The 55,447-nt window shown below is 70.5% G+C and carries 52 protein-coding genes and 2 tRNA genes (1 of these 54 cut by a window edge); 17 read left to right on the forward strand and 37 right to left on the reverse strand.

The genetic code is table 11. The annotated features are described in order from the left end of the window. Positions 1-304 precede the first annotated feature (304 nt). The 8 genes from glf to ACZ6RT_RS33075 form a co-directional block, all read right to left on the reverse strand. Positions 305-1,489 carry a UDP-galactopyranose mutase gene (gene glf / locus ACZ6RT_RS33040; RefSeq protein WP_399197336.1) on the reverse strand — a complete coding sequence of 395 codons (1,185 nt, stop codon included), beginning with the start codon at positions 1,487-1,489 and terminating at the stop codon, positions 305-307. Between the two features lie 23 nt (positions 1,490-1,512). Next, on the reverse strand, positions 1,513-1,818 hold the full coding sequence (locus ACZ6RT_RS33045) for a hypothetical protein (protein WP_399197335.1): 306 nt from the start codon (positions 1,816-1,818) through the stop codon (positions 1,513-1,515). Beyond that, on the reverse strand, positions 1,815-2,978 hold the full coding sequence (locus ACZ6RT_RS33050; RefSeq protein ID WP_470157788.1) for a glycosyltransferase: 1,164 nt from the start codon (positions 2,976-2,978) through the stop codon (positions 1,815-1,817). The genes ACZ6RT_RS33045 and ACZ6RT_RS33050 overlap by 4 nt, the downstream gene beginning before the upstream one ends. Further along, positions 2,978-4,315: a family 1 glycosylhydrolase gene (locus ACZ6RT_RS33055; RefSeq protein WP_470157790.1), complete on the reverse strand. Its 1,338-nt coding sequence runs from the start codon at positions 4,313-4,315 to the stop codon at positions 2,978-2,980. The genes ACZ6RT_RS33050 and ACZ6RT_RS33055 overlap by 1 nt, the downstream gene beginning before the upstream one ends. 422 nt (positions 4,316-4,737) lie before the next feature. Continuing rightward, a complete protein-coding gene (locus tag ACZ6RT_RS33060) occupies positions 4,738-6,054 on the reverse strand; it encodes a hypothetical protein (RefSeq protein WP_399197332.1) in 1,317 nt (438 codons plus the stop codon). A 9-nt stretch (positions 6,055-6,063) separates the two neighbouring features. Beyond that, the gene (locus tag ACZ6RT_RS33065) at positions 6,064-6,423 is read right to left on the reverse strand and encodes a cupredoxin domain-containing protein (RefSeq protein ID WP_470157792.1); all 360 of its coding nucleotides are present in this window, start codon (positions 6,421-6,423) and stop codon (positions 6,064-6,066) included. 220 nt (positions 6,424-6,643) lie between these two features. Next, complete coding sequence (locus tag ACZ6RT_RS33070) at positions 6,644-7,534, reverse strand: copper resistance CopC family protein (RefSeq protein ID WP_470157794.1); 891 nt, start codon at positions 7,532-7,534, stop codon at positions 6,644-6,646. A 213-nt stretch (positions 7,535-7,747) separates the two neighbouring features. Further along, on the reverse strand, positions 7,748-8,203 hold the full coding sequence (locus tag ACZ6RT_RS33075; RefSeq protein ID WP_470157796.1) for an STAS domain-containing protein: 456 nt from the start codon (positions 8,201-8,203) through the stop codon (positions 7,748-7,750). A gap of 501 nt (positions 8,204-8,704) precedes the next feature. Between ACZ6RT_RS33075 and ACZ6RT_RS33080 the strand changes: the two genes are divergently transcribed. Both ACZ6RT_RS33080 and ACZ6RT_RS33085 read left to right on the forward strand, forming a co-directional pair. Continuing rightward, positions 8,705-8,929: a FitA-like ribbon-helix-helix domain-containing protein gene (locus tag ACZ6RT_RS33080; RefSeq protein WP_470157798.1), complete on the forward strand. Its 225-nt coding sequence runs from the start codon at positions 8,705-8,707 to the stop codon at positions 8,927-8,929. Next, entirely contained in the window at positions 8,926-9,339 is a 414-nt protein-coding gene (locus tag ACZ6RT_RS33085) for a type II toxin-antitoxin system VapC family toxin (protein WP_470157800.1), read from the forward strand. Before ACZ6RT_RS33080 ends, ACZ6RT_RS33085 begins: the two co-directional genes overlap by 4 nt. Before the next feature lie 247 nt (positions 9,340-9,586). Here ACZ6RT_RS33085 and pruA read toward each other — a convergent pair whose 3' ends face one another. Together pruA and ACZ6RT_RS33095 are read right to left on the reverse strand one after the other, a co-directional pair. Continuing rightward, on the reverse strand, positions 9,587-11,212 hold the full coding sequence (gene pruA, locus ACZ6RT_RS33090) for an L-glutamate gamma-semialdehyde dehydrogenase (protein WP_399197287.1): 1,626 nt from the start codon (positions 11,210-11,212) through the stop codon (positions 9,587-9,589). Next, positions 11,212-12,138, reverse strand: a complete 927-nt coding sequence (locus ACZ6RT_RS33095) for a proline dehydrogenase family protein (protein WP_344903954.1) — start codon at positions 12,136-12,138, stop codon at positions 11,212-11,214. The genes pruA and ACZ6RT_RS33095 overlap by 1 nt, the downstream gene beginning before the upstream one ends. 76 nt (positions 12,139-12,214) lie before the next feature. On the opposite strand from ACZ6RT_RS33095, the gene ACZ6RT_RS33100 reads away from it, so the two are divergent. Next, a complete protein-coding gene (locus ACZ6RT_RS33100) occupies positions 12,215-13,318 on the forward strand; it encodes a PucR family transcriptional regulator (protein ID WP_399197289.1) in 1,104 nt (367 codons plus the stop codon). Positions 13,319-13,439: 121 nt separating this feature from the next. Here ACZ6RT_RS33100 and ACZ6RT_RS33105 read toward each other — a convergent pair whose 3' ends face one another. The 4 genes from ACZ6RT_RS33105 to ACZ6RT_RS33120 all read right to left on the reverse strand — a co-directional run bounded on the left by ACZ6RT_RS33105 (position 13,440) and on the right by ACZ6RT_RS33120 (position 18,884). Beyond that, positions 13,440-14,243, reverse strand: coding sequence for a glycoside hydrolase family 16 protein (locus tag ACZ6RT_RS33105; RefSeq protein ID WP_399197291.1), 804 nt, complete (start codon positions 14,241-14,243; stop codon positions 13,440-13,442). A 224-nt stretch (positions 14,244-14,467) separates the two neighbouring features. Beyond that, positions 14,468-15,637: a glycosyltransferase gene (locus ACZ6RT_RS33110; RefSeq protein ID WP_399197292.1), complete on the reverse strand. Its 1,170-nt coding sequence runs from the start codon at positions 15,635-15,637 to the stop codon at positions 14,468-14,470. A 139-nt stretch (positions 15,638-15,776) separates the two neighbouring features. Further along, positions 15,777-16,880 carry an anti-sigma factor RsbA family regulatory protein gene (locus tag ACZ6RT_RS33115; RefSeq protein WP_470157804.1) on the reverse strand — a complete coding sequence of 368 codons (1,104 nt, stop codon included), beginning with the start codon at positions 16,878-16,880 and terminating at the stop codon, positions 15,777-15,779. A gap of 141 nt (positions 16,881-17,021) precedes the next feature. Next, on the reverse strand, positions 17,022-18,884 hold the full coding sequence (locus tag ACZ6RT_RS33120) for a SpoIIE family protein phosphatase (protein ID WP_470157806.1): 1,863 nt from the start codon (positions 18,882-18,884) through the stop codon (positions 17,022-17,024). A 125-nt stretch (positions 18,885-19,009) separates the two neighbouring features. Between ACZ6RT_RS33120 and ACZ6RT_RS33125 the strand changes: the two genes are divergently transcribed. After that, positions 19,010-19,786 (forward strand): ANTAR domain-containing response regulator, encoded by a 777-nt coding sequence (locus ACZ6RT_RS33125; protein WP_470157808.1) that lies wholly within the window; start codon positions 19,010-19,012, stop codon positions 19,784-19,786. A gap of 35 nt (positions 19,787-19,821) precedes the next feature. Here the strand turns inward: ACZ6RT_RS33125 and ACZ6RT_RS33130 are convergent, their stop codons facing one another. After that, positions 19,822-20,217: an STAS domain-containing protein gene (locus ACZ6RT_RS33130; protein ID WP_399197296.1), complete on the reverse strand. Its 396-nt coding sequence runs from the start codon at positions 20,215-20,217 to the stop codon at positions 19,822-19,824. A gap of 193 nt (positions 20,218-20,410) precedes the next feature. On the opposite strand from ACZ6RT_RS33130, the gene ACZ6RT_RS33135 reads away from it, so the two are divergent. Further along, complete coding sequence (locus ACZ6RT_RS33135) at positions 20,411-21,187, forward strand: SigB/SigF/SigG family RNA polymerase sigma factor (protein ID WP_344903930.1); 777 nt, start codon at positions 20,411-20,413, stop codon at positions 21,185-21,187. A 74-nt stretch (positions 21,188-21,261) separates the two neighbouring features. Then, positions 21,262-21,762 carry an ATP-binding protein gene (locus tag ACZ6RT_RS33140; protein ID WP_399197297.1) on the forward strand — a complete coding sequence of 167 codons (501 nt, stop codon included), beginning with the start codon at positions 21,262-21,264 and terminating at the stop codon, positions 21,760-21,762. A 654-nt stretch (positions 21,763-22,416) separates the two neighbouring features. Here the strand turns inward: ACZ6RT_RS33140 and ACZ6RT_RS33145 are convergent. The 4 genes from ACZ6RT_RS33145 to ACZ6RT_RS33160 all read right to left on the reverse strand — a co-directional run bounded on the left by ACZ6RT_RS33145 (position 22,417) and on the right by ACZ6RT_RS33160 (position 24,789). After that, positions 22,417-22,611 (reverse strand): hypothetical protein, encoded by a 195-nt coding sequence (locus ACZ6RT_RS33145; RefSeq protein ID WP_344903924.1) that lies wholly within the window; start codon positions 22,609-22,611, stop codon positions 22,417-22,419. 2 nt (positions 22,612-22,613) lie between these two features. Then, on the reverse strand, positions 22,614-23,402 hold the full coding sequence (locus ACZ6RT_RS33150; RefSeq protein WP_470157811.1) for a hypothetical protein: 789 nt from the start codon (positions 23,400-23,402) through the stop codon (positions 22,614-22,616). A gap of 5 nt (positions 23,403-23,407) precedes the next feature. Further along, a complete protein-coding gene (locus tag ACZ6RT_RS33155) occupies positions 23,408-24,040 on the reverse strand; it encodes a hypothetical protein (RefSeq protein WP_399197299.1) in 633 nt (210 codons plus the stop codon). A gap of 302 nt (positions 24,041-24,342) precedes the next feature. Beyond that, positions 24,343-24,789: a hypothetical protein gene (locus ACZ6RT_RS33160; RefSeq protein WP_399197300.1), complete on the reverse strand. Its 447-nt coding sequence runs from the start codon at positions 24,787-24,789 to the stop codon at positions 24,343-24,345. 110 nt (positions 24,790-24,899) lie between these two features. Here ACZ6RT_RS33160 and ACZ6RT_RS33165 point away from each other — a divergent pair. Continuing rightward, a tRNA-Pro gene (locus ACZ6RT_RS33165) sits at positions 24,900-24,976 on the forward strand. Positions 24,977-25,063: 87 nt separating this feature from the next. Here the strand turns inward: ACZ6RT_RS33165 and ACZ6RT_RS33170 are convergent. From ACZ6RT_RS33170 to ACZ6RT_RS33180, 3 genes are read right to left on the reverse strand one after another with little or no spacing between them, the layout of a single operon-like run. Beyond that, entirely contained in the window at positions 25,064-26,206 is a 1,143-nt protein-coding gene (locus ACZ6RT_RS33170; protein WP_470157814.1) for a site-specific integrase, read from the reverse strand. Next, positions 26,203-26,409 (reverse strand): helix-turn-helix domain-containing protein, encoded by a 207-nt coding sequence (locus ACZ6RT_RS33175; protein WP_470157816.1) that lies wholly within the window; start codon positions 26,407-26,409, stop codon positions 26,203-26,205. The genes ACZ6RT_RS33170 and ACZ6RT_RS33175 overlap by 4 nt, the downstream gene beginning before the upstream one ends. Next, positions 26,406-27,902, reverse strand: a complete 1,497-nt coding sequence (locus tag ACZ6RT_RS33180; protein ID WP_470157818.1) for a replication initiator — start codon at positions 27,900-27,902, stop codon at positions 26,406-26,408. Before ACZ6RT_RS33180 ends, ACZ6RT_RS33175 begins: the two co-directional genes overlap by 4 nt. Before the next feature lie 112 nt (positions 27,903-28,014). Between ACZ6RT_RS33180 and ACZ6RT_RS33185 the strand changes: the two genes are divergently transcribed. Further along, positions 28,015-28,887: a GntR family transcriptional regulator gene (locus ACZ6RT_RS33185; RefSeq protein ID WP_470157820.1), complete on the forward strand. Its 873-nt coding sequence runs from the start codon at positions 28,015-28,017 to the stop codon at positions 28,885-28,887. 40 nt (positions 28,888-28,927) lie between these two features. Here ACZ6RT_RS33185 and ACZ6RT_RS33190 read toward each other — a convergent pair whose 3' ends face one another. From ACZ6RT_RS33190 to ACZ6RT_RS33205, 4 genes are all read right to left on the reverse strand, one after another. Continuing rightward, positions 28,928-29,164 carry a hypothetical protein gene (locus ACZ6RT_RS33190; protein ID WP_470157821.1) on the reverse strand — a complete coding sequence of 79 codons (237 nt, stop codon included), beginning with the start codon at positions 29,162-29,164 and terminating at the stop codon, positions 28,928-28,930. Between the two features lie 213 nt (positions 29,165-29,377). After that, entirely contained in the window at positions 29,378-31,147 is a 1,770-nt protein-coding gene (locus tag ACZ6RT_RS33195) for an IS481 family transposase (protein ID WP_470157857.1), read from the reverse strand. A 630-nt stretch (positions 31,148-31,777) separates the two neighbouring features. After that, on the reverse strand, positions 31,778-32,038 hold the full coding sequence (locus ACZ6RT_RS33200) for a hypothetical protein (protein ID WP_470157823.1): 261 nt from the start codon (positions 32,036-32,038) through the stop codon (positions 31,778-31,780). Continuing rightward, positions 32,035-32,412 carry a hypothetical protein gene (locus ACZ6RT_RS33205; RefSeq protein WP_470157825.1) on the reverse strand — a complete coding sequence of 126 codons (378 nt, stop codon included), beginning with the start codon at positions 32,410-32,412 and terminating at the stop codon, positions 32,035-32,037. The genes ACZ6RT_RS33200 and ACZ6RT_RS33205 overlap by 4 nt, the downstream gene beginning before the upstream one ends. A 171-nt stretch (positions 32,413-32,583) precedes the next feature. On the opposite strand from ACZ6RT_RS33205, the gene ACZ6RT_RS33210 reads away from it, so the two are divergent. Further along, a complete protein-coding gene (locus ACZ6RT_RS33210) occupies positions 32,584-33,825 on the forward strand; it encodes a transcriptional regulator (RefSeq protein WP_470157827.1) in 1,242 nt (413 codons plus the stop codon). Here the strand turns inward: ACZ6RT_RS33210 and ACZ6RT_RS33215 are convergent. Then, positions 33,761-34,618, reverse strand: a complete 858-nt coding sequence (locus ACZ6RT_RS33215) for a hypothetical protein (RefSeq protein ID WP_470157829.1) — start codon at positions 34,616-34,618, stop codon at positions 33,761-33,763. The two genes, ACZ6RT_RS33210 and ACZ6RT_RS33215, sit on opposite strands and share 65 nt — an antisense overlap. Positions 34,619-35,557: 939 nt before the next feature. Between ACZ6RT_RS33215 and ACZ6RT_RS33220 the strand changes: the two genes are divergently transcribed. The 3 genes from ACZ6RT_RS33220 to ACZ6RT_RS33230 all read left to right on the forward strand — a co-directional run bounded on the left by ACZ6RT_RS33220 (position 35,558) and on the right by ACZ6RT_RS33230 (position 37,510). Next, positions 35,558-36,319: a hypothetical protein gene (locus tag ACZ6RT_RS33220; RefSeq protein WP_470157831.1), complete on the forward strand. Its 762-nt coding sequence runs from the start codon at positions 35,558-35,560 to the stop codon at positions 36,317-36,319. Between the two features lie 137 nt (positions 36,320-36,456). Beyond that, the gene (locus ACZ6RT_RS33225) at positions 36,457-36,645 is read left to right on the forward strand and encodes a hypothetical protein (RefSeq protein WP_470157833.1); all 189 of its coding nucleotides are present in this window, start codon (positions 36,457-36,459) and stop codon (positions 36,643-36,645) included. Positions 36,646-37,099: 454 nt separating this feature from the next. After that, positions 37,100-37,510 (forward strand): PASTA domain-containing protein, encoded by a 411-nt coding sequence (locus ACZ6RT_RS33230; protein ID WP_399196864.1) that lies wholly within the window; start codon positions 37,100-37,102, stop codon positions 37,508-37,510. A gap of 494 nt (positions 37,511-38,004) precedes the next feature. Here ACZ6RT_RS33230 and ACZ6RT_RS33235 read toward each other — a convergent pair whose 3' ends face one another. The 6 genes from ACZ6RT_RS33235 to ACZ6RT_RS33260 all read right to left on the reverse strand — a co-directional run bounded on the left by ACZ6RT_RS33235 (position 38,005) and on the right by ACZ6RT_RS33260 (position 46,838). Then, positions 38,005-38,595 (reverse strand): DUF3885 domain-containing protein, encoded by a 591-nt coding sequence (locus ACZ6RT_RS33235; protein WP_470157835.1) that lies wholly within the window; start codon positions 38,593-38,595, stop codon positions 38,005-38,007. Positions 38,596-38,918: 323 nt separating this feature from the next. Next, positions 38,919-38,999 (reverse strand) — tRNA-Tyr (locus tag ACZ6RT_RS33240). 497 nt (positions 39,000-39,496) lie between these two features. Further along, complete coding sequence (locus ACZ6RT_RS33245) at positions 39,497-42,658, reverse strand: ATP-binding protein (protein ID WP_470157859.1); 3,162 nt, start codon at positions 42,656-42,658, stop codon at positions 39,497-39,499. 2 nt (positions 42,659-42,660) lie between these two features. Beyond that, positions 42,661-43,302 carry a hypothetical protein gene (locus ACZ6RT_RS33250; protein WP_470157837.1) on the reverse strand — a complete coding sequence of 214 codons (642 nt, stop codon included), beginning with the start codon at positions 43,300-43,302 and terminating at the stop codon, positions 42,661-42,663. Then, on the reverse strand, positions 43,302-44,369 hold the full coding sequence (locus tag ACZ6RT_RS33255; RefSeq protein ID WP_470157839.1) for a DUF559 domain-containing protein: 1,068 nt from the start codon (positions 44,367-44,369) through the stop codon (positions 43,302-43,304). Before ACZ6RT_RS33255 ends, ACZ6RT_RS33250 begins: the two co-directional genes overlap by 1 nt. Positions 44,370-44,726: 357 nt before the next feature. Next, the gene (locus ACZ6RT_RS33260; protein ID WP_470157841.1) at positions 44,727-46,838 is read right to left on the reverse strand and encodes a TerD family protein; all 2,112 of its coding nucleotides are present in this window, start codon (positions 46,836-46,838) and stop codon (positions 44,727-44,729) included. Between the two features lie 380 nt (positions 46,839-47,218). On the opposite strand from ACZ6RT_RS33260, the gene ACZ6RT_RS33265 reads away from it, so the two are divergent. Together ACZ6RT_RS33265 and ACZ6RT_RS33270 are read left to right on the forward strand one after the other, a co-directional pair. Beyond that, a complete protein-coding gene (locus tag ACZ6RT_RS33265; protein ID WP_470157843.1) occupies positions 47,219-48,166 on the forward strand; it encodes a TauD/TfdA dioxygenase family protein in 948 nt (315 codons plus the stop codon). Positions 48,167-48,411: 245 nt separating this feature from the next. Then, on the forward strand, positions 48,412-49,374 hold the full coding sequence (locus ACZ6RT_RS33270) for an NAD(P)H-dependent flavin oxidoreductase (RefSeq protein WP_470157845.1): 963 nt from the start codon (positions 48,412-48,414) through the stop codon (positions 49,372-49,374). Between the two features lie 32 nt (positions 49,375-49,406). Here ACZ6RT_RS33270 and ACZ6RT_RS33275 read toward each other — a convergent pair whose 3' ends face one another. Beyond that, positions 49,407-50,381, reverse strand: coding sequence for a GlxA family transcriptional regulator (locus tag ACZ6RT_RS33275; RefSeq protein WP_399196872.1), 975 nt, complete (start codon positions 50,379-50,381; stop codon positions 49,407-49,409). Between the two features lie 370 nt (positions 50,382-50,751). On the opposite strand from ACZ6RT_RS33275, the gene ACZ6RT_RS33280 reads away from it, so the two are divergent. From ACZ6RT_RS33280 to ACZ6RT_RS33290, 3 genes are read left to right on the forward strand one after another with little or no spacing between them, the layout of a single operon-like run. Then, a complete protein-coding gene (locus ACZ6RT_RS33280; RefSeq protein ID WP_399196873.1) occupies positions 50,752-51,114 on the forward strand; it encodes an ArsR/SmtB family transcription factor in 363 nt (120 codons plus the stop codon). Then, on the forward strand, positions 51,111-51,665 hold the full coding sequence (locus ACZ6RT_RS33285; RefSeq protein WP_399196874.1) for an SRPBCC family protein: 555 nt from the start codon (positions 51,111-51,113) through the stop codon (positions 51,663-51,665). Before ACZ6RT_RS33280 ends, ACZ6RT_RS33285 begins: the two co-directional genes overlap by 4 nt. Before the next feature lie 6 nt (positions 51,666-51,671). Next, complete coding sequence (locus tag ACZ6RT_RS33290; protein WP_399196875.1) at positions 51,672-52,079, forward strand: VOC family protein; 408 nt, start codon at positions 51,672-51,674, stop codon at positions 52,077-52,079. 201 nt (positions 52,080-52,280) lie between these two features. Here ACZ6RT_RS33290 and ACZ6RT_RS33295 read toward each other — a convergent pair whose 3' ends face one another. The 3 genes from ACZ6RT_RS33295 to ACZ6RT_RS33305 all read right to left on the reverse strand — a co-directional run. Continuing rightward, positions 52,281-52,493, reverse strand: coding sequence for a hypothetical protein (locus tag ACZ6RT_RS33295; RefSeq protein ID WP_399196876.1), 213 nt, complete (start codon positions 52,491-52,493; stop codon positions 52,281-52,283). A gap of 421 nt (positions 52,494-52,914) precedes the next feature. Further along, on the reverse strand, positions 52,915-55,071 hold the full coding sequence (locus ACZ6RT_RS33300; protein WP_470157849.1) for an alpha-galactosidase: 2,157 nt from the start codon (positions 55,069-55,071) through the stop codon (positions 52,915-52,917). 113 nt (positions 55,072-55,184) lie between these two features. Continuing rightward, positions 55,185-55,447, reverse strand: partial view of a hypothetical protein gene (locus ACZ6RT_RS33305; protein WP_470157851.1) — the end only. The gene runs 442 nt beyond the window's last position; only the last 263 of its 705 coding nucleotides appear in the window; its start codon lies beyond the right edge, outside the window; the stop codon is at positions 55,185-55,187.

Raw genomic sequence — 55,447 nt, forward strand, 5'->3', positions numbered from 1 at the left:
TGGCGCCCACGTGGTCGGCGGTGGCCGCGATGGAGCGGATCATGTGCTCCATGTCGGCGCCGCTGGCCAGGAAGGAGTCGACGTCGCCGTCGGAGCGAAGGAGCCGAAGAGCCGGGGTTCGACCGGGGCGATCCGGAAGGAGGGGTCCAGGGGGAGGCGGGCGGTGGTGGCCAAGGTGGTAGCTCTTTTTTTGGTTGCTTTGGGCGGTAAAAACATGTTTACAACCTTCTTGTGCCGTTTAAAGATATTTTTGCTGATTCGACTCTCAGGTGTTACCCCGCCCCCGCGTGGCCTGCGGACCCGCTCACGATCCGGCCGGTCGGCCCGCGCCGACGGACCGCCGCCGGTCCAGGCGCGCCTCCAGGTGATTGTCCACCAGGGTCAGCGCCGAGGCGATGGCCATGTGCATGTCCAGGTACTGATAGGTACCGAGCCGTCCCCCGAAGTACACGTCCGGTTCCTGGGCCGCGCGCTTGCGGTAGCGCTCCAGCACGACGCGGTCGTTCGGGGTGTTGATCGGGTAGTAGGGCTCGTCCCGGCGCCCGGCGCACCGCGAGTACTCACGCATGATCACGGTGCGGTCGGAGGGGTAGTCGCGTTCGGGGTGGAAGTGGCGGAACTCGTGGATGCGGGTCCAGGGGACGTCCACGTCCGCGTAATTGATCACCGACGTGCCCTGGAAGTCCCCGACGGGGAGCACCTCCCGCTCGAAGTCCAGGGTGCGCCAGCCCAGCTCGCCCTCGCAGTAGTCGAAGTAGCGGTCGATCGGCCCGGTGTAGACGACGGGCGTACCGGGCGGGAGGGCGGATCGCAGGTCGAAGTAGTCGACGCCCAGGCGCAGGTGGATGCGCGGATGATCGGCCATGCGCTGGAGCCAGGCGGTGTATCCGTCCGTCGGCAGGCCCTCGTGGGTGTCGGTGAAGTAGCGGGTGTCGAAGGTGTAGCGGACGGGCAGGCGCGTGATGATCTCCGGCGCCAGCTGGGTGGGGTCGGTCTGCCACTGTTTCTGTGTGTAACCGCGGATGAACGCCTCGTACAGCGGGCGCCCGATGAGCGAGATCGCCTTCTCCTCCAGATTCGCCGCCTTCCCCCGGTCGACCTCCCCGGCCTGCTCGGCCACGAGCGCGCGAGCCTCGTCGGGGCTCATGTGCCGGTCGAAGTAGGCGCAGATGGTGCTCAGGTTGATCGGCATGGGGAACACCCGGCCGCCGACGACGGTGTGGACCCGGTGCTGGTAGCCGGTGAAGGAGGTGAACCGGTTGGCGTACTCCCACACCCGCTCGTTGGAGGTGTGGAACAGATGGGCGCCGTAGGAGTGCACCTCTATGCCCGTGGCCGGCTCGCGCTCGGAGTAGGCGTTGCCGCCCACGTGCCCGCGCCGCTCCAGCACCAGCACGCGGGCACCGAGCCGGCCGGCGGCCTGTTCGGCGACGGTGAGCCCGAAGAAGCCTGATCCGACCACGACCAGGTCGAAGGAGTCGAGGAACATGAGCGGCCTTCCGTCCGGTGGGATCAGGTACGCAGGGTGTGGGTGGTCGGGCAGGGGGCCGGGACGCCGCAGCTGGCGCACCGCCCGTCCTGGCCCGGGACGTGCAGGAGCAGGACGGCGGAGATCCGGGCGAGCAGCGGCGCGCGCAGGAAGGGGGTCGCCGAGCTGACGGCCGCCTCGGCCAGCAGGGGGACCGCCGATCCGGTGAGTCTCACCGCGCCCAGGGCGGCATCCCGCAGGCCCGCGCTCGCGGCCCCGACGCCCTGCCCGTGGGCTCGCTCGAGGTCGCGGGCGAGACGGCACGGTGACGGCGGCACCCGGGTGCTCACAGGGCGGTTTCCCCGGCGGCCACCGATCGCCGATCGGGATCGAGGTCGTCGATCAGCGCCGCCATGGAGGCGGCGATGACGTCCCACTCCTGACGGCGCCGGATGGGACGCAGATGCCTGTCACGGTCGGCCGCCGAGTGCCGGACGACCTCGCGGCAGGCCCGCGCGAACCCCGCGGCGTTGTCGGCGAAGTGGACGACGTCACCGTAGTCGGCGACGACGTCGGGCACGCGGGTGGAGACCACGGGCAGCCCGGCGACCAGGTACTCCAGGGTCTTGGTGGGACTGATGGAACGGGTGGCCTCGTTCACGGCGAACGGCATGAGCGCCACGTCGAACCCGGCGAGTTCCCCGGGAAGCCTCTCGTACGGCGTCAGTCCCGCGTAGTGCAGATTGCCGGCACGGGGGACGGCGTCCTCGTCGATCTTGGTGATGGGGCCGACCATCCTGATGGTCCAGTCGGACAGTTCCCCGGCGAGGTCGCGGAGCAGTTCCAGGTCCATCCGCTCGTCGATGACCCCGACGTATCCGGCGACCGGGCGGTCGTGCGGCCGCCGCAGGGCGCGGGCGAGGATGAAGTGCGCGCTGTCGACCCCGCTGGGGAAGCAGTGGACGTCATGGGTGCGCCGGTCGGTGACCGAGCGGTGCAGCGAGCGTCCGCCGGTGAAGACGATGTCGGCCGCCCGCAGCGACCGGCTCTGGCGCTCCCGCATCTCGGCCGAGGCGCCGAGGAAGGACGCCAGGTCGTCCATCACGTCGTAGATCAACCGGCCCGGCCGCAGGGACTGGGCCGTGTCGATGGCCATGGGCGTGTACAGCCACACGTCCGGAGCCGCGGGGCGGTCCTCCTCCGCGAACATCTCGGCCAGCAGACGTCCGTAGCCGGCCGAGACGGGCTCGTCGAAGCAGGCGGCCTCCAGGAGGCTTCCGCCGCGCGGGACGTCCATCCACACCCGGATCACGTCGCCGTGCTCCTCCCGCCGCAACCGCGGGAACGACACGTCGGCGTAGGCCGGTTCCTCCACGAACCAGGTCCTGGCGCCGTTGCCCGCCCGCGCGGCCGCGAGCCGGGAGACCAGTTGCTGGGGGCGCTGCCACACCCACACCCAGCGCAGGTGGGAGAACACGACCAGATCGGGGTCCACGGGTATGCCGATCACTACAGGCTCCTTGCGTCGATCGGTACGGTCACCGGCGGGACACGGTCCCGCCGTGGCGGTTCCTGCCACGGCCATCCCGCCATCGCCGGCAGGAATCCGGCCAGTTGCTCCTCGCACGGGGCCTGGAACCGGTAGGCCGGCAGCTCCCGTACCGGGGCCCCCGCCGCGGCCGCCCGCCACGCGCGGGTGAAGACCGACTCCTCGCGGGAGCCGTCGAGCCCGTGGCCGACCACGCCCACCGGGTCGGCCCGCCGGGACGGGAGGGCGAGTAGCGAGTCCCAGTCGCACGAGTCGACCTGCGGGAACCAGCAGTAGCCGTGCAGGGGTACGCCGCGTGACAGTGCCAGCTCGTACTGCTCCAGCGTGTAGCGCAGCCAGGACGCCCGGTCCGGCGGGAACCCCCTGATGTTCGTCTCGGTCAGCATCATGGGCAGCCCGTAGCGGTCGCTGTACTGGCCGATCACCTCGGCCAGTCCCAGGGGATGCGGAGAGGGGACGCGCGCGCCGGTCTCGCCGTAGAACCACTCCGAGTGGCAGTAGTAGTCCAGGCCGAGGACGTCCACCCGGACGGCGGGCAGATCGAGCAGCGGCTCACCGCCCGCCGCGATCAGCTGCGACAAAAAGGGCCGATCGAGGTCGAGGTCACGGCCCAGCATCAGGTCGAGGACCACGTGGCGGCGGTCGTTCGCCATCCGCGCGTGGTCAGCCCCCGGGCCCGTGCCGCTGTGGTGCTCGCCGGTGTCCACCCACACGTGACGGGCGTCGGGCAGCGTCTGCGTCCAGCACAGGGCCGCCTCGCCGATCGCGGGCAGGACGGAGCACAGCAGCCTGGCGAACCCCTCCACCCCCCGGTCGTAGGGCGGCCACAGCGCCTCGTGCCCGGCCAGGAACAGGGTGGCGAAGGGCTCGTTGAAAAGGGTGTACGCCGGCAGCCAGGGGTAGCGACCGGCGACGGCCTCGGCGTAGGCGACGTAGGCCCCCGCGAACCCGCGGTCCCTGAAGCCGTCGGCCAGCCAGTCGGGGTAGGTGGTGTGGTGGACCAGGTCCACGACGGGCACCACGCCACGGTCGTGGAGGTACCCGAGAACCTCGTCGGTCTCCGCCCAGTCGAACGTGCCCGGCTCCGGGTTGATCCGCTGCCAGCGCAGCGGATACCGCAGATGGCGCACCCCGACGGCCAGGACCTCGTCCACGTCGTGCCGCCACCGGGCGGCATGGCCCGTCGTGTCCAGCTCGTCGATCTTCCACATGGGAAGGTAGGTGCTCTCGAAACCGGCCACGAACGTCCGCCCCACCGGCGGCAGAGGCGACATATCCGCCTGACGGGGTGCGCTCATGGACTCTCCAGGTGACGGTGACGACGGGACGACGGCCGTCTCGGTGCTGAAAGGCCGACTCGACAGGCCATTGTCACGTAACGTAGTTGACTCGTTACTAAGATGCCCGTCTTGAGGCATATTGATGCATCATCTGCCGATCGTTGTGACGACACCGGCCACGGAGGGTGCCGCTCACCGTGAACCGGCCCGCGAGAACGATCGTCGCCCCACCGCCCCCGGGCCGTCACCCCGTACGGTCACCGAACGATCGGGGACGGGCGCGTACCGCCTGTCCCAGCGTGGGTGCGGTCTCGAAGTGCTCCGTCATGCGGGTCGGCTCGAAAAGCCGCCGGGGACGGCTCTGCGCGGCCAGGATCACGACCGTGAGCCGCTCGCGGCCTCGCTCCCCTCGTGCCGTGGCGGCCTCCGTGGCAGGCGGATCAGCCCGCGAAGAGGAGCAGCAGGCCCACCACCGTGTAGGCCACCATCAGCACCAGGAGCGGGATCTGCCCGACGACGGCGGTCCGCCGCGGGAACAGGGCCAGCGCGCGGTCGTGGGCGAGCACGGTGCCGAGAACGTGACCGACGACGATCACCGTCACCTGGAGCATGGCGATCCCGGCCGGGGAGGTACCGGCCGCCTGGACGGTCCACCCCGCGGTGCCCAGCCAGTCGGCGCCGGTGACCAGCGGATCGGAGAGCAGGGCGAGGGTCCGCTGCCCCTCCAGCAGGAGAAGCGTGTAGTAGTGGGCGACCACGTACCCGACGGCGATCGGCACCACCGCGTGCGCCAGCTCGCCCGCCGTCGTACCCGGCTCGGCCGCGCCCCACCGGCCGGCCAGCGAGGTCGCGCCACGGTACGCCGCGAGCACCAGGCCGATGACGGCCAGCAGGCCCACCGTCCCCGTCACCGGAGCCGGCACCGAGCTCTCCTGCACGAAGCGCACCCAGATCGGGGCGTTGGAGAGACTGTCGTACATGGTGGAGCCGAGGAGCACCACCACCAGCACCGTCAGCCCCGGCACCGGCCGAAGCCCGGCCATGCCGTCCAGCGAGTTGCGCCAGGTCACGACGCCGCCGGGGCCCCTCACCACCGGGGCGAGCCGGCCGACGAGGGTGCTGTAGACCTCGAACGCGTCCGCGTGGCCGAACCAGCGCGACCCGAACAGCACCGCTCCCGCGAGCATGAACACGACGTACACGGCGAGCCAGGCCCCGATGACGGGCAGGGTGGCCCGCTCGGGGGCGACCAGTTCCAGCCAGACGAAGGCGAGGAGACCTCCGGCGGCGGGCCGGTAGCCGAGACCCTGCGGCAGCGGGCGCAGCCCGGTGCCGGGGTCGCGTCCCAGAGCCCGGCAGGCCAGCAGGTGCAGCGTCCGCAGCGGGTTGAGGACCGGCCACACCGGCCCGAACAGCAACGAGAGCGGCACCAGCCCGACCCAGAACAGGACGTAGAACACCCCCGCCGTGGGGTTCTCGACGCGGTCCGGGCCGAAGAGCAGGCCCACGCAGAAGTACGCCGCCGCGACGAGCCCGGCGATGCGCCAGACCCACGGCCACGCCCGCGCGGAGACCGTCCTCTGGAGCAGGGAGGGCAGCGGGCGGGAGTGGCGGACGTCGCTGCCCAGCCGCGGCTCGGTCCAAAGGGCGCCCAGCGCCACGAAGGACACCAGCAGGGCGAGGATCGCGCCGGTCAGCGCGGCCTCGAAGGGGATCGGCAGGTCCTGGCGACCGCCGATGCCGTGGGCCAGGAGCATCACGCCGCCCTAGCGCACCACGAGCTGGCACAGCTGCAGCTTCGACCCGTGGGTCTCGACCTCGAACAGGCCGTCCCGGTCCGCGACGAACTCGATCGTCGCGGGGACGCCCGGCTTCAGGGCCGCGGCCTTGTCGTAGCCGTGCACGTGCGCCTCGTCGGCCGTGTCACCGGTCACGGTGATCCGTACCGTCTGGCCCTTGGCAACGTCGATCCGTCCGGGAGGGGGCGTCACCTGCCGTCCGGTGACGGCCACCGTGATCTCCTTGACCGTCGAGGCGCCGGGGGCCGGAGCCGCGGCGGGCGAGCCGCAGGCCGTGGCCGTCAGCAGGGCCGTCAGCAGGGCCGCCGGCAGGGCCGCGCAGAGCATGAGCGCGGCCGGCAGCGGGCGGCGGCGGGCAGGGGGGGGACGTCATGACTGTTCTCCTGAGGGGGTGTCAGGCCGACGTGCGGAGCGGCGAGCCGGCACGGTGGCGAGGACGGCGGATCGGTACGGGGTCGCGGTGACGCGGCAGGACGGAGCATGACGGCGACGTGGTGGCGGTGCGGTGGCGGCATGGTGGCTGCGGGACCGGAGCGCGGGCGGCGGGTCAGCGTCGCCTGGCGCTCTTGGCCGCCTTGCCGGCCTTGGCGCCGCGCGGCCCGCGCGACGCGCTCGCGGACCGTCCCGGGGACGTGCCCGCCGGCGGCCCGGTGGCACGTCGCCGGACCTCCGTGCCCCGGGACGACGGTCGCCGTGCCGCCCGGATCATCATGAACCCCGCTCCGGCGACCAGGACGGCGGGCAGCAGCCACACCGACGGGTCGAAGCCCGAGGCGGCGGGCCTGGGCGCGTCCGACGCCACCGCCTGCGGCGTGCCCTGCGGGGTGACGGGGGCGGCGGCTCCGGCCGACGCTCCGGCCGACGGCGCGGCGGCGCTGGGTCCCGCGTGGGCGAGCAGTGCGGGATCGGGCTCGTTCACGGGCGCCTTCCAGCCCTTGGGCGGTTCCGACGTCCTGCCCCTGTAGGTGAACCTGACCTCTCCGGTGACCTTCTCGCCGTCCGAGGCGACCGACACGTAGCGGGCGACGTACAGACCCCGCTCCGGCCAGTACGCGACCGGGACGGTCGCCGGGAACCCGGTGTGGTACAGCTTCGGCTGCCAGGAGCCGTCCACCAGGTTGTACTCCGTGACCGGCTCGTCGAGGCGCTCGGGCCGCCCGTGCGACCAGGGCCGGTCGACGCGGGCGCCACCGGGGGCGGTGACGGAGAAGTACGCGTTCGGGGCGGGCTTCTCGGTGAAGTACAGCGCGAGCGACTCCATCGGCTCGGTCACCGTGCTGTCCTTGGCCGGTGTCGACATCGCGAGCCGGCCGTGCGCGGACGCGGGTGTCGCCAGGGTGGTCAGCGCGGCGCCGGCGACGACGACCAGTGCGAGCAGCCGGCCCAACCAGCGCGCCATCGCCACCTCTGCTCTCCACCGGTAGGGCTCACCGGCCATGGAAACACGGGACGATTCAACCGCTCAAGGTCAAATCCAGTTGAGAGTAGCTGCTTTTGTGTCCTGTGAACAGAAGATCAGTACTCATCTGGTGAAAGAACGTCACATATAGGGAAATAAGTAGGCTATGAGCGGCGGCACACGCCGGATGAGACCGATGTCCCCGGCCATGCCCGCAGACGGTGCGGACGACGAGAACGGCGAGGCCCGCGCCTACGGCATCTCGCCGGTCCCACCCGGCAGTGCCAGGTCGCCGTCTGCCTGCTTCAGGACGTCCACCGCCTCTCTCAGGCTTTCTGCGACCTCGAAGTAATCCCTCATGGTGGTCAGGTCGAAGAGACGCCGGGGACTGCTGCCCGGGGCGAGGATCACGATCAGACGTCCCCCGCGCTCGCCGACCCGCCTGCGGATCTCCACCAGCAGCCCCACCCCTGCCGAGGCGATGAAGGTCAGCGAAGTGAGATCCACGATCAGCCTGACCTCACCGCGGGCGCCCACCACTTCGTCGAGGATGGCGTGCACGCGGGGAGCGGTGACGGCGTCCAGCTCGCCCAGGAGGCGAAGAATCCGCAACGACTCCAGCCGCCAGGTACGCACCTCCAGCAGTGCCTCAGGAGCGTCGGCCGTCGGCCGTGGCGGCGGGGAGGAGAGGAAGGGATCGGAAGACATCGGACGCTCACCTTCGCGGGTATGAGGGGAAGGCGGCCTCGTCTCTGGACCGGCATCCCCCTACCCGCCCCGCCCGGCTTAACCATTCCTCGGGTCTGCAAGGCTGGAAGGGGCACCGCAGGTACTTCGCACGCGTCGGTCAGACGTCTCGTCGCCGGTGACCGGTGGGGCGCAGCGCCAGAAAATCGCGGGCGGGCCATGTCTTCGCCGTTGACCTTCCCTCCGGTCCCACCTGGTCGGACGCCCTGCTGTCGCTGCTGGTGGCGACCGACACCTTCGAGGGATTTCTGCACGAGCTGACCGTGGCCCCTGCGGCCGGGTGGGCGGCTACGACCTCTACAACCCCCGCCCCCACTCGTGTACGGCCCCTTGACGGTCGATGAGAAGGACGCGTCTCGGGTGCTGCGCCGGAAGCCGATATGGATCCGAGGGCCGGTCTGAACAGTGAGGCCGCCTCGCCATTCCGATGTGAGCATGCAATCTGCATGCTACAGTGCATGCATGTCGATCATACAGATTCGAGATGTTCCTCAGGAGACCGAACGGACGCTGAAGATGCGGGCCGAGCGTGAGGGCAAGTCGTTGACGGCGTATGTGCGTGAACTGCTCAACGAGGAGGCGGCCACCCCGACGCTGGACGAGGTGATGGCCAGGATCGCCGCTGACGAGCCGGTGCCGTACGATCCCGACTTCGTCCGCGAGACGCTGCGTGAGGGACGCCGGTGAGCCTGGTCGTCGACGCCTCGATCGTCTTCCGCCTGCTGGCCAACGTGAAGGGCGACGACCTGCTCCGCCAGCGATTGGCCCGCAGACTGCACGCCCCCGCGCTGATCGACGTGGAGATCGCCTCCGTGGTGCGCGGGCATGTGATCACCAGCAAGCCGGAGGTACGCATCTCGGAAGAGCGGGCCCAGATCATGCTGGAGCGCTACGCCCAGCTCAAGATCGTCCGCCATCCCATGCCGTCCCTGCAACGGCGAGTGCTGGAACTGCGCGACAACCTCACCGCCTACGACGGCATGTACGTGGCCCTCGCCGAGCTGCTGGGCGTGCCGCTGATCACCGACGACGCCAAGTTCGCCGGCTCGACCGGGCACCGGGCGGAGATCCACCGCTACCCGCCACCGCTGCTGTAGGTCCTCTCGCGATGCGCCGGCTCCCGGACGGTCCATGGTGGGGTTCCACCGGGTTCTCCATGATCTTGGTCATCACGCGGCCCGGCCGGGCTTGACGTGCCGAGGACGGACCGTGGACGAGCGGCGCCGTGGCCGACACGGACGATGCCCGGGCCTTCGATTCGAGGCCCGGGCATCGCCTTGCCGTGAGGCGGTCACTCCGGGAAGCCCGCCCACCTGAGTCCGGGCCCACCCGCTTCGTGAGACGTCACCCCATGTGCGGGTAACGGTGATCGGTCGGCGGGACGAACGTCTCCTTGATCGTGCGGGCGTTGACCCAGCGGATCAGGTTGAGGATCGACCCGGCCTTGTCGTTGGTGCCCGAGGAGCGGGCGCCACCGAAGGGCTGCTGGCCGACGACCGCGCCGGTCGGCTTGTCGTTGACGTAGAAGTTGCCCGCCGCGAACCGCAGCCGCTCCGACGCCTGGGTGATCGCGTGACGGTCCCGGGCGATGATCGAGCCGGTCAGCGCGTACGGCGAGGCGTCGTTCACCCCGTCCATGACCTTCTCGAAGTCCGCGTCGTCGTAGACGTGCACCCCGAGGATCGGCCCGAAGTACTCCTTGACGAAGATCTCGTCGGTGGGGTCGGACGACCGCAGGATCGTCGGCCGCACGAAGTAGCCGGTGGAGTCGTCGTAGGAGCCGGTCAGCACGTCGATCGAGTCGAGCGAGCGGGCCCGGTCGATGGCCTCCCTGTGCTTGGCGAACGCGCGCGCGTCGATGACCGCGCCCATGAACGTCGACAGGTCCGCGGCCACGTCCCCCACGGTCAGCGACTCGGCGGTGCTCACCAGGTCGTCGCGGATCACCGACCACAGCGAGCGCGGCACGTACGCGCGCGAGGCCGCCGAGCACTTCTGCCCCTGGTACTCGAACGCGCCGCGGACCAGCGCGGTGACCAGCACGGCCGGGTCGGCCGAGGGGTGGGCCAGCACGAAGTCCTTGCCGCCGGTCTCGCCGACCAGCCGCGGGTAGGACCGGTAGGAGGTGATGTTGGCGCCGACCGTGGACCACAGGTGCTGGAACGTCGCGGTGGAGCCGGTGAAGTGGATGCCCGCCAGGTCCGGGTGGACGGTGGCGACCTCCGAGACGGCCTTGCCGTTGCCGGTCACCATGTTGATGACGCCCGGCGGCAGCCCGGCCTCCTCCAGCAGGCGCATGGTGAAGTGCGCGGCGAACTGCTGGGTGGGGGAGGGCTTCCAGACGACCACGTTGCCCATCAGGGCCGGGGCCGAGGGCAGGTTCGCGGCGATGGCGGTGAAGTTGAACGGCGTGATCGCCAGGACGAAGCCCTCCAGCGGCCGGTACTCCATCCGGTTCCACACCCCGGGAGAGGAGAGCGGCTGGTCGCTCTGGAGGCGGCGCGCGAAGTCCACGTTGAAGCGCAGGAAGTCGATCAGCTCGCAGGCGGCGTCGATCTCCGCCTGCTGCGCGGACTTGGACTGCCCCAGGATCGTCGCGGCGTTCAGCGTCTGCCGGTACGGCCCGGCCAGCAGGTCGGCGGCGCGCAGGAAGATCGCGGCCCGCTCGTCGAAGGGCAGGGCCCGCCAGGACGGCGCCGCCCGCAGGGCCGCGTCGATCGCCGCCCGCACGTCGGCGGCCTCGGCGTCGGCGGTGCGGCCCAGCACCGAGGCGTGGTTGTGCGGCTGCACCACGTCGATCGAGGCGCCGGCGGCCATCCGCCGCTCGCCGCCGATCGTCATCGTCAGGTCCGGTTGCGCCCCGGACAGCTCCTTGACGCGGGCCTCCAGCGCGGCACGCTCGGCGCTGCCGGGCGCGTAGCCGAGCACCGGCTCGTTGACCGGGGCGGGAACGGTGGAGATGGCATCCATCACTTGCCTCCAAGGGCACGCAGAAAGAAGGCGATGTTCGCCGGGCGCTCGGCCAGCCGGCGCATGAAGTAGCCGTACCAGTCGTCGCCGTAGGGGACGTAGACGCGCACGGTGTGACCGGCTCCGGCCAGGGCCCGCTGCTTGTCGGCCCTGATCCCGTACAGCATCTGGTACTCGTAGTCGCCGATCGCCCGGGCGAACCGGTCGGCGAGGGTCTCGGTGATGGAGATCAGCCGGTCGTCGTGCGTGGCCACCATCGGGTAGCCCGCACCCGACATCAGGATGCGCAGGCAGCGCACGTAGGCCAGGTCGACCTCGGTCCTGCTCTGGTGCGCCACCGAGGCCGGTTCGGCGTAGGCGCCCTTGACCAGGCGGACCCGGGAGCCCGCATGCGCCAGGTCGCGGCAGTCGGCCTCGCTGCGGAACAGGTAGGACTGCACGGCGACGCCGACGGAGGGGAAGTCCTCGCGCAGGGCCCGCAGCGTCTCCAGGGTGGAGTCGACCGTGGTGTGGTCCTCCATGTCCAGGGTCACGGTCGCCCCGCAGGCGCGGGCGGCCTCGCAGACGTGCCGCGCGTTCTCCGTCGCGATCTTGGCACCGTCGGCCCCGAGGGCCTGGCCGACCGCCGAGAGCTTCACCGACACCTCGGCGCGGTCGCCGAGGTCCAGCTCGGTCAGGGCGCCGAGCAGCGTGACGTACGCCCCGGCCGTCCGGGCGGCGGCGTCGGCGTCCCGCGTCTCCTCACCCAGATGGTCGACGGTGACGGTCAGGCCGGCGGCCGTCAGGCCGCGGATCGCCTCGACCGCGTCGGCGGGCGTCTCGCCCGCGACGAAGCGGTCGACGACCTTGCGGGTCACCGGCACGCCGGAGACCGCGCGCCGTACCAGGGGTGACCGGGAGGCACCGAGAAGCAGGGAACCGAGCATGTCCCCACCCTAGAACCCGCCCCCGACCGGCGGTCATGTGCATCTGCCACGACCGCCGACGGGAGTGTTCATACAGATGTACGACAATGGTCGGGTGCTGCAGGAGACGGTGGACGAGATCGCCGCGAGGCTCGGCGCGTCCGCGACCCTGGAGGACCGCTCCTTCCAGCTCCTGGCGTACGCGGCGCAGAGCGGCGACATCGACGTGGTGCGCCGGGAGTCCATCCTCCGGCGCCGCGCCACGGACCAGGTGCGGGCCTACTTCGAGGGGTACGGCATCGCCGTCGCCCCCGGGCCCGTGCGGATCCCGGCCGACGCCGCCCTGGGGGTGCTCGCCCGGGTCTGCGTGCCGCTGCGGCACCACCGGGTGACCTACGGCTACCTGTGGCTCCTCGACGACGGCACGCTCGGCGACGACGCCCTCGCCTCCGTCGCCGACCTGGTCTCCCGGGCCGCCGCCGTCCTCGCCCAGGAGGCCCGCAGCCGCCAGGACCTGGGCGCCGGGCTGCGCGAGCTGTTCTCCTCCGACGCCGAGGAGCGCTCCCGGGCCCTGGCCCGGCTGGACGTGCGCGGCCCGGTCGCGGCGATCGCCGTGCGCGGCTCACCGGACCGGGTCGCGGCCCTGTGGACGCTGCCGCGCGGCGTGCTGGCCGACCCGGCCTTCCCGGGCAGGGACGGCGGGGACCGGCAGGGGGAGCCGCTGGCCGCCCTGCTGGTCCCGGCGGGCCAGGCACGGGAGCTGGCCGCCAGGGTCCAGGGCATGTACGGCACGACGGCGGGTCTCGGCGGTCCCCGCGAGGAGGCCGCGCGGGCCTGGCGGAGCTGGGACGAGGCCGTGCACGCCCTCGACGTCGCCACCAGGGTGCCCGCGCTGGCGCCCGTGGCCGCCTGGCCGGACCTGGGCGTCTACCGGATGCTCACCCGGATGTCCCGGGACCGGCTGCGGGAGCTGGCCGGGGAGACCGGCCGGCTGGCCGAGGACCCGGAGCTCGCCAGGACCGTGGAGGGCTACCTGGACCGGGCCGGTCACGCCCAGGAGACCGCGGCCGCGCTCGGCGTGCACCGCCAGACGCTCTACTACCGGCTGGCCAAGGCCGAGCGGCTCACCGGCCGCGACCTGGCCGACGGCCAGGAACGCCTGCTGGTCCACCTCGCCCTCAAGGCGGGCCACCTGCTCTGAGGACGCGCTCCCGGGCGGCCCGCCAGCGGTCCCGTGTCCCGCCCGTGGTCCCGTGTCCCGCGGCCCGTCCGTGCCCGGACGGCTCGACGGGCCCGCCTCGCGGGCGGTCCCCCGCGGGCCGTCAGACGTTCGCCCGGTAGATCTTCACCCAGTCCACGTACATGCTGACCGTCGGGGGAGTGGAGCGGTTGCGGCACGGCGACCACTGGTTGCACGTCACGTCGTTCTGGAGCGTCAGGTGCATGGAACGGCTCCTGGGCACGTTCGGCCCCCGGTAGTCCCACACCTTCCTGCCGTCCAGCCAGAACGTCAGCCGTCCGGGCAGCCAGTCGACCGCCACCGTGTGCCAGCGGGTGAAGTCGGCCCGCATCTGCCGCTGCGCCTGGGGCCGCTCGCCGCGGTGCACGAAGATCCCGCCCGACCTGCGCGACGGGTCGATGATCTCGGCGAAGTCGACCTCCGCGTACTCCCCGCCGCCCTGGTCGGACGGCCAGAGCAGGGCCACCGGCGTGTACCCGGCGCCGCGCTCGGCGCGCAGCCGCACCTCCCAGCGCCCGTAGCGCTGCGCGGTACGGGTCGCGATGCCCCCCGACAGGTCCCGGCCACCGTAGAAGCCTCCCTTGAGCCGCAGGGCACCGCCGCTCACGGTCGAGGCCCGGCCGGTACGCGGGTTGGTCCCGGCGCCGGGGGAGTGGTAGACGACCCACCGGCGGCCGTCGACCCGGCTGCCGTCGAAGTTCTCCACCAGGACCGGGGCGCCCCAGGAGCGGGTGCCGGACGTGCCCGTCCCACCGGCGGAGACGGCACCGGCGGGCGTGCCCGGTGCGGCGGCGAGGGCCGCCCCCGCGGACGCGTGCGCCGGGGGCAGGGCGGAGAGCGCCAGCGTTGCGGCCAGGACGCCCAGGAACGTGCCACGAATCGACATGGGCCCATCAAAGCAACGATTGCACTCCAGTAACAGAGGTATCGCGATTTCGCATCCGTCCCTCACCTTTCCCGTACGGAGGCAAAGGCCGTCGCGGAAGAGGGCGGAACGCGTCGAAGGCCCGCCGCCGAGGAGGGCGGAACGAAGAAGACCGGGGACCCCGTCGGGGTCCCCGGTCTCGATGCCGGTCGGCGGCGCCGCACCGGGCGCCGCGGGCGGTACGGCTAGTGGGCGGCGGCGGCGCCGGACAGGGCCGTCTCGTACACGTGGACGAGCTCCTGGCTGATCCGCTCCCACGAGTAGCGGGACCGGGCGCGGTCGGCACCGGCGAAGCCGAGGGCGGTACGCCGGGTCGGGTCGGCGAGCAGCTCGCGGGTCAGGCGGGAGGTCTGCGCCGGGCGGTCGGCGGGCACCAGCAGGCCGGTCACCCCGTCCACCACGGAGTCGAGGTGGGCGCCCACCGCCGAGGCGATGACGGGCACGCCGCAGGCCATGGCCTCCAGCGCGACGACCCCGGCCGGGGCCTCCCTGGGCAGCGAGAACACCACGTCGGCGCTGCGCATCAGCTTCGCCACCGAGGTGTGCGGGACGTGGCCGAGCACGGTGATCCGGTCCTCGACGCCGATCTCCTTGGCCAGCAGCATCATGCGGTGCGCGTCGGCGTCGTGCTCCAGCTCCGTGGCCGCGGGCCCACCGGCGATGATCAGCTCGGCGTCCGGGACGCCCTCCAGGGCGCGGATCGCGGTGTGCACGCCCTTGTCGGCCGCGAGCGGGCCGACGTGCAGCAGGCGGGGACGGGTGCCGCGGGCGGCGGAGGGGCCCTGGCGGCGGAACCGCTCGACGTCGACGCCGCACGGGATGACCGAGATGTTGCGGCGCGGCACGCCCAGGCGGATCAGCGAGGTCTCCTCGTCACCGCACCCGGCGATCACCGCGCTGGCGCGGCGGCCGATGGCCCGCTGCACGCGTACCTTCTTGGCGTCCTTGGCGTCGCGGGAGCTCTCACTGCTGAAGGTCTGGGTGAACGGGACGTTGAGCCCGTTCGCGCCGGCGATGGCGGCCAGCCCGCCGGTCCAGGAGTGGGCGTGGATCACGTCCGGGCGGTCCTGGCCCCAGCGGTCCATCAGCTGGTCGCCGAGGTCCGACAGGTAGGGAAGGACGCCGTCCTCCGGCAGGTTCTCGGCCGGACCGGCGGTGAGGTGCTCCAGCGTGACGCCCTGCGACACGCGGACCCGGGACTTGTCCGAGTCGGAGTTGCGGCGGGTGTAGATGGTGACCTTGTGCTCGCGGCCGAGCTCACGGGCCACTGCCATCAGGTGAGCGCGCTGGGCTGCGAGGTCGGACTCGTCCTGGGTGGAGGAGAGAGCCTCGGAGGAGACGAATGCAATGTTCACGGCACACCTCTGGGAGGAGATAGGCATGGAAAGCCTGTAATTCCTTCAGGGGTGCCTGCGTCTTAGGCACACGTCTGTATGGGGACAACCATACCCTGAACGGCGCCGAAGCCAAACCCTTCTACCCAGAAGGAAGCGTTCAATACTTCCGGCTCTGCCTGGACTCCTCGGCCCTGGCGCTGGGGACGCGCAGCTGGACCACGCATCCGCCCAGGTCATGGTGGATGTCGAGACGGTCGCACAGCTGGCGGGCGATCCACATCCCGTCCCCGGAATCGGCCGCGGGGCCGATCGCCGAACCGGCCACCGCGCCGGGCGCCGACCCGGCGGGACCGGTCCCGGAGGCGGCGGAAGGGGCCGAGGGGCCGGCCGAGAAGGCGGCCGCGGGACCGGCGGGGGACCCCGGCGGACGGAGACCCGCCACCGGGTCGCAGATCCGCCCGCCCCTGCGGTCGAGCTGGCAGACGATCGCGCCCAGCCGCTCCCAGAGCCGTACCGTCACCGGCGGCCCCAGCACGGCCGCCACCTCGTGGGCGGCGACCGCCAGCAGGGCCGCGCGGTCACGGTTCAGCCCCAGGAACGACGCCTGGCCGCTGACGAACGTCCGCAGGGCGTGCAGCGTCTCCACCCGCGCCACGGCCGAGTCCGCGGGCGGCTGCGGGAGCGGGACCGCGTCGCACTCGGCGATGAAGGCCGCGGGGTCGGCGTACTCGGGACAGGGCACGGCCACGGCGCCGTCCTCGCAGAGCCACGGATGGGTGCGCCGGGCCGCGGCCAGCACCCCGGAGGCGGCTGTCCTGGCGTCGTACGGGCAGATCATCCAGATGTTGGTGCCGCGCAGCAGCAGGTTCAGAGCGGCCTCCATGCGCTGCCAGGCCCGCACGTCGGCCGGTGCCCGGCCGGTCCACACCGGCTCGGCGAGGATCCGCACGTGCCCGCCCCGCGGGGCCTCGGGCCCGCGCCGCTGCCAGTAGCGGTGGAAGGCGGTGGCACGCTCCACGGTGCGCCGGCCCAGGAACGCGGTCTCGGCGTAGTCCACCAGGCGGCCGTCCCGGCCCAGGGCGTCCGCGAGGAGCTCCAGGTTGGCCGGGGTGGTGGTGACCATCACCGGGTCGCCCTGGGCCAGCCCGTCCCGGACGAAGGGCAGCGCGACCGCCAGGAAACGCTCGTCGGAGTCGTGGATCGCGGCCTGGTGCGCGAAGGACCCGGCGGCATGGACCGCGGCCCGGTGAACGGAGGTCATGAAGGCCGCCCCACTCCCTCGTACGCGGTCCGGCCACCGGCGGGCCCTGGTCACCGGGCCGGACGCGGGCTCCCGCCCGGCCGGTCGTGCCCGAGGGGCACGTCCGCCGGTCGCGCCGCCGATCATGCCCCGCCGGTCACGCTATACGACACGAAAGGCGAGTATCACGATCTCATCCCATACCCGCCCGCCGGAGAACGCGTGCCGGTCCTCCTCCACGGTCTTGACGACCGTGGCCGGGCTCTGCGCCACGCAGCGCGCCAGCACGTCGGCCAGCCTGGTCTCGCCGTAGGACTCGCCCACCTCGTTCTGCGAGGCGACCAGCCCGTCCGAGTAGAACACCAGGGTCTGGCCCGAGGTCAGGGTGAGCTCCTCGGTGAACATCTCGGCCTCCGGGGCGATGCCCAGCGGCACGCCGCCCCCCGCGGTGAACCGCACCCCGCCGTCGGGCTGCAGCAGCGCGGCGGGATGGTGGCCCGCGCTGGCCAGCCTGATCCTGCGCGCCCGGATGAACCCGGTCACGGCCATCACGAACATGCCGTTGTTCTGGGCGGTCAGGGCCTGGTTCAGCTTGCGCATCACCTCGCCCGGGTCGGACTCCCAGACGCTGAGCACGCGCAGGCCGTTGCGGACCATGGCGCTGACCGACGCGGCCTCCTCGCCCTTGCCCGCGGCGCCGCCCAGGGCGAACCCCCATCCGTCCTTGGACGGGAAGACGTCGTAGAACTCGGCGCCGACCGGGCTGGACCCCGCGTTGTAGATCGCCGCCGCCTCGAACCCGGGGATGTCCGGCAGGCTCCGCGGCACCACGCTGGTACGCAGCGCGTCGGCCGCCCGCGAGCGGGTCTGGAAGCTGCGCCGGGCCCGCACCGCGAGCCCCAGGTGGGCGCCGATCTCCTCCATCAGGCCGAGATCGGCCAGCGTGAACGGCTCGCGGTCGCGCAGCCGCACCAGGGTCAGCGAGCCCAGCACGTCACCCCCGCCGCCGCCGATCGGCACGATCAGCACCGAGGCGGCGCCCATCACCCGCAGCAGCGGAGGCCCGCCCGGCACGTCGCCGAGCAGCCCGTCGTCCTCCAGCATCTCGTGCACCACGCCGGAGCCGCCGGTCAGCACGTGCGCGACGCCCGGCGCGGTCAGCGGGTTCATCTGCTCGGCCAGGCGGACCAGCTGGGTCACCGGCCGGTCGCTCGGGCCGAGCACGCAGGCCCGCTTGGGCATGCCGTCCCGGATCATGTCGGCGAAGACCCAGTCGGCCCACTCGGCGGCCAGCAGCCGCGCGGCCCTGGTGACCGTCACCGGCTGGCGCAGGCTCTCCTCGTCCAGCAGCAGCCGGGTCATCCTGGACAGCAGCTCCTGCCGGCGTGCCGCGGCCATCACCAGGACGGCGTCGGAGCGGTCGGCCGGGCCCGGGGGAGGGCCCGGCACCTGGGCCTCCAGCGGGAGGATCATGACCGCGACCATCTCCTGCGGCTCGCCCGGCATCGTCAGGCGGGTCACGGCCAGCTGCACCGTGTGCGCCCGGCCCTGGTGGGCCAGGCGCGTCTGCAGGGTCGCGGTCTGGCCGCCCTGCTGCACCGCGGTCAGGTGCGAGCGGAACGCCGCCCGCCGGGAGACGTCCACGAAGAGCGGGAACGAGCGGCCGATCAGGTACCCGGCCGGGCTGCCCAGCATCCGGGAGGTCTCGGCGCTGATCCGCCGGACCACTCCCGAGGCGTCCAGCACCACCACCGGGATGGGGAAGGTGCGGAACACCTGCCGCAGCAGCTTGAGTTCCCGCTGGGACCCGCTCTCGCGCTCACCGGAGCGTTTGGGCGCCTTGCGCAGCTCGCGCACGGAGGCGTCCAGCAGCTCACGCGCGGTGTCGAGCTCGGCGAGCGCCGCGTCGAGTGTGGACCTGGGGTCCGCGGGGTAGGCGGACTTCGCCTCACGCAGGGAGGAGATCCTGGCGGTCAGGGCGCTCAGCGCCTGCTCCAGGGTCTGAAGGCCAATACCGTCGGTCAATGGTCGTCCTCGTCAGGGGGCGGGGATGGGGCGTTATCCCGTCGTAGACGGTACGCCACTCGAGGCCGGATCGGCGCGTGGTCGGGTAGTGGTTAGGTTGGTGGCACAGGAAAGGGGGCCCGCGGATGGACATGGTCACTCCCGTCCTCGCCAGGGACCTGGCGGTCCTCGGCAGGGTCAGCGAGGAGACGTCCAGCGAGAGCGTGCTGCGCGGGCTCACGGCCACCCTCGCGGGCGGCGTGCCCGGCTGCGCGGGCGGTTCCGCCGAGCTGTGGCGCGAGGAACGGGTGGTCGTCTCGGCCTCCCACAGCGAGCTCGTCGTGCTCGCCGACAGCGAGGAGCGGCTCGGTGAGGGGCCCTCGTCCGAGGCCCGCGCCACCGGGCGCCACGTGATCGTCCAGGACGTCCTGCGCGAGTCCCGCTGGCCGGGCTACGTCGCCATGGCCGTCCGCTGCGGCGTCCGCTCGATCCTGACGATGCCGATCACCGTCGAGCGCGCCGTCCTGGTCCTGGGCATGTACGGCGTGCGGCCCGGGGTCTTCGCCGCCAGGAACGTCCCGCCGCTGGCCGACATGCTCGCCGAGCAGGTGGGCGTCGCCCTGGCCAACATGTGGGACTACGACGAGGTGCGCACCGACGCCGCGCAGATGCAGGAGGCGCTCGCCGGCCGAGCGATCATCGACCAGGCCAAGGGCATCATCATGAAGTCCAGCGGCTGCTCGGCCGAGGCCGCCTTCGACGAGCTGCGCCGCATCTCCCAGCACCACCAGGTGAAGGTCGCCGACCTGGCCCGGCTGCTGGTGGACGAGCACCAGCGCAACCGCGAGGCCAGGACAGGAGCCCCGGAGGGCTCCGCGGGGGGTTCCACGGAAGGCTTCACGGAGGGCTTCACGGGAAGCTGAGGCGCGGCCGGCCCGGCCCCGGGGGCCCGATGCCCCTAGCGGTCACCGGCCCCCGGGGAGTCGCCGAAGGCCGCCAGGGCGTCCTCGACCGTGTCGTACAGCGGCAGCCGCTGGGCCAGGCCGGTGATCCACATCACCTTGGTCTTGGCGTACTCCACCCCGATGAGGGCGAACTTCGCGCCCGCGGTGGTGCTGACCTGCCAGTGGTGGACGATGAGCCCCAGCGCGCGCGAGTCCATGAAGGTCACGCCGCTCAGGTCGATCGCCATGTCCGGGCCGTGCTCGCCCGACTCCGCCGCCAGGTAGTCGGCGAACTGGTCTCTCGTCGTCGCGTCCAGCAGACCCGTCACGTGGATCACGTTGATCCCACCGACGACCGCCGACGTGAGAGTCAGGGCCGCCGATCTCTCGCCGTTCTCCGACACCGTCACTCAGGGCCTCCTCGCCATTCGATTAGCAACCTTACTGTTACCTGCGAGCGAGTAATACTCCGGGATTCATGGCAATAATGGAAGCAGAGGTCCAGCAGAGGGCCTCGCCTCGAAACGTAGGTCGAGGCGATGCCGTCTGCCCGGATGTTGCTTCCGTGGTCGGCTCGCCCGACAGTAATACCAGGGAGCAGCAATGTCTGTTCAGGCACTCGAAATCACCGACATGACCGCCGAGGAACTCCTCGCCGAGATGTCGCTGCCTGAGATCTCCGAGTACCGCGCCGAGCGCCTGCGTGAGCGCATCGTCGAGATGCACCGCCACCTCGCCATGGAGATCGCCCGCCGCTACCGCTACCGCGGCGAGCCGATGGAGGACCTCCTGCAGGCCGCGTACGTCGGTCTGATGAAGGCCATCAACGGCTTCGACCCGTCCCTGGGTCACCCCTTCCGCGGCTACGCGGTGGTCACCATGACCGGTGAGGTCAAGCGACACTTCCGCGACCGCACCTGGGCCATCCGCGTCCCCCGCGTCTTCCAGGAGCGCCGGGCCGAGCTGAACCGGCTGGTCGCCGACCTCAGCCAGGACCTCGGCCGCGCCCCCACGGTCAGCGAGCTGGCCGCCAAGATGAAGATCTCCGAAGAGGACGTCCTGCTCACCCTGGACGCCTCCGCCGCCTACAGCGCGCTCTCGCTGGACGCCCCCCTCGGCGCCGACGACGACGCCGCCGCGCTCGGTGACGTCATCCCCGACGAGGACGACGCCCTGGGCACCCTGGTGGACCGCGAGGCCGTCAAGCCGCTGATCGACAAGCTCCCGGCCCGGGAGAAGAACATCCTCCTGCTCCGCTTCTTCGGCAACATGACCCAGGCCGAGATCGCGGCCGAATTCGGGATCTCCCAGATGCACGTCTCCCGTATCCTGCGGAAGGTGCTCGATCAGCTCCGCGAGGAACTTGTCGCCGAATGCTGAATACATCGCCCGCTACAGGGCACCCCAGTCGGCGACAACGGACGTGGCGTAAGGTGCGTTTGAATGGATCCCGGATGCTGAGAACGAAGGCGGACTGGGACAGGGGAGGCGGGTCTCGGGTGAACGAGGACGGTGCTCGTCCGGCTCGCTTCATGGCGAGTGGCGACCGTTCCAGGATCCCTCCCGCCGGGGCAGCGGTGGCCGAGCTGGCCTTCTGCCTTCCCGACCTGCCCGACGTGCGCGACTTCGCCTCCGCCCAGGCGGTGCGGAGCGGAATGTCGCAGGAGAGCCTGGCCGACTTCCTGGTCGCGCTGAACGAGGTGGCCACGAACGCGGTCACCCATGGACACCCCACGGCCAAGGCCGTCCTGCGCATGTGGACGGTCGGCCGGGCCCTCGTCGTGGAGATCCACGACGAGGGCCGGTGGGACCCCGGCCCCGCGCCGGGTGAGACGCCCCCCGGGCCCCATGCCACCAGTGGCATGGGCCTGTGGGTGGCCCGGATGGTCAGCTCGGACATCAAGTTCGAGACCGGTGCCTCGGGCACCTTCATCACCATGACGTTCAAGATCTGACGACCTCCGCCGTCCCCCCGGCGGCCCGCACCACCGGTGGACACGAGGCCTCACCCGTCCGGCGCGCGCCCCGCCGGAACGAGGCACTGACATACCGAAGTACCCGAAGTACCGGCACCGACGATCGCCCGCCGACGTCCGTGGCCGATGATCCTTCCCGGCCGTGGGCATCGCCCCGTACCGGCCTCTGTGCGCCCCGTACGGCACTCTTTCTCCCCGGCATCGTCCCGGGGTCTCCGTTTCGCGTAGGGCCTCGTTCCGGCCTGCGTTTCGCGTACGGCCTTTTGGGGAGTCTCTTTCGCGTACGGCCCTGTCTCGCGCGGTGTCGCCGTGTGCGGCGCCGCCCCGTGCCGGACGACCGGCTCCGGCTCGCGCCGTCCCTGAGCGCGCCACAGGCGCCTGAAGGCCCGTGATCGAGGACGTCGCGTCCCCGTCGCATCCGCCGTGAGGCACGTCGCGGCCGGTGGTCCGCGGCGGTCGATCCTTCGTGGGCGGCGGCGCGTCACGGTTCACCAGGTGGAACGGGAGAGGACCCCGGCCATGTGGCCGGGGTCCTCTCCCGTTCGTTCTGCGGTCGTGGCCTCGGGGCCGATCCTCCTGGTGCCGGAAGGCTCAGGAGCGGCGCTCCGAGGGCTCCGGAGGCTCGCCCCGGGATCAACGCCTGCGGCGCCAGCCCCCGCCCCCGCCACCGGTGCGCGGACCGGCCGAGCCGATCCCGGCCTGGTGGAGGGAAAGGAGCAGGAGCCCGAGCAGCAGGAAGAACGACCCGCCGAGTCCGGGGATCGCGACGTTGATCAGGTCGAGCAGGAGCCCGAGACCGAAAACGATGGCAGCGGCGATCGCAAGCATGATTACCTCGTCCCAGCAGTGATGTTCAGGAGTTGTTCGAGGGTCGCCCGGTAGTCGCGCAGGGCGGTCCGGAGATCCTCGGTGTCGTTCTTCTCGATGTTCTTCCAGCGTCCCTGGAGCTCGGAGGCCCGTGCCTCCAGCGCGCTGCGGAAGGAGCTCGTCACCTCGTCGAGGAGTGAGTCGGCACGCTCCACCGCCTGCCGAGGGTCGTCGACGAAGCTGGCCTGGACCTCCTGCCAGCGTCGCCGTATCCCCTCGGAGTCCTGGTCGAACAGGATCGGGGGCCCGGCGGCCGGTGTGACGGGCCGCTCGGCGTCGGTGAAGCCCGATCCCTCGTCGAGCACGTCGTCCGGCCTGCCCGCCGTGCTGTCGGGGAAACCGGCGCTGTCCGGCACCCGGTCTTGGGCCGTGGAGCCACCGGCCGGCGTGTCCGCGCCCTGGTCCCGGGGGAGCGTACCGGCGCGCCCGTCGCCGGGGTCGTCGTCCGGTACGTCGCGCCTGCCGGCGCTCAGCGGGGCGTCGTGGTCACTGACCAGGTCGTCACCGGAGGAGGTGCGCCGGTCGTCGCGCGGCCCGTCTCCGGTCACGTCGTGCGCGTCACCGGCACGGGAGTCCTCCCGCCGGGCCACGAGGGTGTCGTCCGGAGGCGTCTCCCGGGGCCTGGAACTCGCGTTCTGGGCGTGTCCGGAGGCGGCCGGGTCGTTCTCGCCGGGCCCGCCTACCGGGCGCTCGTCGTTCTGGTCCGCCTTGTGGACGAGGCGGTCGCCGTCCGGAGCCGATCGATCGTTCATCCGGATCACCGCTCCCCGGCGTCGCGTCGGGCGGTGTGGTCGTCGTCGGAGGCGGGGACGTCCGGAGCGGTCCGCCGGGTGTCCCGGTCACCGACGGCCGGGCTGGCCGGGGCGGCGAGCAGTTCCTCGAACAGGGCGCGGTAGTGCACCATGGCCTGCCGGAGCTCCTCGGTGGAGGCCTCCTTGCGGGCCGCCCGGCTGCTGATCTCGTGAGCCTCCCGGTAGTGGTCGAGGGTACGGCCGTGCGCGACCGACAGGTCGGAGAGCCGCTGCTCGAAGTTGTCCGTGGGGTAGCCGCGCTCGGCCATCACCGAGGTCACCAGATGGTCGGCCTCGGTCACCGCGAAACCGGGTGCGTCCACGAAACGCTCCTGGACCTCCATCCACTTCTTGCTGTAGATCTCCCGCGTCCCGGCGTCCAGGGCGCGGATGTCGAGGGAGCTGAAACGCTGTTCGCGGGCGATGAGCTCCTGCTCGGCCTCACGCCTGTTCTCACGTTCCTGCACGGTACGCTCGTATTCGGGGCCGAAACGGTCGCGAAGCCGGTGTCGGCGTTGCTGCTGCACGACGAAATAGCCGACTGCGGCGATCACTACCACCGCGACCACGACGACGGCCACCCAGACCACGGTGGACATGTCTGCCTCCGGTTGTGTAGGCGCTTGTTCCGGTGCGCTGCCCCAGGTACAGGGCTCGAAACCGGCCGCCGACATTTACGGATTCCCATGCCGTGGTCTATATGTGATGTTTTCTCATATTTTGTCGGTTGTTTAATCCCGTCTCGCCCGGCGTCCTGCCATTCCGGATCCGGTGGGGGTGTTTCACCTTCGTCGCGGTGGTCCGGTCCCGCGCCTTCGTGACGTGGTCTCCGAGGGTCCGGCCTCCTCCGGGGCCGCGCCTTGTCGCCCGTACCTCTCCCCGGAGGTGGGCGCCGCCCGCGTCATCCGCCGGTGTGTCGCTCCGCGTCGCCCTCGAGAGCCCGCCGAGCCTCGCCGAGCACCCTGGCGACCAGCCAGTCCCGCGGTGAGGCGGGCACCTCGGCGAACCCCCGGCCGGGCTCGTAGGACACGTCCAGCCCGCCCTCCACCAGCCGTCCGGCCCAGCGCAGCGCGGTGTTCAGCTTCTCGGCCGGAATGGCCCGCCCCTGGGCCACGGCCGACAGGTTCCGCAGGTTCGTCGCTGGCCCGGACTGGTTGTGCGAGCGGTCCAGCTTCCACGGGATGGCCCGCGAGTGGTCGAGCATCGGCTTCGAGAGGCCGGCGGCCCGCTTCGCCTGCAAGATCCCTGACTCGCTCACCCCGAACCGAGCGGCCAGCTCCGCGTTCGACAACCCCGTCCCGGCCAGCCGCCGGAGCTCCTCGGGGTCGATCAACGCCTTACGTCCCACCTGCCCGCCACCCTTCGCGATCGCCTGCCCCCGCGGGCGTCATCGTGTGCGCAAGCCCGCTGGATCTGCGCTAAGGTTATGACGTCCCGCCCGAGAGGGCGCAGGACGACCGGGACGTAGCGCAGCTTGGTAGCGCACTTGACTGGGGGTCAAGGGGTCGCAGGTTCAAATCCTGTCGTCCCGACCAGGTTTTAGCTGGTCGGCAAGGGTGTCACCCGAAAGGGAGGCACCCTTTCTTCGTTCTGGGTGACTAACTGAGTGACTATCGCTCCGGTCACGTGAAGATCCGGTCCATCGCCTCCGCCCCGCCGAGCAGAACCGGGCGGATCTGCTTCCGGTAGACCGCCTCCGTCACGGCGGTCCCGCTGTGGCCGACGAGTCGCGCGATGTCCTCCAGGGGTACGCCGGAGTCGGACAGCAGCGAGACGAAGCTGTGCCGCATCTCCCGAGGCGTCCAGTCCTTCGCGGGCAACCCGGCGTCTTTCACGATCTTCCGGAACGCCCGCCGTACGTTGTGGGAGTCCAGGGGAGTGCCGACGAGGGAGGCGAAGACGAGATCGTTCTCCGTCCACCTCGCGCCTGCCGTCTCGCGCTCCCTGGCCTGTTGGGTCCGGTGCTCCCGGAGGGCTTCGACGCAGCGACGAGGCAGCGCGAGAGATCTCCGTGACTTCCGGGTCTTGGTGTCACCGCCCTCCCGCACGGAGCGCCACACGGCGATCCACGGGGGAGTGTCGGTGCCCGGCTTGCCGTCGAGATCCACCTCCGACCATACGAGCGCCCGCAGCTCCTCGGTCCGGGCACCGATGAGGAGGGAGAGCACGACGTAGGCGTACATCCGGGTGTCGCTCGCGGCCTTGAGGATGGCTTCCGCCTGGTCGAGGGTGAGCGCTTTGGATGGCCGCCCTTCCTTTCCCTCGGGGACCTCGCAGAGGCCCACCACGTTGCGCTTCACCTTGTCGCGGGACTGGGCGAACCTCACCGCCCGGTTCAGGCACGAGTGGAGGAGGCGGACAGTGCGGGCGCTGAGCGTCCTGGCCTTCCCCATGAGCCACCGGTCCACGTCCTCCGCGCTCAACTCCCGCAGCTTCCGGGCGCCCAGGCCGGGGATGACGTGCTTGTCGCAGAGGGTCCGGTAGTTGGCCACGGTGTTCGGGTCGCGTCCGTGTAAGCCGTAGGTGAGCCAGCCCGTCACGGCGTCGGCGACGGTGTAGTTGGCTGGACCGCTCGCCAGTCCGTCGTCGTAGTCGCGGATGATCTCTTTGAGTTTGGCCTTGGCTTCGGTCTTGGTCTTGCCGCTGGCCTTCTTGACGATGCGTTTTCCGGCCGGGGTGTAGCCGACGGTGACCGAGGCGATCCAGCGTTCGCGGGTCTCGTCCCAGTGCAGGCCGCCGTCTCCGCGGCTGCGTCGTGTGGTCATGATGCCCTCGCTTCCTGTTCGAGTAGTGCCACGTAGTCGGTGATGGCCGAGGCGGGGATGAGCCGGGTTCGGCCTTGGTGGACCGAGCGCAGGCGCCCGGATCGGATCTGTTCGTAGATCACGCTGCGGCTCATGCTGAGCAGGTACATGGCTTCGCTGACGCGATACAGCCGCCGGTCGGCGGACGGGTGGGGTGCGGTCAACCGTCCTCCCGTTTCGCCGCGATGGCGCGGGCCTGGGAGACGCGGTGCCGGATGTGTTCGGCCATGATCGCCTCACCGGGGGTGTAGCCCGTTCCGGCGAAGCGCCAGTGACCGAGCACGAGCGTCGTCTCGTCACCGAGGGCGGGTAGACCGTGCTGCTTGCGTGCTTCGGTGGCCCGGTGGGTGGAGCGCACCTGCCGTAGGTCGCCCAGGGTGGTGGAGTAGGCGCGGCTCTTGGATGAGAAGTGGCCCCGAAAGCCCAGCATGTGCGCCCATGGCCGCAGCCGCAGTGCCATGAACTCCGGGCGTGCGCCCAGTTCCCAGCAGGTGCGGATCATGCGCCGGGCGTGCTCAGTGACCGGCAGCGCGTCCAGGTGCAGGCCTGGCTTCAAGCCCGTTCCGTGGCAGCGTTCGCAGGAGGCCATCAGCCGCAGCCGCCCCCGACCGCCGCAGGCCGGACACGACAGCCGATGATCGACGGTGCCGGAGGCTTCGGCCCCCTTGGTGGCGTACTTGGCGATGTAGCCGGCCACCGCCCGCTCACTCAACCCATCGGCGCTGGCGTCGAGCAGGATCGGCCGGATGTCGAGCTGATCACCCCAGACCAGATCCCGCCGTCCGAGATCACTCGCGGGCGTGGTCACGGTGACCCGCCGCACCGCCGGCGGGATCGACCGGGTGAGCAGGTGGTGATCAGCCCAGTCCGGCGGGGGTTGGCTGCTGCCTTCGGGGCCGTCGAGGCGGATGATGGCGTGGAAGTGCACCAGGCCGCGCCGCTGATACTCCGCCACCTTGGCGAACGACACCCGGACCTGCTTGCCGAACTCCTTACGACTCAGCCCCGCCTGACTGGCCAGGGTGCGCCGTACTTCCAGGGTGAAGCGGTGCCACAGCGCGCCCGCATGAGCCTGCCACAGCACCGCGCCCACGTAGTCGTAACAGCCGCCGCAGATGGGTTGCCCGAGCCGTTCGTCTCCTTGCTCGTGGCGAGCGTGGCAGCCGACCGGATGCCCGTGCTCACAGACCTTGTCGCGGTTGCGGGGACGGCAGGCCCGCACCGTCCCGTTCTTCTCCCGCCGGGTGTGCACCGGACCGAAGGACGGAGCGGTGAGGGTGACGAACGCCCGAGGGTGCGCGCTCACCGTTTCCGGGACGCCTTTGCCGCCGGACAGGCCCGCGCGGATGAGGTGGAAGGTGTCGGCCTGGTAGACCTCCGAGCAGGCCGAGCACACCGAGGCGCGGCGGTTGCCGCAGGCCACCAGTAGATGCCCGGACGGCTCATCGGCGGTGCGGTAGGTGTGCAGGATCTCGCCGGTGTCGGTGTTGACGATGGCCGACTCTCCGGTCAGGTGGATCGGGTTGGCGCAGCCGCCGGTAGCGGTCACCATGGAGCGCCACCGGTCGTAGCCGGGTGCGTTGAGCACCTGGACCAGATCGGTCATCCACTCCGGGTGTCGTTGTGCTTGTTGGTCGTGCTCGTTCGGTTGGTTCATGGTGACCACCCCCTTTCATGCAATACTGCCTGTACTACATGTTGCCTTGCGTTGAGGGTTTCATGCAACCTGTAGTACAAGTAGTTATGGAACTTCCCGAGAAGGAGCTGCTGTGGAGACCACCGAGGACAAGGACGTCCGCTGGCGCACCATCGCCGCCGACCTGAGAACCGCGATCCTGGACGGCCGCTACCCGCCCGGCGGAGCCCTGCCGAGCGAGCCGGAACTGGTCCGCCGCTACGAGGTCTCACGCCCCACCGTCCGCAAGGCCATCGACACCCTGGTCTCCGAAGGACTCGCCTACGTCATGCGCGGACGCGGCTCCTTCGTCCGCCCCATGCCCGAGCGCCACGTCATTCTCATAAGCCACCAGATCAGACCCGACCTGGCCGCCCCCGGCAACCACCCCGATATTCAAGCCTTTGGCTGGGACCTCGCCCTACGCGACGTCGACCCCGACACCCCGCTGTTCACCGGCGAGAAAATCACCGCCAACCGGGATCTCGCGATCATCCTCGGAGTGCGAGCCGGACACCCCGTCATCCACCGCCGCAGCATGTGGCACCGAGGACACACCGCCACCATCCACGGCGCCTCAGCCCGCCTGGAGATCAACTCTTACACCAACGCCGACATGCTCCCCGACTGGGACACCCCCAAGCGCTTCGACCAGTACCGCAAGCGCCCCGGCTTCTTCTACCAATCGCTCATCCGCGAACACGGCCCGATCCGGTGGATGACCCTGACCACCTCCCGCATCGCCTACGAAGACGAACGCACCCGCCTGGGCATGGACTACGCCGAAGCGATCCTCATCATCCGCCGCACCATGGCCCACACCAACGGCCACCCCATCGAGGTCACCGAGGTCAAAGCCCCCGCCAACCGCTACGAGATCGGCTACAGCGCCGAACTCGCCGACGACACCAGCGCAGTGTTCACCCCACAAGAACTCGCCGACAACGGCATCGCCCTCATGATCTAGCGCGACATCGAGGGGATATGTTTCGGCAAGGCGCAGTTCGTTAACTCGCCTCGGTATTGTCCTCGCCCTGCTCAGCCCGGTACTCGTCCAGGAAAGCGAAGAACGCGTCCAAAGGTGTAGTGCCGGGTTCTACCTGGCGTTCGATCTCGGCGGCCCAGCCCAATGCACTCGACCGGCCGTAGCGAGCGAGCCATTCGGAGAAGGGGCCGTTCGGCCACAGGTCGAACCGTTCCTTGACGCCATGAACGTCTAGCGCGAGCTTGTATCCGATCAACATCGTTTCAAGGTCGCGCAGAGAACCGCCACGAATCCACATCCCTGGCCGACGCCGTACCTCCTCCAGGAAGCCGTACACGTCCCCCCACGCAGACGGGAACTTGGGTGTCGGCGACGATGTCCCTTCAAGCGGCATGGCTCCACACTACTGATCATTTGTAAAGCTTCAGTTGATGGTTGACGGATCAGTGTCGGCTGATGCTTTCCACCTGGCCTAGATCCTGTAGTCGATGTGGCCGCTTGCTCGCAGCCGGTTGACCTCCTTGATGACGGTTCGCGGATGCTCCGACAGCTCCTCGCCTTCGAACAGCACCCGAAATCGGGTCTGTTCAAGGACGACGGTGACGACCTTGCCGCGGTGGACCTGACCCACCTGGACCTTGCAGCCGGCGACCATGAGGGTGCCGTTGCCCGACACCACCCGCTCCACCGTCGGGAACAGGCCAACGGCGGCGGCGTTGGGGCTGTGGGCCAAGCGGGCGCCATGCAACCGGCCTCGCTGCGAGGGCGTCAACGGGCTCGGCCTGGTGCGCACCAGCACCCCTCCGGCGATCACCCGGACCGTTTGCGCGTCGATCCGCAGCGTGACCCGCTGACCGGCCAGCGGGACCCCGACGCTGAGCAGTTTGCCCGCCAGGCCCACGCACCCGGCGTTGTTGACCATCCGGTCGACCTCCACCACCGCATCGGCCGCCAACGGCCCCGTCGGCAGCGCGGTCGCCGGCGACGGACGGCCCGGCCTGCCTCCACCGGCCATCAACCGGCCCAGGTCGGCACCGGTCAACGTCACTGGATGCGTCTTGAGCAGTTCCTCGCCGATGAAGACGTGCATGGTCGTGGCGCTGGCCCAGACGGTGACGGTCTGCCCGGCTCGCGCCGGCCCCAGCCAGACCTGACGCCCGCACGCGGTCAGGTTCCCACTCGGCGGCACCACACGGTCGACCTCCACGGCCACCGGCACCGCCTCGGCGACGACGACACTCGACGTCTCAGACGTCGACGCAGCTCGGCTCGGCAGCGCGGTCAGCTCCGCCGGAAGCCGCAACGGCAACTCTTGTGCACCCTCAGCCAGGACCTGTGCAGCGCGGGCAAACCGGCTGGCCGGAGTCGCCATGTCCAGCGCTTGATGCGGCCGGATGGTGTTGTAATCGACCACCCACGCATCCAAGGCGTCCTGAGCGGCTTGGGTGCTGGCGAACGGCTTATGGGCGGCCAAGAACTCCTCGCGCACCGTCTTGTGCCAGCGCTCGATCTTCCCCGTCGTGGTCGGTGAGCGCACCTGAGTGTTGCGCGCGCTGATGCCGTTCTCCCGGCAGATCCGCTCGAACAACACCTCGGTGGCCCGCGGCTTGGTGAACCGCCCGGTGAACTGCTTGCCGTTATCGGTCAGCACCTCCTGCGGCACCCCGAAGGTGCGCATCGCGTTCGCGAACGCCGCACACACCGCACGCCCCGACGCTCGCACCACCAGCTGCGCGATCACGACGAACCGGGAGTGATCATCGATCCCGGTGATCAGCTTGCACTCCCGGCCATCGGCCAGCATCACCCCGCCCATCACGTCCAGCTGCCACAACTCCATCGGCGCTTCACGCTCCCAGCGCACATACGACGACCTGGGACGGCGCCGCTGCCCCGGGACGATCAGCGTGTTGCGCACCAGGATTCGATAGACCGTGGCCAGCGACGGCACCGGCGTCACATCCCGACGCGCCAGCTCATAGGCCAACCGCTGCGGGCCCCACCGCGGATGGGAGCGGCGCAACTCACACACCAGCGCCTCCACCGAGGCAGCCGTCTGATGCGGGCACTCCTGGGGCCGATGCGAGCGATCAGCCAGCCCCGCCAGGCCGCCGGCTCGATAGCGGCGCACCCAGGCGTGCACCGATTGCCGCGAGACCCCATAGCGCTGCGCGACCTCGGTCACCGGACAGCCCGCCTCTACTTCCAACACAGCGCGATACCGCTGCTCCATGACGCTCAACTCCACCAGCGCCAACCCGGGCCTCCCCACGCGATCGTCACCGATCACCAGGAAGGCAGGTCAGCCGAAGGGGTGTAAAGCATCAACCGAAGCCGCACTGTCAAGCATCAGCCGAAGTAGGACACACACTACTGATCATTAGTGGCTCAGAGTTTCTTTACTGGTTCAAGGCGCCAGCGCTCCGCGCCGCCGCACGGCGCGGCACGGCCGCCCGCGCCGGACGGACATCGGGACCGGGCATGCGGCCTGGAGGCCGGTCCCGTCCCGCGCCCGCCCGGCGCGAACGGCCGGACCCCGCCGCCCGCCGCACCGAGCACCCGCCGCACCGAACGCACCCGCCGCCTCTGGTACGCGCTGCCGCCTGCCGCTCCGACCGCCGGCCCAACCGCTTCGCGGCCCCTACGGGGTGCCATTCGGCATTGCGCCGGCCGTCTCCACTCGGTGATCATCGACAACGCCTCTATGGCGAGGAGCAAGGACTCTGCCGCCCTGCTTCCGGTGCTCGCGCCTGGCGGCACTGCGCTCCGGGTCAGGTTGCCACCGAATGACACGGCCACCTGAGTGCGATTCCTCCTGGCCGGATACAGCGACGTGGTTGTAGGAAGGCCGCGTGCCGTACCCGGCCAGTGCTCATGAGGTGCCGCCGGTTTCCGGAGGCTGCTTCCTGCGGCTGCCCGGGGAACGGTGGTGAAGCTGAAGGCGCGTCATCGCGGCGTCGACCAGGCGGCCGAGGTTGCCCAGCTCGTACAGCATCCGGTGGCGTTCGGCGTCCTCCCACGCCTTGATGGCCATCCCGATGTCACCCGATTTACCGGTCGTGATGACGACCTCTTGGCCGTTCACTCGCTTCGTGGCCGCATCGCCCAGGATGATCCAGCCGTGCACGGTCATGACTTCCGAGCAGCCATGATCAGGGCGACCACCTGTTCGGGATGCTCTCTCTTCACCGCCTGGAGAGTGGAACTGTCGCGCAGGGAGAGGATGTAGCTGCCCGAGCGCGGCCCCATGGTCACCGTGGCCATGCGCCAGCCTTGTGGACCCTTCACGGTCAGCTCCGGCGGGTGTCGCTCCATCCACGACCGAAGCGAGGGCTGATCGGGCCAGGGTGCCGCCCTGTTGGCGAACAGCCCCAGGCTGATCGTGTGATGACGGTGAGCACGGATTCCCCACTTTGCGAGAAGTCGCTGAACCACGGCCAGTGCCCTGTCATGGCTCTCCACCATCGCCTCATCAACGGCGGGTGGGACGGCTCTACAGTTGTCCATGGGTCGCACCTCCAGTGTGCGATCAAGGAACCCGTACGGCGTGTCCGCGCCTGCGGGTTCCGCTTTTTCACGGTCCTCCCATGACATCGCCCGTACACGTGCTCGCACAGGAGGCGATAGGGGAGACTGGGGGAGACGGCAGGTCTCCCATGTCTCCCCCAAGGCGCGGTGATGGACGAGATTCCGGGTTGGGCACTGAGGTTGCGCGCCGAGCGACGCGAGCGGCTGTGGTCGCAACGACAGATGGCACGAGCACTCACCGAAGCAGCCGACGAGAGCACCCGCGCTCACCTGCCGACCCGCGAATCCCTGATCCGCATGATCAAGGACTGGGAGAAGGGCAGGCACCAGCCCAAAGACCCCTACCGGGTGCTGTACTGCCGGGCGTTCGATCTCCCCGAGGCCGAGCTGTTCGACCTGGCGAACAAGGCGGTCCGGAAGTCACCGGCTCAGGTGCTCGCCACGCTCATGCCCGAAGGCGATCCGCTGTCCCGCCTTCCCGCCGGAACCGGGCGAAGGGTCGGGATGGGGACCGTACGAGATCTGGCGGCACGGGTTCACGGCCTGCGACTCGCCGATGACGTCATCGCCGGAAGCGACCTGATCAGGCCCGCCTTCCGCGAGCTTGACGCGGCGGTACGTCTCTACCGGGGCAGTACTCACGCCGAGGAAGCGGGCCGGGAACTGCTGGTCAACATCGGCGAACTGGCACAAATCGCCGGATGGATCGCCAGCGACGCGGGCCGGCATGACCAAGCCGCCAAGACCTACCAACTGGGCATCAGCGCCGCCCGCGAAGCCGGAGACAGCTCCCTGGAGGCCAATCTCATCGGCTCTTTGGCCTACCAGATCGCCAATATCGGCGACGCCCAGGAAAGCGTGGCGCTCACACGCGCCGCACTGGATGTGGCCGGACAGCACGCCTCACCGCGTATTCGCGCGTTGACGTGGGACCGCCTCGCATGGGCACACGCCCGCGCCGGAGAGGCCCAGCCCGCCATCAGGGCACTGGGCGAGGCGAGCGCAGCCCTGGCGAGTACGGCAGGAGCCGAAGAGCCGTCGTACCTGTATTGGGTCAGCCCCGACGAACTCCAGATCATGGAGGCCCGCGCCTATACCGAGCTGCGCCGTCCCCTGCGTGCGGTTCCTCTGCTCACCGAGGTTCTGACGCGCTACGACGCCACCCACGTCCGGGAACTCGCGCTGTACCTGTCGTGGCTCTCCGTCGCTCTCGCCGACGCCAACGAGCCGGAGGAGGCGGCGCGTACGGCGTCGCGGATGCTGGACATGTCCGCCGACCTCACCAGCGACCGCACCACCCAGCGCGCCCGCGTGGTCCTGGCACGGCTCAAGCCCTACGCCGACGTTCCCGAGGTACGAGAGCTGCTGACTCGCCATCCCATGAGTGCCTGAGTGGGCTGGGTGTTCTCTCAAGTCTCGCTCGGGCCGAGGTCACCACATCGGGGTGAGTGTCTTCCGCGAGAACTTGTAAAACGGTATCGGGCGTCGTGGGCCATGCAGCCAGACACCGCCGCACGTTGACCGATCGGTCGTGGGCAAGGCGCTGCAATTCATCGTGCGGAAGCTTTTCTGACGTTATTGCGGATATGCGAACGATTGCGGATTTGTCATCTGAGAGAAGGCGGTGTTGGTTCGTTGTGGTGATCGGATTCTGAGTCACACCGACACGAACCTTGGGGTCGGCGTCGGTTATCAGGGCAGCGAGGATGTCCGGGGCGTCGGTGTGAGCCCCCAGGCGCGCTCGGACGTTGGGAGAGGGGTCCGCGGCGAGTGCCGAGTTCGTCTCCCCGTCCAGCCCGCTTTTCTGGGCGAGCAGCTCGCGCAGAACCTCATCCGAGGACCGGCAGATGATGCGGCGGAGCTCGACGTCAACATCCGGATGGTCCGGCACTGACCATCGGACCGACCAATGGGGATCTTCGACCAGGGCGATCAGGACATCGGATGGACAGGAGGGATTCTCTACAAGACTTTGGCGGGTCTTCAAATCCGGGTCCTGGACGAGTGCACGCAAGACGTTGCTCGGCGCGTCGGTCCGAGCCGCCAGGGCACGCCTGACCGTACGGGAGGGGTCTGTTGCCATGGCTTCGAGGATCTCTGGGGGTGTGGTGGGATCACTTGCCACGGCCAACCGGATCTGAACCTTCTTGTGATGTGCGCGTACGTCCAGATCGGCCTTACTCATGCCGCCATCCGTTCCCGAAGCGCCTGGTTGCTGCATCCGTCAGTCCTTCCTCCGCCATGTGAGTGGCATGATCGCAGCAAGCACTGACAAGTGGAGCTTGGGTACAAATCAATGAGAAAACGCCGGACGGCGCCGGTGAGGACGCTTGCTCGCAGCCGCTACTTTCCGGGTGACTAACTGAGTGACAACGACCATGGATCGGGCCGGACGCCGACAGACAGCCAGAGACGGTAATTGCAGGTCAGAGCCGATATCAATCCTGGTCAGGGAACCGCTCGGGTTGCCTGGGGGTCAAGGGGTCGCAGGTTCAAATCCTGTCGTCCCGACGGTCGAGCAGCAGGTCAGGGCCTCGTATCACTTCGGTGAGACGGGGCCTTTCTGCTGTCCGTCCCACAATTTCTCACCTTCGCTCTTCGATCACCCGAACAGCTCGTCGAGCTGCTTCGTGGCCGCCCGCAGATGACTCGGGCCCGGGTGGATGCACCCGCTCGGCCGACGTGCCGCCGTCCGCGTGTCCGGCCCAGGCCGTGAGGATCACGTCCGGCACTCCGGCGCCGGTCGGGAAGGTCGGACAGGAGTGACGGCGGTCGGCCGGGGTTCGGGTGTCCTTCCCGCGACCGGCGCGAAGGAAGGCGACAGCACCAGGGGCGGCGTCGAGGTCTTCGTCGACGCCTGGTGAAAGGCGCCCAAGACGACTCCGAGGCGACATCGATCTCCTTCATCGGCGAGGACACGGTCGCTGAGGTCTGGACTGAAGCCGGCCCACATCGCTCGCCACCGCCCGGCCCGCGTGCTGCGCGAGCCCGAGCCGAGGCCGAGTGAAATTGTCAACGGCCAAGTGCATCCTCCAGCTGGTCACCTCTGAGGACTTTTACGTGGTCACGGACAGGAGTCGGTGCTTAACGTTCTGCTCAAGTAACTTCAACCGCAAGGAGTGGCATGAAATTACTCGCAGCCATCGCCGTCACGATGGTGCTCGGCTCCTCTCCTGCCGCGGCCGAACCCGAGGAGAGCGACAGGGAGATCCCTCTGGCGCACATCGAATACACCACCGGTCTCACCGTGAGCTTCTCCGACAGCCAGCCCTCCAACGAAGTGGGGATGTCCCAGCTCGGGATCATCGGCGGCGCGCCGCTCATCGACTGGGAGCGGAGCAACAGTTACCTGCAGACCTACCTGGAGATCACCCCGCCCGATGTGCCGGTGCCCCAGCGCCTCGTCGACGACCACGGCACCGACCTCCCCGCCGAGCTGCGGGGGCGACGGATCACCAGCGAGCCGGTCACCGTACGTGGCCTGACCGCTCCGGCCGACGCCGTGCTCTCCGCCTCGTGCACCGCCGAACACTGGGGCTGGCACCAGTGGCACGACAACGCCCAGGCCGGCCTGGCTCCCAAGTCGTACACCACCCATGACTTCGGCGGTTTCAAGGAGCGTCGCGCGGAGAGCTTCATCTTCAACTGCCTGCCGCTGGGCTCGCCGAGTCATCTGTGGGCCCGGCACCGGCTGTACTACTGGAACGGCACCAGTTGGTGGAAGCATGCGGAGGTGAAGGTCGCCCCTGGGCTTCAGTCGGAAAAGGTCAAGGGCAGCCTTATCAAGCGCCACCGCAGGGTCACGTATGACGACGGCTGGGGATCCAGCCCTAACTGCCTCATGGGGACGTGCAAGTACACCCGTGAGGGACGTTTCACCAGCTGACGGGTGAGTGCGGGAGCTGCGAACCACCTGCACGCCGCCGGTCTGTACCGGGTCGCCCCTGACATGGTGGTGCTCGCCGTCTCCGCTGGGGGAGACCTGGCGGCGGCCCGGTGGGCGACCATGGACCGGGCGTCCGGATGCCGGTCATCGCCGACCCGGCTTCGCCGGCCGACCTCCCGGCCGAGGCGCCGACGCCGGTCATCGCCGCTCTGGCCGCGGCCGGGCCGCTGATGGAGCAGCCCGACCTCGTCGAGCACAGCACCGAACGCCCGGACACGTCAGTGCGCCGCGCCTACGGCAGGGCAGGGCAGGAAACCCCGAGGTGACGGTGGTGGATTTGCGTCATCGGTACATGCCGACCGACCGGGAAGCAGGACGACGAGGCTCCGGGGCGCCGATACCGGCACGGTGGGTCGTGTCGAGGCACTGGAGGAATCAGGCACACGAACCGGACCGGTCACTGCACCGGCAGACCTGGATCCCCCGTACGTGAAAGGTCCGGATCGGGCACCGCTGCCGGTGACCGAGAAGGTCAACGTGTGGCGGCGACAGCCGTCCCCGGCTGGGTGAAGTGCTCGCCCGAAACGATAAGCCGTGTCTGCCTGCGGTCGATCACCGTCTCGGGTGAGCGAAGTAGCGGAATCGGTGGACGCCCCTGCCCTTCGGGGTGGGGGCGTCACCGTGTCCTGGCGCTCCAACAGAACGACGTTCATCGGCCAACCAGCCGCCGTCCTCGGCCGTCCCCACCTACCCGCCCACCACAGCCAGGAGCACCCCTGCATGAGGATCACCAGTCTTGCCGTCACCGCCGCGCTCATCGCCGCCCTCGCCGGATGCGGTGCGGGCGCCGACACTGCGGTGCCCGCCGTGACCGTCACCGCGCCAGCACCGACGGAGAAGACCCCCGAACCGGTCGAGGAGGACGACAAGGAGTCCGCGCCAACTGAGGAGCAGGAGGAGGCGGCAGAGAAGAAGACGCTGCCGGACGTTGTCGGCATGAACCTACAGGAGGGGCAGGACACCATGCAGGCCGCCGGGTTCCTCCTCCTGAACGACAAGGACGCCACTGGGCAGAACCGGCTCCAGGTGTACGACCGCAACTGGGTGATCACGAAGCAGTCGCCTGCCGCTGGGCGGAAGGTGCCGGTCGACACGCTGGTCACCCTGTACGCGAAGAAGAGCGGCGAGTAGGGGAAGATCTCGCTGCGCCCCTGCCCCTTCCGGGTGGGGGCGTTGCTGTGTGCAAGACCGATTCGCGTTCTGCCAACCAGCCGCCCCCTGCCAGCGCCTTACAGTGTGAAGCCCGTCGGCGTGCGGCTGGCCGGGCTGGCGTCTCCTCCTCCGGGTGGCCGCTTCCAGCGGAGAGCGGCCACCCGGAACCGCCTGCGGACGATCAGCGGTTGGGGTGAGCATGGGCGGTATGGATCCTGAGCTGAACGCCGCGGTCAGAGCCCTAGCCAGTCTCGACGCCGACGCCGACGCGGCCCGAGCGCGACTGGCGTGGGCGGCAGATGACACCTGAAAGGGTCCGATCATCATGAACCCGGAAAGGGAGGCAGAGTTTTTGATCTCGGTGGGGGACTCCCGCTGTGCTCCGGCATGGGGGGTTCTTCTGCGACTCCGCCGAATCCAGCCGGACCCTTGTGGCCTTTACGGCACCGGTCGTTCGCGGCTCACCGCCCTCCTCAGAGACCTGCCGGATGCGTGGACAGCCAGGTACGGTGTCGGTCCCTGAGGGCATCACGTTCGGCCCGCGTGGGCAGGATCACGTCGGCGCCGCCGTCGTAGGGGTGATACAGCCAGCGGAGATCCGCAGGACCGAGGAGCACGTTGCCGATCTCGTCGTCTGCGACCGCTCGAAGCACGGCGTCGACGATGCCGGGCCGCCACGGTCGTGCCTCGGCGTAGAGCTGCGTCCAGGTACGGAACTCGGGCTCCTCGTCGGGCTCTTCGATGAGGGTCTGCCAGTGTTGTGCCGCCGGTGCCACCTCCGATCGTCTCGGCCACCGCTGAGGGGTGAGTGCTGGACTGTCCGTCCATTCGGTCGTGATGACCAGAAGATCCGAGCCTGGATTGAGTTCGGACAGCACGGTGTGGTGGCGATCGAGTACGACGGCGTACTCCGCCTCATCGTCCGGGTGGCGCTTCGACTCCGGCAAGCTGTGAAACCTGATCCAGCGATCCGGATAGTGGCCGCGCAGCCGATGGGCGACCGGCGGGCACTCGGGCCACTGCTGCTCCCAAAGGCGGCTCAGTGCTCGTGGATCTAGGGTCACCGTGCCGTTCTATCCGGTGGTCCGGTGGGCGGCCAAACGATTTTAACGAGAGCACTGACGGACCGATGAACGATCGTCCTCGACGAACACGTATCGACCGAGGCCCGGTCGTGCGGTCGCATGTCCGGACCCCCGTCGGCTCAGCGGGAGTTCGATCGGTTCGGCCCGGAGGCGCGGAAGCTGCTCGACCCGGTGGCCGGGAACGCGCAGAAGCCCTCGCCGTCCAAGACGAAGAGGCCTCCCAACGCACTCCCGACCGGATTCGAACCGGCGCCCGCCACCTCGAGAGGCGTGTGTCCTCGGCCGCTGGACGACGAGAGCGGTGCAGGAGGACGGAGTCGAACCGCCACAGCCGAAGCGTCCGGGTTACAACCGAGTGAGCTCGCCACGTGCTCAGCCCCTGCGTGCCGAGACGAGACTACCGAGCGGGCCCCGGCGGTCTCATCCCGTTTTCACGCGTCTCCTCGCTCCCGGAACGTGGCGGGAGCAGGGAGATCACCGCGTGAGCCGGACGAGACGACGCACACGGCGTCGCGGACACCGGACATCTCCGCCGACCGCACCGTCCGGCGTGCCCGCGTGGCCCAGGCGCGGCTCACGCCCTACGCCGACGTCCCCGAGGTGAGAGCCGCTGACGCGCTGGCCCAGGAGTTCCTGCCGCCTCTGTCACAGCGGTCCCGCCGTACGTTGTGAGAGTTCGGGGGAATGCCGACGAGGGAGGCGAGGACGAGATCGTTCTCCACCCACCTCGTCCACGTCACCTCGTTCCCTGACGTGCCGGGCCCGGTGCTCCCGCAGGCCGGCATCGCCGTCACACGAGCGCCCGCACGAACGTCGTGACGGCACGCACGATCCTCTCCGCGAGGTAACAGGCTCCGGACGAGACGGCTGACCCACAGGGTCATCGGCTCGCCCGGGCGATGACCTCCTCGGTCGTCAGCGGCGCCCTGGGGTGACGGGTCAGGCACATAGGCGTACGCACCTTCGTGAACCTCGCGCCCTCAGGTGCGACGTAGAACTGACCGCTGCGAAGCGAACCGATGTCATCGGCCCTGCCGCCCTTGACGCGGGCCATCGCCTTCGCGGCCTCGATCTGCACATCCGCATTGAGCAGGCCGTAGAACTGTGTCGCGGCGTTGCCCGGGATCCGGTTGTGCAGGCCCTTGGGTGCCTGGGTCGCGAACACCAGCCCGAGCCCGTATTTCCGGGCCTGGGACGCCAACGCGAGTGTGCTCTGCGTGCACGCGGTCACGGCGCCCGAGGGGGCGAAGGTCTGCGCTTCGTCCATGACGAAGAGCCCACCGAGGGGCCGGTCACCGGCGGGGTTCTTCTTGATCCAGGCGAACAGCGCCATCTGCAACTGGTTCACGAAGGACTGCCGCTCGGAGTCACCCTGCAGCCCCACGAAACTGATGACCGAAACCCGCGCCCGCTTTCCCGCGGCCGGAGTGAGGAGCCGCCCTGGATCGACCGGCTCGCCTTCTCCTCCGAACAGTGGATCGGTCACGGCAGCGGCCCGGAGCACCTGGGCGAGCCCATCCGCGATCTTCGCCGCCCCGCTGATCTGGCTGATGTCCTCGGGGAAGTCCGAGAGCAGATGTATCAGCCCGTCGAGGCCGCCGTTCTTGTACTTTCCGAAATGGACGACCGCCTCCATGAGCACCGCCCGGGCGACCTGGGACTTGCTGCTGCCGCCTTCCGCCTTCGCCCGTGGGGTGAGCGCCGCCATGGCGGCGTGAACGGCTTCGTTGAACTCGTCGACGTCGTCCCGGACGCTGGAGAAGTCGGGCAACGGCTGGAAGGCCAGCGGACGACCCTTCTCCCTGCGTGGTGTCCAGACCACGACATCGGTGTCCGCGATGTAGCGAGCCGCCCGGTCCTCATCCCCCGGGCCCCAGGCGGAAGGTGCTTCCGGCCATGCGTCACCGAGACGGGCGAGGTCGTTGTTCGGGTCGAGCACGATCGAGGACACGCCCTGAAGGGCGCACTCCTCGATGATCCGCCTGATCAGGACGGTCTTCCCCGAGCCGGATCCCGCGAAGATCGCAACGTGCTTACGGAGCGCCTCCAACTCGACGGAGACCGGATGCCCGCCATCGTCCGAGCGTCCCACGGTCAGCGACGGCACCGCGGCCGGCCTGCTTTCCGGAGAGCCGTCCGAGGTGCCGGTCTCGTGAGCCGGAAGAGGCTTCGCCCGTGCGGGTGGCTCCTCGGGGGATTTCGGGGCCCGAGGCTCCTGCGGAGCGGTCGGATCCGGCCAGTCACCCAGGGCGTCCTTGAGGAACCTGAGGTCGCCGACGGGTTTCCTGCTGGCGATCCACTGGTCGAGGTGCGCGACACTCTCCGCGAAGAGATCCCGCAGGGCGCACAGCACCTTGAGGTCCTCTTCGTCGGCCGCGATCACCCGGCCGCCCCTGGCGCGGAAGCCGGCGACCGCTTCCTGGGTGACCGGCCCGGAGTTCCACGGAATGTTCCGGACGATGATCAACCGGCGCTTGGGGCTCTCCTCCGCGAGACCGGCTTTGAGCACCGCCTTCCGGAGCCGGGTCAAAGCCGCGAGATGGTGCGTGGCGGCGATGCCGCGGAACGCCCAGTGGACCTCGTCCTCGGTCGCCTCGTTCAGGACCTGCCTGAGACCGGCGTGAAGAGAGGTCTTCCGGCCCATCGGCGGGTCGATCCGGTAGCGCGCGGACGTCCCGCGCTGCTCCACGATCCAGGCCCGGAGGCCCGCCGAGATCAGGCCGGGAAGAACCGTGTCCTCCCGTTCGGCGTCCAGCGCCCCACTGACGTCGGCCGAATCGGCCAGCATCGCGAACTTGATGTCGATCGCCTGAAGCGCTTGCTCATCGGGAGCATGCTTCACGGAACGATCGTGCACGGTCGAGGGCGCGTCGAGGCCGGCCAGCTCGGTGATCTCGCCGTCCTGGTACAGGCACTTCTGGATGTGCCTGTAGAGACATTCCAGGACCTCACGCGGGGTGTAGAACGGGGCTTGCGCGAAGGCCTCCGGCTTGATCGGCCACGTCGGGTACGGCCGGTCGAAGCCGATGTCCTTGAAGTGCTCAGCGAGTCGTACGGTGACGAGCTCCGCCCCGACCTCGGGGGTCGGGATGCGCCGAAGGAACGTGGCCTTCCGGAAGCGGTCCTTGAAACTTCTGACAGCCAGATCCTCGAGGATCATCCACGTCTCCGGCAGGCAGGAGAGAACCGTCAGGGTCCGGCTGGACACCTCGCGGAGGTTGGTCAGCCCGTGAACGAACCGGAGAACCGCCGAGGTCGCCGGACCGCTGGAGCCGCCGTCGGCGAAGAGGCTGCTCTGCGCGATGAACGCGTCGAGCTGGTCGAAGGCCATGACGCTCGGGCCGGTCAGCGCCAGCAGCCGCGAGATGTCACGGACGATCTCCTGCGGGGATTTGCGGACCTGCCGGAATCCCCACCCCTGCCGGTAGCTCTCGCCGTCCTCGATCGAGCAGATGTAGGACTCGCCGATGTCCATCAGGGCGTTGTCACCGGCCCCCAGGAGCACGAGGGCCCGGGCGACGTCCTGTGCCTCTCTGCCGACCCGGCGATCGATTCTGCCCAGGGCCTCGATGAACCGATCGAGGTCTTCGCGGGTGAGCGCCTGGTTACCGATGATCGTCTGCTGGGTCTTTCGCGGGAGCTGCATCAGGCCCGTCAGATTGCGCAGAAACCGCTTGAGCTGGGTCTCCTCGTCCGCGCCCACCCGGGCCAGCCCGTCCTGGATGGACACGACGGCGCTTTCCCAGAAGTTCCGGGCGTCGAGAACGCCCATGAGGAAGAAGTAACCGTCGCGCTGGACGGTCTGCTCGCGCAGCCAGCTCATCAGGTGCGTCTTCCCGCTTCCGGCGCCACCTTCGAGGACCACCCCGATCGGGCTGGTCACGGGAGAGTCGGCGGCGGCGTCCAGTCCCGAGCGAAGAGCGTGGGAAGCGGCCGGGTGCATCCCGGGCACGTGGAACGGAACCGGCTGCCAGACATCCTCGCTGGCGTTGACGGTCGAGAAGCTCTTGAGGCTTTTCAGCGCGTACCATTCGGTGACCATCGTCACGCTCCGACGCGGAACTGATGGTTGGGCGTGCTGCCGATGACGATCGCGGCGGCGTGGTCCTCGGGCCTCAGGTCGCCCACGATCGCGACGGGCTCGATGTCCGCACGCCCCTCCAGCATCATGGTGCGCAGAACGTCGTCCTGGAGATCCCGATCGATGTCGGTCAGGAGGGCTCGCAGCTTGGTCATCGAGACCCACCGGCCGGCACCGGGTGTGATCTTCGCATAGGCCTTGCGAATCCGGCCCTCCACCTCCTCCGGCGACACCGGCGACACCGGCGACACCGTCGTCACCGGTGCCCGAACGGGTTCGTCGATGGCCGAGGTCGCTGTTTTGGACACCAAGAGGGACCGCAGGTACAGAAGGGCCAGCGCCTTGCCCGACCGGGAGGACACCGGGATTCCCTTGCGCACCTCCTCGACGGCGCGCTCTTCACCGGCCGGGGTGATCGTGTACCACAGAGCTCGTGTTTTGGTCTCCGACTCGATCAGCTTGGCGTCGACGAGACCCGCACGGTTCTTGGCGTCGAGCTCCAGGCCCCATTCAGCCTTCAGCTCCTTGTGGGGCAACGCGGTTCCGAGCTCCCTCAGCACGAGCAGAGCTGCGACCTGCCGGTACGTGAGTCTTTCTTCGGACATCAGCCTGCTCTTTCGCTCATTCCGAGACGCCGTGCCCGGAGAAAATCGTTGATCTGGTGCAGAACTCCCCTTATGTCGCTCATCACCTGCTGGTTGGTGAATCGCAACACCGTGAACCCGTCACGCTCCAGGTGCCGGTCGCGAATCCGGTCACGCTCTCTCCGGGCGGACGTCGCGTGTTCCGGGCCGTCGAGTTCGACGACGCACTTCTCCCGGACCCATATCAGGTCCGTGCGGATCATGACGAACAAAGGGTCTTTGGATTTGTACGTCTGATTCCAGGTTCGGCCGTGAGCCCAGTCGCATTCCGCCAGGGCCGCCTCCAGCGCCTGTTCCACCGCACTGCCCGCGTGCGGCCTTCCGGCTATCGGCGGCACTCCCACCGTCGCGGTGGGTGGCGGTGCCGTCATCTCTTCGGCCAGTCTCCTGACCGCTGCGGGTACCTCCAGGTAGAGGGTTTCGACGCGGCGCAGTTCGGGGCCGACGAGCCAGACCCCCATGCCACTCCGGTGTGCCAGCCATTCGTATGCGGCAACCAGGATCGTCTCTCCATGGGAGGTCGGCTTCTCCGGCACGTAGACGACCAGCGCCGCCGATTCGCGGCCGAACGTGGAGGCGATGACCCGGGCCAGACCGGCGGCCCGCGACTCCGCGGGGAACGATCGTCCCTTCGGACCGGGCCGTCCGGGGACCAGCGGGCCGCGGTGCTGAATGGCCCGGGAGGCGAGATCGGCCAGGAACGGTCCGAAATGACGGGTGCCTGATGCGAGACGCATCGCGAGGATCCTCGCCGCCGCCACTCCGCCACCGCCGGGGCCGGAAAGCTTCTCCCCTCCGGGTAACCAGGCCGGGAAAAGCCCGATGGCCAGTGTTTCCAGATCGCAGAGAATGGAGTCCACCATCTCTGAGGCGGAATGACCTTCGGTTGCGGTGTGGGTGATGACGGCGGGGCCGGTCTCGGGAAGGGGATTCAGCACCGATTCCATAACATTGATGTCGATGGTGGAATCGACTCCGGCGAGGCGGAGCAGGCTCCCGACCGGGAGATCACCCCACGGCAATGGCACGCCGGCCCCCTTCGGACACTCCGCTGAAACGTGACTTTGCGAAGGGTATAGGGCACGCGAGATGACGAGCGGGAAATCCAAAGATGTCTTTTGTTTCGGAGGTTACAAAACCGTCTCAACGGTCACCCTGGGTGTGCGTGTCCCCGGCGAGTGGCGGTGGAGCGGGGGCCGGTCGTGAGGAGGGCTCGAGAGCTGAGACACCACCAGTGGGCCCGTTCGGGCCCACCTGGAATCGAACCAGGTAGAAGGAAGCTCCCCAATGGCCTCACGACCGGGACGCGAGGAAGGCGGGAAGGCTGGATCTTTACCGGAAGAGTGAGAAGGAAGCCCTCCCATGGCCTCGCGACCGCCACGTTATCAGGCGGGGATCAGCTCGTGCAGCGTCCCGGGCGTGTAAACCCGCGTGCCCGCAGGCAGGCCGGCGGGTGCCTGCAGGCCGATGTAGGTGGTGTGCCCGCCCCCCGGCCCCTTCCGTCGCAGCAGGCCGGCCAGGTACCGGACGCGCAGGTGGTCGCGTTCGACGATCGAGCGCACCAGCAGGGAGGTCGTGAGGCGGTTGCCCTCGACCTGGTTGAAGCGGGGAGCGCCCCTCAGGTAGAGGTGCAGCCACTTCACCCGCCAGGCGCCGTCGTCACCGCGCAGGAGGACGAACGGCAGGGCGACCCGTCCCGACCCGCGCAGGTCGGACTTCATCCGCACGGTGCGCGGCTCGAACGGCATCCCCTCCTGCCCGGCGTCCCTGGTCATGTAGCCGAAGAACGCCTCGGCGGCCTCGTCGAACGCCTCGCCGCTGTAGATGTGCACCTGCGGGATGACGATCGGCCGGGTCGCCCGCGCGAGGCGGACGTCGATGAACTCGCTCGCGCCGTCGGGGGCGTCGACGAGGTCGCCGGAGTAGTCGGCGAAGCCGTTGCCGTAGTTCGTCCACGAGATGTGCTCGGGATCGCCGTAGGAGGCGTCCAGCATCAGGGCCGACAGGTCGTAGTCGGTGCTCCGCTCGGCCTGCCGCCAGTGGACGAAGAACCGCAGCGACTCCCCGTCCACCGCCGACAGCGAGCCGCGCGGCAGCATGCCGAGCCCGGGCGCGACGGCCTTGCCGGACAGCGGCAGGGCGATGTCGAGCGCCTCGGGATCGACGATCAGCGTGCCGGGGTCGGGAAGGCGCCGGGTGATCTCCTCGTCCAGCAGGGTCACCGCCCGTGACACGACGTCCTCCTCGATCGGGGGGCGGGCGTCGTCCGTGGTCCACGCCCTGCCGTGCCGGTTGACGAAGACCCGTCCGGCCGCGGGGACGAGCCGGTTCTGCAGGTGCTCGCGCAGCGACAGCAGGACCCGGCCGGAGGCGCCCGCCGCGGCCCTCTCGGCGGCGTCCAGTACGGCCGAGGCCGGCGATCCGGTCCGCAGCAGGTGGTCGAGACGGCGCAGCAGCGCGCCGGGGCTCCTCTCCAGCAGGTCGACCGCCTCACCGGTGCGACCGGCCGACAGGGCCTCCTCCACCCGGCTGTCGAGACCGCGTGCCCGGCGCAGGCCTCTGGCGACCTCGAAGACGTGCGCGGCGCGCGGGAGGCGCGGGTACTCGCCGGGGTGGAGCCGTTCGCCGAGCCGCTTCCACTGCTCCCGGTACCGGGGGACGTCGCCGAGCCTCGCGGGGGAGGCGACCGCGTCCAGGGCCTGCAGCAGAGCGCGGCGCTCGGCCCGGCGGAACGAGCGGAACCTGGTGGGGACGGCCAGTGTGACGTCACCGCCGGAGCAGCCGCAGGCGAGCCGGAGCACGTCGGTCACCGTGTCCACGAGCAGCGGGCGGCCCGCGGCCAGGCGCACCTCGTTGACGACGGCGCGGTTCTCGCGCACCGGGATGCGTTCGGGCTCGTCGTCGCAGAACGCGGCCAGCGACCGCAGCGCGGTCAGGTCCTCGGCCGCCGGCGGAACCTCCGAGCCCGCCAGCGAGTGGTAGAGCTCGCGCGCCTCCGCCCCCAGGCTCCCGCCGAGTTCCAGCACGGTCACCCGGTCGCCGGCCAGGGGGACGAGCTCGGCGTGCGCGGCCAGCAGGTCGGCGTAGGTGTGCCGGTAGCGGCCGTAGCCGGGCAGCGTGAGCAGGTCCAGCACCGGTGACGGGACGGGCGTGGCGGCGACCGGGTCGAGCATGGCCTGCCGCAGCAACCCGGCCCAGAACTCCAGGGTGTCGGGCACGTTCCTCGGGAAGTCGATGAAGTACGCGTTGTGCCGGACGTGGTCGCCGGCCAGGTGGCGGACGGCCGCCAGGACCCGCACGCCGAGATCGACCACCGTCTCCCCGGGCAGCCTGCCCAGGCGTTCGAGCAGGGCCGCCGAGCACGTGAAGCCGACGCTCAGCAGCGCGGCGTCGAGCTGGCGCGCGGCCACCTCTCCCCAGCCGGGGGTGGTGGCGGCGGGCGCGTCGACGGGAACTCGAAGCCGCCTGGTGATGACGAGGCCTTCCAGAGTGTCCACGGATGCACCTTATAGCCGGACACATCCGGGCCCCGCGGGGTTTCCGCGCGGACGGACGGCCGTCCGGTGCCGGCCGCGTACGCGAAGAGGGTCGGCGCGCCCCCGTCCTGCGGGGCGGGGGCGTGGCCGGGTCAGCGGTGCTGCCGCGCCCAGTGGCGCAGGACGAAGCCCACGACGACGAGGAACAGCAGGACCAGCGCGATGTCCAGGGGGTTCACCATGCCGGGCCCACTGCCCCGCCGCGGGGGGCCGTAACACGTCCGGTCCGTCCGGTCGCGATAAATCCCTAGTAAATATGTAGGAATAGTTGGTATTCTCTTCTCAGCGGCACACGCTGCGATGCGGCCCACCCGCACACGCCCATCGAAAGGTGTCAGAAGATGACCCGGCTCCATGACCACGAGACGCCCGCCGTCACCGGCGATTCCTACCGGCACATCGACGTCACGCGGGTCGGCGGCGTGATCGGCGCGGTCGTCGGCGGCATCCGGGTGGGCGGCGACGTCGACGCGGCGGCGGTCGCCGAGCTGCGCACCGCGCTGCTGCGCCACCGTGTGGTCTTCCTGCGCGACCAGCGGCATGCCACCGACGCCGACCAGCACGCGTTCACCGCCCTCCTCGGCACCGTCACCAAGCCCCACCCGACGGTGACCGGCGACGGTGAGGCCGTGCTCCCGATCGACTCCCAGCGGGGCAAGGCCAACAGCTGGCACACGGACGTGACCTTCGTCGACCGGATCCCGGCGATCAGCGTGCTGCGCGCCGTCACGCTGCCGCCCTACGGCGGGAGCACGGTGTGGGCCAACACGGTGGAGGCGTACCGGCGGCTGCACCCCGGCCTGCAGGCGCTGGTGGGCCGGCTGCGCGCGGTCCACTCGAACCTGTACGACTACGCGGCGCAGACCCCGACGATCGGCGGCGTCGACGTCAGGGAGCAGGAGTACCGCGACCAGTTCCGCAGCAGCGAGTTCGAGACCGAGCACCCCGTCGTCCGCATCCACCCCGAGACCGATGAGCCCTCGCTGCTGCTCGGCCACTTCGTCAGGTCGTTCACGGGCCTGAGCCGCACCGACTCCGACGACCTGTTCGCGCTGCTGCAGCGGCACGTCACCCGCCTGGAGAACACGGTGCGGTGGAACTGGCGCGACGGCGACATCGCCATCTGGGACAACCGGGCCACCCAGCACTACGCCGTCGCCGACTACGACGACCTGCCGCGACGTCTCCACCGCATCACGGTGGCCGGCGACGTCCCGATCGGCATCAACGGCGACACCAGCGTGGTCCGCAAGGGCGACGCCGGCGCCTTCTCGCCCGTCGCCGCCTGAGCGACGGCCCGTCCGGTCGTGCAGAAGGCCGAACGGGCCGCCGGTCGTACGGTTCCTGAGACGTTCATCAGCGTCTCTCAGCCCGCTCACAGGCGGACCTGGAAACCTGGTGCCGACGAGACCCCCGCCGGGTCGTCGCCGCGACCGGTGCGGCCGGCGGGGCGCGCCCGGTGCGGGGCCTGGTCGCAGCGGTCCGTCCTCGCCGCCCACGCCTCGTCCGACGGTACGGAAGCGAGGGGGCGGCCATGGCGTTGCGGACGCGGTTCACGGAGCTGCTCGGGGTACGGCACCCGATCGTGCTGGCGCCGATGGGAGGGTCGGCCGGTGGCGCGCTGGCGGCGGCCGTCTCCCGCGGGGGCGGGCTCGGGATGCTGGGCTCCGGGGACGGGGAGCGGGAGTGGCTGGAGCGCGAGTCGTCGATCCTGGCCTCGGGAACCGACCGGCCCTGGGGTGTCGGTTTCCTGACCTGGGCGATCGACGTCGGCGCGGTGGAACGTGCGCTGGAGTACGCCCCCCGGGCCGTCATGTTCTCCTTCGGCGACCCCGGCCCGTTCGTGGGACCCGTCCTGCGGTCGGGGGCGGTCCTGATCGTCCAGGTCACCGATGAGGAGGAGGCCCGGCGCGCCGTCGACCTGGGCGCCGACGTCGTCGTGGCGCAGGGGACCGAAGCCGGTGGCCACGGTGCCCGGCGCGGGCGTTCCACGCTGCCGTTCGTCCCCCTCGTGGTGGATCTCGTCGCGCCGGTGCCGGTGCTGGCGGCCGGTGGGATCGCCGACGGCCGCGGCGTGGCCGCGGCCCTGGCCCTGGGCGCCGCCGGTGCGCTGATCGGCACCCGCTTCCAGGCCACCGCCGAGGCCCTGGTCGATCCCGCGATCACCAGGGCGATCGTCGAGGGACGGGGGCGCGACACCGAGCGCGGCAGCGTGCTGGACATCGTCCGCGGCTCCGGGTGGCCGCCGGAGTACACCGCGCGCACCCTCGGCCACCCCTACCTCGATCGCTGGCGTGGCCGTGAGGCCGAGCTCGCCGCCGACCCCCGGGCCGGGCGGGACTACCGGGAGGACCTGGCCCGGGGGGTCATCCCCCCGCTGCCGGTCTGGGCCGGCGAGGCCGTCGACCTCGTCACCGACCGGCCCTGCGCGGCCGACCTCGTCGCCACCCTGGCCGCCCAGGCCGAGGACGCCCTCGGCCGGGCCGGAAGGCGCTGACCGGTCCGTTCCCCGCGCCGCACCCCCGGCGGTCAGCCGGCCGAGGGCCGGTTGTGGATCGCCCGGTAGCGCGACGGCGGGATCCCGTACCGGTCCACGAACGCCTGACGGAGTGTCTCGGCCGTCCCGAACCCGCACCGTGCCGCCACGCGCGGCATCGGCAGGGACGTGCTGGACACCAGGTGGGCGGCCGCCTCGATGCGGGCATGCCGGACGAAGCGGCCCGGTGACTGCCCCAGATGCGTGATGAACAGCCGGGTGAGGTGCCGCGGGCTCACGCCGGCCGCGTCCGCCAGCGCGGTCGTGGTGAGATCGCCGGCGAGGTTCGCGCTGACATGGTCCATCACCTGGCGGACCAGGTCGTGGTCGGGGGGAGGGGCGCTGGTGAACATGCTCACCTGCGCCTGGTTGCCCGGACGCTGGAGATAGGTCACCAGGACGCGCGAGACCAGCCGGGCGAGCTCGGCGCCGTGGTCCTCCTCGATGAAGGACAGGGTCAGGTCCAGGGCGCTGGTGACGCCCGCCGACGTGATCACCGCGCCGTCGCGGATGTAGATGGGATCGGGGTCCACGCTGATCAGGGGATGGCGGGCGGCGAGCTCACCGGCGAACCACCAGTGGGTGGTGGCGCGCCTGCCGTCCAGCAGGCCCGCGGCCGCCAGGATGCTCGCCCCGGTGCACACCGACGCCACCCGGCGGCTCTCCCGCGCCAGCCGCCGGACGTGGGCGACGATCAGCGGATCGGCGGCGGCGCGCCGGTACCCCCAGCCTCCGGAGACGACCAGTGTGTCGATCGGCCCGGTGAGCCGTTCGAGCGACCGGTGGCTCTGCAGCGTCATGCCCCCGCTGCACACGACCGGCTGCCCTCCGGGGCTGGCCATCCTCGTCCGGTACGGGGGACGCACCTCCCCGACCATGTTCGCCATCGACAGGGTCGTGGTGACGCACGCGATGTCGAGGAGTTCCGCGTCGTCGTAACCGACCACCACGATCTGGCGCTCGTCCATCGTTCGAGCATAGATCGGAAGGACCGGTGTCCCAAGTGCCCGGATCCCGTGCGGTTCCGGGCGCGCGGACGGGCGGAACGGACCGGCGCGGCCGCCGCCCGGGACCTGCCCCACCGGCGGCGCGGGCGGGTCGTGGCGCGCTCGTTCGCGGAGTGGTGCGGCGTCCTCGGCCTCCCGCCCGGGCCGTCGGTGCCCTTGCCGGCCCGAGACCCGTCCCGGTCCGGGAACCGGGTGGTTGTAGTGGGTGGCGTGGTGGATGGCGGGGTGGGTGACGGGGGAGTCCACCACGGCACGCGGCGAGGCGGCGGTTGACGGCCGGTCCGGGCCCCTGTATAAAACCACTTGGTTATTGAACGAAGGGGTTATGTACATGAGCCCGGACCTGCTCGATGCGACGTTCGCCGCGCTGGCCGATCCGACGCGGCGGGCCATCCTGGCCCGGCTGGCCTCGGGGGAGGCCACGGTGACGGAGCTGGCCGCGCCGTTCCGGATGAGCCAGCCGGCCGTCTCCAAGCACCTCAAGGTGCTGGAGCGGGCCGGCCTCGTCTCGCGCGGCCGCGACGCGCAGCGGCGGCCGTGCCGGCTGGAGGCGCGCTCGCTCAAGGCCGCGACCGACTGGCTGGAGAACTACCGCCGCTACTGGGAGGAGAGCTACCAGCGACTGGACGCGCTGTTCGACGAACTCAAGGCCGAGGAGGGCACCCGCGGGGGCAAGCCGGAAGGGGCCTCGTGAACGGAGCCGGAGCCCTGGAGGTGACGACGCCGACCGACAGGGAGATCGTGCTGACCCGCGTCTTCGACGCCCCCCGGCGCATGGTGTTCGACGCGTGGACCAGGCCCGAACTGCTCGTGCGGTGGTACGGCGCCCGCGGCTGGAACCTGGTCGTCTGCGAGGTCGACCTCCGCGTCGGCGGCCGCTGGCGCTTCGTGTCCCGCGGCCCCGGCGGCGCGGAGATGGGACAGGGCGGCGTGTACCGGGTGGTCTCGCCCCCCGGCCGCCTGGTCCACACCGAGACGTTCGACGACCAGTCCTACCCCGGGGAGACGCTGGTCAGCCACGCGTTCACCGAGCGGGACGGCAGGACCACCCTGACCAGCACGGTGCTGTACGCCACCCGCGAGGGCCGCGACATCGTGCTCGGCTACCCGATGGCGCGCGGTGTCGCCGAGGGCTACGACCGGCTCGCCGGGCTGCTCGCCCGGACGCCCGGCCGGTCCGGGAACCCCCGGCCGGAACACGACCTCCTGGCCGGGACCGGCCAGGGGCACGCGACGAAAAGGTGAACGATCATGAATTGGACGCTGGAAGTGGTGGTGGTCCCCGTCTCGGACGTGGACCGCGCGAAGACCTTCTACGCCGAACGGCTCGGCTTCACCGTGGACCACGACACCAGGGTCGGTGACGAGGTGCGCATCGTGCAGCTGACCCCTCCGGGGTCGGGCTGCTCGGTCGTCATCGGGAAGGGGTTCGTCGAGGACATGCCGCCCGGCTCGCTGCGAGGGCTGCAGCTGGTGGTCCCGGACATCCACAAGGCGCATGCCGAGCTCGCCGGGCGCGGGGTGGAGGTCGGCGAGATCCAGGTCCTGGGCGAGAACCCGAGGCCCATGCCCGACCCCCTCGACAACGTCGGGTTCTTCTTCTTCAGCGACCCGGACGGCAACGGCTGGGCCGTGCAGCAGATCTCCGATCGCGGGTAGCGCGGGCCGGATCCGGGGAGGGGGCGCCGTACCGGCCGGGCATGGCCGGTGACCCCGGGGGGCGGCCGGGACGATCCGATGATCGTCGGTCCCGGCTCCGGCGAGGGGAGCCGGGACCCCGCGCCCGGGTGGCGTGCACGGCGTGACGCAGCGGCTCCGGCCGGGGGGAGACCCGCGGGCGGCGCCGGGACCCCGCAGGAGTCAGGCGTAGAGGAACCAGTAGCCGTGCTCGGGGTTGCAGGTGTACGAGGTCCACCAGCCGCTGGAGATGCCGAGGTTGCCCACCCGGTGGCAGTCCCAGTCGTAGTAGTAGACGTTCCTGAGGGTGGCGGCCTCGGCCGGTGCCGCCCCGAGGGCGACCGTCAGGCCACCGGCCAGAACCACCGAGGCGAGCAGGGCACGTGCTTTGGCCATGAGTCCTTCTTTCTCGTGCGCGACGGGCGTTCCACCGGAAGGCCCCGTCTCCCCCCGGGACGGCGGGCACCGGAAGTATCACATCGGCGATCATCCGGGTACAGGTCACGCCCGATCGTCCCGGCCGGTGGGGGGAGGCGCGCAGGTGGGGGCGGGGGGTGGGGTGCGGCGGGGTGAAACGTTCACCGCCCCGTCCCGGGGGAGCCGTCCTCGAGGAATCCCGCCCCGGGAACGGCCCCCGGAAGCCGCGTCCGGACGTCGAGCCCGGGGTCGTGTCCGGGTGCGGCCCGCGAGGGACGCCCGGGGGAGCCGCCCACGGGAGCCGCCTTCGGGAAAGCCGCCCCCCGGGAGCCGTCACGGGAGCCGTCACGGAGCCGTCACGGAGCCGTCACGGAGCCGTCACGGAGCCGTCACGGAGCCGTCAGGGTGTCCCCACGCGGCGCAGTTCCAGCAGCTCGCTGCGGTAGTCGGGGCCGTTGGGGAGCCAGGACGGCAGGATGAGCCCGTGGGCCGTCAGCGTGCGGCCGTGCCAGCGGGAGCCCACCGGCGCGGTCGTCGCCGCCTCGCTCGTCACGACCTCGTAGACGGCCTCGGGGTCGAGCCCGGCCAGGCGCAGCCGCCTCGGTGGCCGCCCGTCCAGCGTGAACGGGTTGTAGGCGAGCACCACGACCCGGTCGTCCAGGACGTACTGCACGGCCGAGGCGGTCAGGCCGGGCGTGCCCGCCAGGCGGTACAGGCGGCCGTGCTGCACGACCGGGCGGATCGCCTTGTAGGCCGCGACCAGGCCGGCGGCCTCGGCCAGCTCCTCGGCGCTCCACGCCGTCAGGTTCCCGCCGATGCCCAGGATCCCGGCCATCGCGACGTGGAAGCGGTAGCGCAGCGGCACCCGCCTGCGGGTGTGCGGGTTGGGGCTGTCGGTCACCCAGGCCGACATCGTCCCGGCCGGGTACAGGTACGAGAAGCCGTGCTGGATGGTCTGCCGGTCGCGGGCGTCGGTGTTGTCGGAGGTCCACACCAGGTCGGTGCGGCGCAGCACGGCCAGGTCGACCCGGCCGCCGCCCCCCGAGCACGACTCGATCCGCAGGCCGGGACGGCGCCGGCGCAGCTCGTCCATGACGGCGTGGACGCCGTCGGTGTGCTCGATCCAGAGCATGTCCGCGCGCTCCCCGGCCTCGGGCCAGCCCGCCTGGCTGAAGCTGCGGTTCATGTCCCACTTCAGGTAGGCCAGGTGGTACTCGCCCACCAGGCCGTCGAGCCAGCCGATCGCCCACTCGCGCACGTCGGTACGGGCGAAGTTGAGCACGAGCTGGTTGCGCATGGTGTCGCGGCGCCGCCCGGGGTGGTGCAGGACCCAGTCCGGGCGGTCGCGGTACAGGTCGCTGTCGGGGTTGACCATCTCCGGCTCGACCCAGAGCCCGGGGACCATGCCGAGGGCGCGGACCCCGTCGAAGAGGCGGGTGAGCCCGTCGGGGAAGCGGCCGGGGCTGGGCCACCAGTCCCCGAGGCCGCGCGAGTCGCGGTCGCGGGTCCCGAACCAGCCGTCGTCCACCACGAACAGCTCGGCGCCCAGTCCGGCGGCCCTGGCGGCCAGTTCGAGCTGGCCCGCCTCGGAGACGTCGAAGCCGGTGGCCTCCCAGGAGTTGTAGAGGACCGGCCGCTCCTCGTCCGGCGCGGGCAGGACGTGGCCGCGGGTGTAGGCGTGCCAGGCCCGGCTCGCGGCACCGTACCCTCCGTCGGCGTACAGGCCCAGCGCGGACGGGGTGCGCAGGCGCTCGCCCGGCGCCAGGTGCGCGTGCGGCCCGTCGTGGCCGGAACCGCAGGTCACCGCGACGTCGCCCTCGGACCGGTGCTGCGCGGTGAGCCGCCAGGAGCCGCTCCAGGCCAGCGCCACGGTCCACACCTCGCCGCTCTCCTCGGTGGCGTCCCCGGCGTCGATCATGATCCACGGGTTGGCGCGGTGGCCGGTGGTGCCGGTCCTGCTGGTGAACGTCGTCTCCCCGACCGGCAGCCCGGTCCGCTGGAGCTGCGTCTCGCGTCCCCACGCCCCGAAGACCCCGGTACAGCGGTGGGCGGGCCGCTCGGGAAGGACCCAGCTGCCGGAGTCGAGCCTGCCGAACCGCACCGGGGCCGCGCCCTCGTTGGCCACCGTGACCCACCGCTCGACGACGTCGGTGTCCTCGGCGCAGCGCACGTGCAGGCCCACCCGCAGGCCGTACGCCTCGTCGCGCAGGACCAGCTCGATCTCGCCGGGCCCCGTGACGGCCTCCACGTAGGACAGCTCGACCGAACGCACCCCGCCCTCGTAGACGGCCTGCAGCGACGGCACCCCCCAGCGCCGCCCGCCGTCCACCGGCAGCAGCTCGTCGACGTCGCGCGGGTCGAGGAACCCCGTCTCCTGGCGCGGGATCGGGAACCGCGCGGCCTCGGCCAGTGCCGCCTCGGGCAGCCTCGGCCCCCAGTACCACTGCACGACGCGGACGTCGGTGCCGACGTCGGCGCCGGTCTCCACGCCGAACAGGTACGTGGAGGCCGGGGTGACGGCCGCCCAGGTGCGTTCGGCCACCGGGGTGATGGGCATGCTCTGCTCCGCTCGTGAGGGGCCACCGCCGGCACCGGCGGGACGGCGGGACGCCGAGGAGGTCCTGGCCAGACACTAACGGGCCGGGAACGCGGTGGCCGGCGGCCGGGCGGTCAGGACGGCGGGGTCCCCTCGCGGCCCTCGCGGGAACCCGCGTACGCCCGCCGCCGGAACCGCGCCAGCCATCCGGGCATGCGGAGCTCGGGATGGGCGTTCAGGACCGGGTCGAAGGAGACGTCCGGCAGCGGGGGCCCGCCGTCGACCGTCAGCGTCGCCAGGGTCCACGGCCGCCCGCGCGAGGGCAGGGCCCGCAGGTGGAAGGTGAGGCGGCCACCGCTCAGCCGGACGAGGTCCGGCGGCACCGGCGGGCCCGACG

It is taken from the genome of Streptosporangium sp. NPDC050148 (assembly GCF_055586505.1).

What these genes read in the sequence shown, in the direction of transcription:
- ACZ6RT_RS33295 (WP_399196876.1), bottom strand. Translation starts at nt 52,493, where the DNA reads ATGGCCAAAGCACGTGCCCTGCTCGCCTCGGTGGTTCTGGCCGGTGGC.
- ACZ6RT_RS33300 (WP_470157849.1), bottom strand. Translation starts at nt 55,071, where the DNA reads ATGCCCATCACCCCGGTGGCCGAACGCACCTGGGCGGCCGTCACCCCG.
- ACZ6RT_RS33095 (WP_344903954.1), bottom strand. Translation starts at nt 12,138, where the DNA reads ATGCTCGGTTCCCTGCTTCTCGGTGCCTCCCGGTCACCCCTGGTACGG.
- ACZ6RT_RS33190 (WP_470157821.1), bottom strand. Translation starts at nt 29,164, where the DNA reads ATGTTGATCGGATACAAGCTCGCGCTAGACGTTCATGGCGTCAAGGAA.
- ACZ6RT_RS33150 (WP_470157811.1), bottom strand. Translation starts at nt 23,402, where the DNA reads ATGAACGATCGATCGGCTCCGGACGGCGACCGCCTCGTCCACAAGGCG.
- ACZ6RT_RS33070 (WP_470157794.1), bottom strand. Translation starts at nt 7,534, where the DNA reads ATGGCCGGTGAGCCCTACCGGTGGAGAGCAGAGGTGGCGATGGCGCGC.
- ACZ6RT_RS33290 (WP_399196875.1), top strand. Translation starts at nt 51,672, where the DNA reads ATGAATTGGACGCTGGAAGTGGTGGTGGTCCCCGTCTCGGACGTGGAC.
- ACZ6RT_RS33180 (WP_470157818.1), bottom strand. Translation starts at nt 27,902, where the DNA reads ATGAACCAACCGAACGAGCACGACCAACAAGCACAACGACACCCGGAG.
- ACZ6RT_RS33140 (WP_399197297.1), top strand. Translation starts at nt 21,262, where the DNA reads ATGCTGAGAACGAAGGCGGACTGGGACAGGGGAGGCGGGTCTCGGGTG.
- ACZ6RT_RS33270 (WP_470157845.1), top strand. Translation starts at nt 48,412, where the DNA reads ATGGCGTTGCGGACGCGGTTCACGGAGCTGCTCGGGGTACGGCACCCG.
- ACZ6RT_RS33055 (WP_470157790.1), bottom strand. Translation starts at nt 4,315, where the DNA reads ATGAGCGCACCCCGTCAGGCGGATATGTCGCCTCTGCCGCCGGTGGGG.
- ACZ6RT_RS33135 (WP_344903930.1), top strand. Translation starts at nt 20,411, where the DNA reads ATGTCTGTTCAGGCACTCGAAATCACCGACATGACCGCCGAGGAACTC.
- ACZ6RT_RS33100 (WP_399197289.1), top strand. Translation starts at nt 12,215, where the DNA reads ATGTACGACAATGGTCGGGTGCTGCAGGAGACGGTGGACGAGATCGCC.
- ACZ6RT_RS33230 (WP_399196864.1), top strand. Translation starts at nt 37,100, where the DNA reads ATGAGGATCACCAGTCTTGCCGTCACCGCCGCGCTCATCGCCGCCCTC.
- ACZ6RT_RS33225 (WP_470157833.1), top strand. Translation starts at nt 36,457, where the DNA reads ATGCCGGTCATCGCCGACCCGGCTTCGCCGGCCGACCTCCCGGCCGAG.
- ACZ6RT_RS33075 (WP_470157796.1), bottom strand. Translation starts at nt 8,203, where the DNA reads ATGTCTTCCGATCCCTTCCTCTCCTCCCCGCCGCCACGGCCGACGGCC.
- ACZ6RT_RS33170 (WP_470157814.1), bottom strand. Translation starts at nt 26,206, where the DNA reads ATGACCACACGACGCAGCCGCGGAGACGGCGGCCTGCACTGGGACGAG.
- ACZ6RT_RS33215 (WP_470157829.1), bottom strand. Translation starts at nt 34,618, where the DNA reads ATGAGTAAGGCCGATCTGGACGTACGCGCACATCACAAGAAGGTTCAG.
- ACZ6RT_RS33205 (WP_470157825.1), bottom strand. Translation starts at nt 32,412, where the DNA reads ATGGACAACTGTAGAGCCGTCCCACCCGCCGTTGATGAGGCGATGGTG.
- ACZ6RT_RS33080 (WP_470157798.1), top strand. Translation starts at nt 8,705, where the DNA reads ATGTCGATCATACAGATTCGAGATGTTCCTCAGGAGACCGAACGGACG.
- ACZ6RT_RS33200 (WP_470157823.1), bottom strand. Translation starts at nt 32,038, where the DNA reads ATGACCGTGCACGGCTGGATCATCCTGGGCGATGCGGCCACGAAGCGA.
- ACZ6RT_RS33155 (WP_399197299.1), bottom strand. Translation starts at nt 24,040, where the DNA reads ATGTCCACCGTGGTCTGGGTGGCCGTCGTCGTGGTCGCGGTGGTAGTG.
- ACZ6RT_RS33245 (WP_470157859.1), bottom strand. Translation starts at nt 42,658, where the DNA reads ATGGTCACCGAATGGTACGCGCTGAAAAGCCTCAAGAGCTTCTCGACC.
- ACZ6RT_RS33210 (WP_470157827.1), top strand. Translation starts at nt 32,584, where the DNA reads ATGGACGAGATTCCGGGTTGGGCACTGAGGTTGCGCGCCGAGCGACGC.
- pruA (WP_399197287.1), bottom strand. Translation starts at nt 11,212, where the DNA reads ATGGATGCCATCTCCACCGTTCCCGCCCCGGTCAACGAGCCGGTGCTC.
- ACZ6RT_RS33250 (WP_470157837.1), bottom strand. Translation starts at nt 43,302, where the DNA reads ATGTCCGAAGAAAGACTCACGTACCGGCAGGTCGCAGCTCTGCTCGTG.
- ACZ6RT_RS33105 (WP_399197291.1), bottom strand. Translation starts at nt 14,243, where the DNA reads ATGTCGATTCGTGGCACGTTCCTGGGCGTCCTGGCCGCAACGCTGGCG.
- ACZ6RT_RS33265 (WP_470157843.1), top strand. Translation starts at nt 47,219, where the DNA reads ATGACCCGGCTCCATGACCACGAGACGCCCGCCGTCACCGGCGATTCC.
- ACZ6RT_RS33280 (WP_399196873.1), top strand. Translation starts at nt 50,752, where the DNA reads ATGAGCCCGGACCTGCTCGATGCGACGTTCGCCGCGCTGGCCGATCCG.
- glf (WP_399197336.1), bottom strand. Translation starts at nt 1,489, where the DNA reads ATGTTCCTCGACTCCTTCGACCTGGTCGTGGTCGGATCAGGCTTCTTC.
- ACZ6RT_RS33060 (WP_399197332.1), bottom strand. Translation starts at nt 6,054, where the DNA reads ATGCTCCTGGCCCACGGCATCGGCGGTCGCCAGGACCTGCCGATCCCC.
- ACZ6RT_RS33220 (WP_470157831.1), top strand. Translation starts at nt 35,558, where the DNA reads ATGAAATTACTCGCAGCCATCGCCGTCACGATGGTGCTCGGCTCCTCT.
- ACZ6RT_RS33145 (WP_344903924.1), bottom strand. Translation starts at nt 22,611, where the DNA reads ATGCTTGCGATCGCCGCTGCCATCGTTTTCGGTCTCGGGCTCCTGCTC.
- ACZ6RT_RS33125 (WP_470157808.1), top strand. Translation starts at nt 19,010, where the DNA reads ATGGACATGGTCACTCCCGTCCTCGCCAGGGACCTGGCGGTCCTCGGC.
- ACZ6RT_RS33115 (WP_470157804.1), bottom strand. Translation starts at nt 16,880, where the DNA reads ATGACCTCCGTTCACCGGGCCGCGGTCCATGCCGCCGGGTCCTTCGCG.
- ACZ6RT_RS33275 (WP_399196872.1), bottom strand. Translation starts at nt 50,381, where the DNA reads ATGGACGAGCGCCAGATCGTGGTGGTCGGTTACGACGACGCGGAACTC.
- ACZ6RT_RS33065 (WP_470157792.1), bottom strand. Translation starts at nt 6,423, where the DNA reads ATGCTCTGCGCGGCCCTGCCGGCGGCCCTGCTGACGGCCCTGCTGACG.